This window comes from Reichenbachiella agarivorans (assembly GCF_025502585.1).
GTDB lineage: Bacteria > Bacteroidota > Bacteroidia > Cytophagales > Cyclobacteriaceae > Reichenbachiella > Reichenbachiella agarivorans.
The window spans coordinates 991,715-1,049,385 of sequence record NZ_CP106679.1; the positions used below are offsets into that span (position 1 = coordinate 991,715).

General features: G+C 42.4%; 51 protein-coding genes (2 of these 51 running past the window's edge). 35 read left to right on the top strand and 16 right to left on the bottom strand.

Annotated features, from left to right (window positions below):
• The 3 genes from N6H18_RS04185 to N6H18_RS04195 all read left to right on the top strand — a co-directional run.
• A protein-coding gene (locus N6H18_RS04185) for an RNA polymerase sigma factor (RefSeq protein WP_262310581.1) crosses the window boundary here: on the top strand, positions 1 to 306 show its 3' portion. Its footprint begins 237 nt before the window's first position; 306 of the gene's 543 nt are visible here — the last part of the coding sequence; the start codon falls outside the window, past its left edge; the stop codon is at positions 304 to 306.
• Entirely contained in the window at positions 303 to 566 is a 264-nt protein-coding gene (locus N6H18_RS04190; RefSeq protein WP_262310582.1) for a hypothetical protein, read from the top strand. Before N6H18_RS04185 ends, N6H18_RS04190 begins: the two co-directional genes overlap by 4 nt.
• A 77-nt stretch (positions 567 to 643) precedes the next feature.
• A complete protein-coding gene (locus tag N6H18_RS04195; protein WP_262310583.1) occupies positions 644 to 1,318 on the top strand; it encodes an energy transducer TonB in 675 nt (224 codons plus the stop codon).
• Between the two features lies 1 nt (position 1,319).
• On the opposite strand, the gene N6H18_RS04200 is transcribed toward N6H18_RS04195, so the two are convergent.
• On the bottom strand, positions 1,320 to 2,498 hold the full coding sequence (locus N6H18_RS04200; RefSeq protein ID WP_262310584.1) for a sodium:calcium antiporter: 1,179 nt from the start codon (positions 2,496 to 2,498) through the stop codon (positions 1,320 to 1,322).
• 311 nt (positions 2,499 to 2,809) lie between these two features.
• On the opposite strand from N6H18_RS04200, the gene N6H18_RS04205 reads away from it, so the two are divergent.
• From N6H18_RS04205 to N6H18_RS04230, 6 genes are all read left to right on the top strand, one after another.
• Positions 2,810 to 3,223, top strand: coding sequence for a TerB family tellurite resistance protein (locus tag N6H18_RS04205; RefSeq protein WP_262310585.1), 414 nt, complete (start codon positions 2,810 to 2,812; stop codon positions 3,221 to 3,223).
• Positions 3,224 to 3,276: 53 nt separating this feature from the next.
• On the top strand, positions 3,277 to 3,672 hold the full coding sequence (locus N6H18_RS04210) for a TerB family tellurite resistance protein (RefSeq protein WP_262310586.1): 396 nt from the start codon (positions 3,277 to 3,279) through the stop codon (positions 3,670 to 3,672).
• A 142-nt stretch (positions 3,673 to 3,814) separates the two neighbouring features.
• Positions 3,815 to 6,226 (top strand): efflux RND transporter permease subunit, encoded by a 2,412-nt coding sequence (locus N6H18_RS04215; protein WP_262310587.1) that lies wholly within the window; start codon positions 3,815 to 3,817, stop codon positions 6,224 to 6,226.
• A 30-nt stretch (positions 6,227 to 6,256) separates the two neighbouring features.
• Entirely contained in the window at positions 6,257 to 9,628 is a 3,372-nt protein-coding gene (gene ileS, locus N6H18_RS04220; protein WP_262310588.1) for an isoleucine--tRNA ligase, read from the top strand.
• 22 nt (positions 9,629 to 9,650) lie between these two features.
• Complete coding sequence (locus N6H18_RS04225; protein WP_262310589.1) at positions 9,651 to 10,274, top strand: lipoprotein signal peptidase; 624 nt, start codon at positions 9,651 to 9,653, stop codon at positions 10,272 to 10,274.
• A gap of 387 nt (positions 10,275 to 10,661) precedes the next feature.
• Positions 10,662 to 11,177: a nuclear transport factor 2 family protein gene (locus N6H18_RS04230; protein WP_262310590.1), complete on the top strand. Its 516-nt coding sequence runs from the start codon at positions 10,662 to 10,664 to the stop codon at positions 11,175 to 11,177.
• Positions 11,178 to 11,342: 165 nt separating this feature from the next.
• Here the strand turns inward: N6H18_RS04230 and N6H18_RS04235 are convergent, their stop codons facing one another.
• From N6H18_RS04235 to N6H18_RS04245, 3 genes are all read right to left on the bottom strand, one after another.
• Positions 11,343 to 12,356 carry a glutamine synthetase beta-grasp domain-containing protein gene (locus N6H18_RS04235; protein ID WP_262310591.1) on the bottom strand — a complete coding sequence of 338 codons (1,014 nt, stop codon included), beginning with the start codon at positions 12,354 to 12,356 and terminating at the stop codon, positions 11,343 to 11,345.
• A gap of 256 nt (positions 12,357 to 12,612) precedes the next feature.
• The gene (locus N6H18_RS04240) at positions 12,613 to 13,626 is read right to left on the bottom strand and encodes a porin (protein WP_262310592.1); all 1,014 of its coding nucleotides are present in this window, start codon (positions 13,624 to 13,626) and stop codon (positions 12,613 to 12,615) included.
• A 104-nt stretch (positions 13,627 to 13,730) separates the two neighbouring features.
• Positions 13,731 to 14,990 carry an ammonium transporter gene (locus tag N6H18_RS04245; RefSeq protein WP_407692840.1) on the bottom strand — a complete coding sequence of 420 codons (1,260 nt, stop codon included), beginning with the start codon at positions 14,988 to 14,990 and terminating at the stop codon, positions 13,731 to 13,733.
• Between the two features lie 518 nt (positions 14,991 to 15,508).
• On the opposite strand from N6H18_RS04245, the gene N6H18_RS04250 reads away from it, so the two are divergent.
• Positions 15,509 to 15,850 carry a YraN family protein gene (locus N6H18_RS04250; RefSeq protein ID WP_262310594.1) on the top strand — a complete coding sequence of 114 codons (342 nt, stop codon included), beginning with the start codon at positions 15,509 to 15,511 and terminating at the stop codon, positions 15,848 to 15,850.
• A gap of 290 nt (positions 15,851 to 16,140) precedes the next feature.
• Here N6H18_RS04250 and N6H18_RS04255 read toward each other — a convergent pair whose 3' ends face one another.
• From N6H18_RS04255 to N6H18_RS04280, 6 genes are all read right to left on the bottom strand, one after another.
• Positions 16,141 to 17,910: an AMP-dependent synthetase/ligase gene (locus tag N6H18_RS04255; RefSeq protein WP_262310595.1), complete on the bottom strand. Its 1,770-nt coding sequence runs from the start codon at positions 17,908 to 17,910 to the stop codon at positions 16,141 to 16,143.
• 81 nt (positions 17,911 to 17,991) lie between these two features.
• Entirely contained in the window at positions 17,992 to 18,849 is an 858-nt protein-coding gene (locus tag N6H18_RS04260; RefSeq protein ID WP_262310596.1) for a nucleoside phosphorylase, read from the bottom strand.
• A gap of 79 nt (positions 18,850 to 18,928) precedes the next feature.
• Positions 18,929 to 19,567 carry an acetyltransferase gene (locus tag N6H18_RS04265; protein ID WP_262310597.1) on the bottom strand — a complete coding sequence of 213 codons (639 nt, stop codon included), beginning with the start codon at positions 19,565 to 19,567 and terminating at the stop codon, positions 18,929 to 18,931.
• 95 nt (positions 19,568 to 19,662) lie between these two features.
• Entirely contained in the window at positions 19,663 to 20,880 is a 1,218-nt protein-coding gene (locus tag N6H18_RS04270; RefSeq protein WP_262310598.1) for a hypothetical protein, read from the bottom strand.
• Between the two features lie 41 nt (positions 20,881 to 20,921).
• A complete protein-coding gene (locus tag N6H18_RS04275) occupies positions 20,922 to 22,235 on the bottom strand; it encodes a DUF2851 family protein (protein ID WP_262310599.1) in 1,314 nt (437 codons plus the stop codon).
• A 31-nt stretch (positions 22,236 to 22,266) separates the two neighbouring features.
• Positions 22,267 to 22,848 (bottom strand): LOG family protein, encoded by a 582-nt coding sequence (locus N6H18_RS04280; RefSeq protein WP_262310600.1) that lies wholly within the window; start codon positions 22,846 to 22,848, stop codon positions 22,267 to 22,269.
• A 215-nt stretch (positions 22,849 to 23,063) separates the two neighbouring features.
• On the opposite strand from N6H18_RS04280, the gene N6H18_RS04285 reads away from it, so the two are divergent.
• From N6H18_RS04285 to N6H18_RS04310, 6 genes are all read left to right on the top strand, one after another.
• Positions 23,064 to 24,857, top strand: coding sequence for an ABC transporter ATP-binding protein (locus tag N6H18_RS04285; RefSeq protein ID WP_262310601.1), 1,794 nt, complete (start codon positions 23,064 to 23,066; stop codon positions 24,855 to 24,857).
• Between the two features lie 140 nt (positions 24,858 to 24,997).
• A complete protein-coding gene (locus N6H18_RS04290) occupies positions 24,998 to 26,026 on the top strand; it encodes a TerC family protein (protein WP_262310602.1) in 1,029 nt (342 codons plus the stop codon).
• A gap of 42 nt (positions 26,027 to 26,068) precedes the next feature.
• Complete coding sequence (locus N6H18_RS04295) at positions 26,069 to 26,551, top strand: hypothetical protein (protein WP_262310603.1); 483 nt, start codon at positions 26,069 to 26,071, stop codon at positions 26,549 to 26,551.
• Positions 26,552 to 26,581: 30 nt separating this feature from the next.
• Entirely contained in the window at positions 26,582 to 28,615 is a 2,034-nt protein-coding gene (locus N6H18_RS04300; protein WP_262310604.1) for an OmpA family protein, read from the top strand.
• A 206-nt stretch (positions 28,616 to 28,821) separates the two neighbouring features.
• Positions 28,822 to 29,241 carry a DUF1987 domain-containing protein gene (locus tag N6H18_RS04305; RefSeq protein ID WP_262310605.1) on the top strand — a complete coding sequence of 140 codons (420 nt, stop codon included), beginning with the start codon at positions 28,822 to 28,824 and terminating at the stop codon, positions 29,239 to 29,241.
• Between the two features lie 500 nt (positions 29,242 to 29,741).
• Entirely contained in the window at positions 29,742 to 30,470 is a 729-nt protein-coding gene (locus N6H18_RS04310) for an immunity 49 family protein (RefSeq protein ID WP_262310606.1), read from the top strand.
• Between the two features lie 393 nt (positions 30,471 to 30,863).
• On the opposite strand, the gene radA is transcribed toward N6H18_RS04310, so the two are convergent.
• Positions 30,864 to 32,240 (bottom strand): DNA repair protein RadA, encoded by a 1,377-nt coding sequence (radA, locus tag N6H18_RS04315; protein ID WP_262310607.1) that lies wholly within the window; start codon positions 32,238 to 32,240, stop codon positions 30,864 to 30,866.
• Positions 32,241 to 32,459: 219 nt separating this feature from the next.
• Between radA and N6H18_RS04320 the strand changes: the two genes are divergently transcribed.
• From N6H18_RS04320 to gpmI, 6 genes are all read left to right on the top strand, one after another.
• A complete protein-coding gene (locus N6H18_RS04320) occupies positions 32,460 to 33,245 on the top strand; it encodes an enoyl-CoA hydratase-related protein (RefSeq protein ID WP_262310608.1) in 786 nt (261 codons plus the stop codon).
• A 16-nt stretch (positions 33,246 to 33,261) separates the two neighbouring features.
• Positions 33,262 to 34,779, top strand: a complete 1,518-nt coding sequence (locus N6H18_RS04325; protein WP_262310609.1) for a lipopolysaccharide biosynthesis protein — start codon at positions 33,262 to 33,264, stop codon at positions 34,777 to 34,779.
• A 93-nt stretch (positions 34,780 to 34,872) separates the two neighbouring features.
• Positions 34,873 to 36,630 carry a tetratricopeptide repeat protein gene (locus tag N6H18_RS04330; RefSeq protein ID WP_262310610.1) on the top strand — a complete coding sequence of 586 codons (1,758 nt, stop codon included), beginning with the start codon at positions 34,873 to 34,875 and terminating at the stop codon, positions 36,628 to 36,630.
• Positions 36,623 to 37,375: a DUF4292 domain-containing protein gene (locus N6H18_RS04335; RefSeq protein ID WP_262310611.1), complete on the top strand. Its 753-nt coding sequence runs from the start codon at positions 36,623 to 36,625 to the stop codon at positions 37,373 to 37,375. The genes N6H18_RS04330 and N6H18_RS04335 overlap by 8 nt, the downstream gene beginning before the upstream one ends.
• The gene (locus N6H18_RS04340) at positions 37,356 to 38,561 is read left to right on the top strand and encodes a murein hydrolase activator EnvC family protein (protein WP_262310612.1); all 1,206 of its coding nucleotides are present in this window, start codon (positions 37,356 to 37,358) and stop codon (positions 38,559 to 38,561) included. Before N6H18_RS04335 ends, N6H18_RS04340 begins: the two co-directional genes overlap by 20 nt.
• Before the next feature lie 214 nt (positions 38,562 to 38,775).
• Positions 38,776 to 40,296 (top strand): 2,3-bisphosphoglycerate-independent phosphoglycerate mutase, encoded by a 1,521-nt coding sequence (gpmI, locus tag N6H18_RS04345; protein ID WP_262310613.1) that lies wholly within the window; start codon positions 38,776 to 38,778, stop codon positions 40,294 to 40,296.
• 242 nt (positions 40,297 to 40,538) lie between these two features.
• On the opposite strand, the gene N6H18_RS04350 is transcribed toward gpmI, so the two are convergent.
• Positions 40,539 to 41,945: an MATE family efflux transporter gene (locus N6H18_RS04350; RefSeq protein WP_262310614.1), complete on the bottom strand. Its 1,407-nt coding sequence runs from the start codon at positions 41,943 to 41,945 to the stop codon at positions 40,539 to 40,541.
• Between the two features lie 208 nt (positions 41,946 to 42,153).
• Between N6H18_RS04350 and N6H18_RS04355 the strand changes: the two genes are divergently transcribed.
• On the top strand, positions 42,154 to 42,582 hold the full coding sequence (locus N6H18_RS04355) for a hypothetical protein (protein WP_262310615.1): 429 nt from the start codon (positions 42,154 to 42,156) through the stop codon (positions 42,580 to 42,582).
• Positions 42,583 to 42,586: 4 nt separating this feature from the next.
• On the opposite strand, the gene N6H18_RS04360 is transcribed toward N6H18_RS04355, so the two are convergent.
• Complete coding sequence (locus N6H18_RS04360) at positions 42,587 to 44,629, bottom strand: M3 family metallopeptidase (RefSeq protein WP_316044833.1); 2,043 nt, start codon at positions 44,627 to 44,629, stop codon at positions 42,587 to 42,589.
• Positions 44,630 to 44,776: 147 nt separating this feature from the next.
• Between N6H18_RS04360 and N6H18_RS04365 the strand changes: the two genes are divergently transcribed.
• A complete protein-coding gene (locus N6H18_RS04365) occupies positions 44,777 to 45,277 on the top strand; it encodes an outer membrane protein (protein WP_262310616.1) in 501 nt (166 codons plus the stop codon).
• A 42-nt stretch (positions 45,278 to 45,319) separates the two neighbouring features.
• Here the strand turns inward: N6H18_RS04365 and queG are convergent, their stop codons facing one another.
• Entirely contained in the window at positions 45,320 to 46,246 is a 927-nt protein-coding gene (gene queG, locus N6H18_RS04370) for a tRNA epoxyqueuosine(34) reductase QueG (protein WP_262310617.1), read from the bottom strand.
• Entirely contained in the window at positions 46,243 to 47,271 is a 1,029-nt protein-coding gene (gene ruvB / locus N6H18_RS04375) for a Holliday junction branch migration DNA helicase RuvB (protein ID WP_262311584.1), read from the bottom strand. The genes queG and ruvB overlap by 4 nt, the downstream gene beginning before the upstream one ends.
• A 147-nt stretch (positions 47,272 to 47,418) precedes the next feature.
• Here ruvB and N6H18_RS04380 point away from each other — a divergent pair, with 147 nt between their 5' ends.
• Entirely contained in the window at positions 47,419 to 48,438 is a 1,020-nt protein-coding gene (locus N6H18_RS04380) for an FAD:protein FMN transferase (RefSeq protein ID WP_262310618.1), read from the top strand.
• Between the two features lie 126 nt (positions 48,439 to 48,564).
• On the opposite strand, the gene N6H18_RS04385 is transcribed toward N6H18_RS04380, so the two are convergent.
• Positions 48,565 to 48,966 carry a globin gene (locus N6H18_RS04385; RefSeq protein ID WP_262310619.1) on the bottom strand — a complete coding sequence of 134 codons (402 nt, stop codon included), beginning with the start codon at positions 48,964 to 48,966 and terminating at the stop codon, positions 48,565 to 48,567.
• A gap of 185 nt (positions 48,967 to 49,151) precedes the next feature.
• Between N6H18_RS04385 and N6H18_RS04390 the strand changes: the two genes are divergently transcribed.
• The 10 genes from N6H18_RS04390 to hisIE form a co-directional block, all read left to right on the top strand.
• Positions 49,152 to 49,904, top strand: coding sequence for a class I SAM-dependent methyltransferase (locus N6H18_RS04390; RefSeq protein WP_262310620.1), 753 nt, complete (start codon positions 49,152 to 49,154; stop codon positions 49,902 to 49,904).
• Positions 49,901 to 50,644 carry a ZIP family metal transporter gene (locus N6H18_RS04395; protein ID WP_262310621.1) on the top strand — a complete coding sequence of 248 codons (744 nt, stop codon included), beginning with the start codon at positions 49,901 to 49,903 and terminating at the stop codon, positions 50,642 to 50,644. The genes N6H18_RS04390 and N6H18_RS04395 overlap by 4 nt, the downstream gene beginning before the upstream one ends.
• A 227-nt stretch (positions 50,645 to 50,871) precedes the next feature.
• Positions 50,872 to 51,729 (top strand): ATP phosphoribosyltransferase, encoded by an 858-nt coding sequence (hisG, locus tag N6H18_RS04400; protein ID WP_262310622.1) that lies wholly within the window; start codon positions 50,872 to 50,874, stop codon positions 51,727 to 51,729.
• A complete protein-coding gene (hisD, locus tag N6H18_RS04405) occupies positions 51,726 to 53,015 on the top strand; it encodes a histidinol dehydrogenase (protein ID WP_262310623.1) in 1,290 nt (429 codons plus the stop codon). The genes hisG and hisD overlap by 4 nt, the downstream gene beginning before the upstream one ends.
• An 11-nt stretch (positions 53,016 to 53,026) precedes the next feature.
• Positions 53,027 to 54,064, top strand: coding sequence for a histidinol-phosphate transaminase (hisC, locus tag N6H18_RS04410; protein WP_262310624.1), 1,038 nt, complete (start codon positions 53,027 to 53,029; stop codon positions 54,062 to 54,064).
• Between the two features lie 38 nt (positions 54,065 to 54,102).
• Positions 54,103 to 55,236: a bifunctional histidinol-phosphatase/imidazoleglycerol-phosphate dehydratase HisB gene (gene hisB / locus N6H18_RS04415; RefSeq protein ID WP_262310625.1), complete on the top strand. Its 1,134-nt coding sequence runs from the start codon at positions 54,103 to 54,105 to the stop codon at positions 55,234 to 55,236.
• Positions 55,233 to 55,820: an imidazole glycerol phosphate synthase subunit HisH gene (gene hisH, locus N6H18_RS04420; RefSeq protein WP_262310626.1), complete on the top strand. Its 588-nt coding sequence runs from the start codon at positions 55,233 to 55,235 to the stop codon at positions 55,818 to 55,820. Before hisB ends, hisH begins: the two co-directional genes overlap by 4 nt.
• A gap of 33 nt (positions 55,821 to 55,853) precedes the next feature.
• Positions 55,854 to 56,573 carry a 1-(5-phosphoribosyl)-5-[(5-phosphoribosylamino)methylideneamino]imidazole-4-carboxamide isomerase gene (hisA, locus tag N6H18_RS04425; protein ID WP_262310627.1) on the top strand — a complete coding sequence of 240 codons (720 nt, stop codon included), beginning with the start codon at positions 55,854 to 55,856 and terminating at the stop codon, positions 56,571 to 56,573.
• Positions 56,563 to 57,318 (top strand): imidazole glycerol phosphate synthase subunit HisF, encoded by a 756-nt coding sequence (gene hisF / locus N6H18_RS04430; protein WP_262310628.1) that lies wholly within the window; start codon positions 56,563 to 56,565, stop codon positions 57,316 to 57,318. The genes hisA and hisF overlap by 11 nt, the downstream gene beginning before the upstream one ends.
• Positions 57,319 to 57,375: 57 nt before the next feature.
• A protein-coding gene (gene hisIE, locus N6H18_RS04435) for a bifunctional phosphoribosyl-AMP cyclohydrolase/phosphoribosyl-ATP diphosphatase HisIE (RefSeq protein WP_262310629.1) crosses the window boundary here: on the top strand, positions 57,376 to 57,671 show its 5' end (the start). 313 nt of this gene lie beyond the right edge of the window; the window shows 296 of its 609 coding nt (coding positions 1-296); its start codon is at positions 57,376 to 57,378; its stop codon lies beyond the right edge, outside the window.

The window sequence follows — 57,671 nt, forward strand, 5'->3', positions numbered from 1 at the left end:
ATCAAAAAGTGTTTTAGAGAAACAAAGCAGCGGCAATGCTTGAGTTTGGAGGATGAAAAAGTCAAACTAGTCATGAGTTGTGATGATTTGGAAGACTATGAGGAAAAGCAAGAGGTACTGATGCAACTCATCGCCGAACTGGATGATGACGAGATCCAGATACTAGAACTGAAGTTTTTTGAGAACAAGAATTTTAAAGAAATCGCCTTCATTTTGGATAAAAAAGAAAGTGGAATCAAAATGAGAATGTACAGATCTCTAGACAAGTTGAAGGCGAAATTTGATTCAATAAAGGAGGAATCATGACCAAGTATGACATCAGATTGAAGAGGGAGGCCGTCAAAAAGAGCCAAATAGATCAACACAAGGATTTCAAATCTTTGAGTAATCTGATTGCACAAGAAAAACATGCAGTCGCCAATCGCAAACTATGGTTGCTATTGATCTCTGTTTTTCTATTGATCGCTATGGTCGCAGGTGGCGTCATTAAGATCACCCAACAGGAAGAAAAAAAGAAAATTGAAAATGTTGACCAACTCTTATTCGAGGAGTTTGAACACAAGTAAACTGTAATTGAGACTCCGCCCGGGAGTAGTCTTAATTCTGTGATTGAATATTTATTTAACCATTAAAATCTACAATTATGGAATTGAGAAAAAATCCAGCATTCGATCTGGAAAGAAAGAGAGGTATGTTTTTTAGCATCGGCTTGTTGCTCAGCGTGTCAATGGTCTTGATGGCCTTTGAGTGGACGAGCAAAGTAGAAAAAATAATTGTTCCAGACGATCAAGAGGACCTAGACTTGGTTCATTTCATGGAACCAGTAGCCACAGTGATCAGGCCACCAGAGAGATCACAACCCATAGTCAGGAAATCAGTGCAAGCACCTATTTTCGTAGAAACCAAGGAAGAAGTGGAAGAAGTCTTGAAAGAATTAATCCCCGATGAACCAGAAGAAATCAGCTTGCCATTCATTGACGAACCCATAGAAGAAGAACCAGATGTTTGGATAGGAATAGTCGAGGAGATGCCTGCACCTGTTCATGGGATGAGCAGTTTTTACAGTCATATCGGCAAATCGCTGCGCTACCCCAAGACGGCCCAGCGTATGGGGATCGAAGGCCGTGTGTTTGTGCAATTTGTGGTAGATCGCGATGGATCGCTGACAGATATTCAAGTAATCAAGGGTATAGGTGCAGGGTGTGATGAGGAAGCTATGCGGGTAATCGCCAACTCCCCCTCATGGAAACCTGGAAAACAAAGGGGAAAACCAGTGAAAGTACGAATGATAGTCCCCATTGTTTTTAGGTTGAATTAAATCATTTGATGCTGAAAAAATGCACAGTCTCAACGAGATAATGAGCAATTGTATTGGTAAATTCATTGCCTGCGCTTCTGCCTATAATGTACATCACGAAAAGGAGATACAACAAAAGCAAAACAAAGGCTTTGGTTTTACCAATATATTTGGTCGCGGTGAATATCACTACAATGATAATCGTCAAGAGCAAAAGCAAAAGTCGGAGTTCACTACTCAAATCAATCAACTCTGGGGGCATATGAATTGGCCCATATATGATCGTAAATAAAAAGAGTGGGAATCCCAAGGCAAAACAAACATCGAAAATATTGCTCCCCAAAGCATTGGATATGGCATCATCATATTGCCCTCTTTGAGCATCTTTGATAGAAATGATTGTGTCAGGAAAACTTGAAGCGGCAGAGGCCAATATCAAGGCTACAAACATCAGCGGAATGTTGAGTCCTTTGAAAGTCCCTAGAAAGGGCACCTCATAACTGTCCGCCCCCATCCACTCACAAGCCACCACGAGCAAATAACAAACCGCTGCGATAGCTGCTGTTGAAAACAACAACAATGACCATGCATTAGAACCAGACATCTTGCGTCTGATAAATATATTTTCAAGATCAAAAGTACAGCAACTCTTGAAGAAAGAAGGTTTTGGTTCATTCTCCTCTTCTTCCTCTATTTCACCTTCAGAAGAAAGGGTCTCTCCTTTTTTCATAGACAGAAACATGTATGAAATGTAAACCAAATACACTCCCATCAACACCAAACCATGGTACCAATTCAATTCAGATCCCGAGATGAGAATCAAGAAAATCAATTCTGTGATAATCAATGCTATGCCATCGCGAAGCATCACCTTTTTGGACACCTCAATTCTTTTGGCCAAACCGATTCCAATCACCGCAATGACTGATACAGCAGGAATCACCATGCCGTTGAAGATTGCACTTCCTGCTGTAGTGCCAATCCCTCCAGAAAACCCCGAAGCATCTTTGAGTACAAATAGGAAAAAAATCGAGGTAAAAACCTCAGGCATAGAACTGGCTATCGCATTGATAGAAGCACCTCTGACCCCTTCTGATAGGTTGCGACCGATATACTCTGATGCGGTCATAAAACCATCGCCAGCTCGCCAGATGACAAGACAACTGATGGCAATAAGTATTAGTGGAATTATTATGCCCATTCTTTAAGTTTTAGGTATGGTTTTGAGGCCATGATTTGTGGTTAGTTTTTGATTCCTTGCTGATTGGAAGCCTAAATTAAACTATTTTTTTTATTTGACAGATGGCGTATTGTGAATATGAATTTTCACAAAAACTTAACACTTGGCGAAAGCCTGCTTATTCTTGCACAGACTTCATTTATTTCTGGCATTTTTCACAAATGAGTCAAAAAACATGCGCTAATGAAAAACTTCACAGAAGAATGATTTGCATAGTGAGTGAATGTTTCAAATTTTTGTATCTTTAATTTTAAAGTATTAAAAAGAATCTTATGAATTTCAAAGCTCAGATGAGTGTTTTGGTCCAGCTGGCACTGATAGATAACAAACTCTCTAACATAGAAAAAAGGTATGTATATGCATTGGGCAAGGCCAATGGAATACCAGAACGTGAATTGGACGCAATGTTTGATGAGTTGATGGGTAGCAAGAAGCTTGTTCTTCCTGATTTGGGATTGTTATCTGAGGATGAAAAATTCGAATACTTATACAACATCGTACAGTTGATGAAGGTTGACAAGAGAGTTTACCTCAGTGAAATTCGTTTTTGTCAAAAACTGGCGACCAAATTGGGTTACAAGGCATCCGTTGTCTCAGAGTTAAGCAGTGGTATATTCAGTGATCCGGATGTCACAGGAGATAGAGACCATTTGAAGGCCATGATCCAAAAACATAAGACAACTTAATTTTGAAAATAATTAATATCTTGTATTGAGATATCCTATTAACTAAAATGACTATGAATATTAAATCCCAACTCAGCATGCTTATTGGATTGGCAAATATCGACAATGATTTTGCTGATGATGAAATGGACATGATCTATATGGTCGGCAAGGCCAACGGTGTCCCAGAAAGCGAGATTGAAGATTTGTTGAAAAATCCAGTGCCGCTACCTCCATTGGGGACTATGTCGGATGACGAAAAATTTGAATACCTCTTCAATGTCGTCCAATTGATGAAAATTGACAAAGAAGTTTTCTTGAGTGAGGTCAAATACTGCGAAGACGTAGCTGTCAAGTTGGGCTTCAAAAAGGCAGTCATCGCTGAACTCTCGGCCAAAATCTATTCTAACCCTGCCATTACTTCAAACAAAGACTCCTTGAAAAAGGCAGTCATGAAGTATCAAAACTAATGTTTTGGTTGGAGGATATAAAAACAATATTGGAGGGGCCTTGCCCCTTTTTTTGTAATCTGTAATGGCATAAGATTCGAAGATCTATATTGCTCTTTCTTAGTATTCAAAAATCTTTACCTTTGCACTTCTTTTTTCAGGCATGTGGAATCTACTCTCTAGTTTAATAATTAAGTTTCGTTTGTATCTGATCATCTTACTGTTAGGCATCACAGCCTTCATGGGATACAAGGGTCAGTACGTGAAATGGTCGTTTGTCTTAGCAAACGTAGTGCCCGATCATGACCCAGACATGATCGATTTCAAGGCATTCAAAGAGTCTTTTGGCGAAGACGGGAATATTCTTGCCTTAGGTATTTTGGACAGTGCCATCTATAAAACCGATAACTTTAGAAAGTTGGGTTACATGTCAGATGAGTTGATGAATATCAATGGCGTCAATGATGTGCTCAGTCTACCCTCACTCAAAAAGCTGGTCAAAGACCAAGAGGCAAAACAATTCAAACTAGAACCAGTTTTTGACAAAATACCCTCTGATCAAGCAGAGCTAGATAGTTTGATCCAATACGCATTGGGTATCAAATTCTACAGCGGACAGTTGATCAACCCTACCAATGGCGCCAATATGGTCCTGGTGACGATCCAGAAAGAGCTTATGAACTCCGACGAACGAAACCGTGTGATTTCAGACATTTTGTTCATCACACATGCATTTGAAAAAGACACAGGTATCAAATTGCGATATGCAGGATTGCCATATGTGCGCTACATCAACACTTCATTACTCAAAGATGAACTCAGAATGTTCCTGATATTGTCAGTGATTGTCACAGGCTTTATATTATTTCTTTTCTTCAGATCATTCAAGGTACTGTTGGTTGCACTGTGTATCATAGGCATGGTAGTGGTCTGGGTCATAGGGACTTTGGTTCTACTCGATTATGAGATTACTTTGTTGACAGGCTTGTTACCTCCAATCATCGTCGTGATTGGGATACCCAACACAGTCTATATGATCAACAAGTACCATCAGGAATATTTTGCACATGGTGATCAGGAACGTGCGATCCGTACCATCATCAGAAAAATAGGGATCGTCACTTTCATCACCAACATGACTACTGCAGTTGGGTTCTTGGTCTTGGCCTTGACAGATATTGTGATCCTCAAAGAATTTGGTATTGTAGCAGGCATCAATATATTGGCAACTTTCATGGTCAGTATGATCATGATACCTGCAGTGTTCTCCTACCTCAAACCTCCTAGCAAGCGTCATTTGAAGCACTTACAGTTCAAACCATTAGATAGGGTATTGACAGCTTTGGATTTGTTGGTTCATAGATACAAAGAGGTTGTTTTTGTCGTGACAGCAGTAGTATGTGTAGTATGTGTGTATGGCATTAGCAAGATTGAAGCTGTGTCTTTCATGGTGGATGATTTGCCAGAAGAGAGCCAAACCAAACAAGATTTGTTGTTTTTTGAAGAACATTTCGCTGGGGTGATGCCTCTGGAGATCGTGGTAGACACCAAAAAAAGAAAGGGTGTCCAGAATCTCAACAACCTGCGGAAAATTGACCAATTTGAGTCTTTTTTGGATTCTATTGATTTCATATCCAAGCCACTATCTGTGGTGAGTTTCATCAAAGCAACGCGACAGGCTTTCTACAATGACAAACCGATCTATTATGATCTGCCCAATGAGAGAGACAAAAATTTCATCCTGCGGTATTTGAGTAAGGCTACGGATGAGGGTGATTTGGCTTCTGCTTTCGTGGATTCAACAGGGCAAAAAATCAGAATTTCTCTCAAGATGGCTGACATTGGTTCAGTCAAAATGGACTCACTAGTCAATCAAGTAATTCAGCCAAGAATTGACACCATCTTTGGCGACAAAAAATTTGATATAGCGATCACAGGAACAACACTATTGTTTATCAAAGGAAACAAGTTTCTGATCGATAATCTCGTCATGAGTATGGTGATAGCCTTTGTGATCATTGCATTCATCATGGGGCTTTTGTTCAAAAATTTCAAGATGATCGTCATCTGTTTGATTCCTAACATCATCCCCTTGCTTATTACAGGTGGAATGATGGGGCTGGTAGGGATACCACTCAAACCCAGTACTGCATTGATCTTTAGCATTGCATTCGGGATTTCAGTTGATGATTCGATTCACTTCCTAGCCAAATACAGACAAGAACTATTTGCGAATAACTTCTTCGTGCCAGTGGCAGTGAGCAAGAGTATTCGTGAGACTGGTGCCAGTATGATTTATACGTCAGTAATCCTGTTCTTTGGGTTTGTGATTTTTGCTGCTTCAGATTTTGGAGGTACAGTTGCTTTGGGAACTTTGACTTCCACTACCCTGTTGATGGCGATGTTGACGAATCTGACTTTGTTACCTGCATTGCTACTCAGATTTGACAATGGCAAGCGCAACAAGCAAGAGCATCCGCTGATTGAGCAATACCCAGAATTTTATGAAGAATCAGAGGATGAGGAAATTGACCTAGATATGATAGAGGTAGATCCCAACACTACGAAAGAATAAGTAATAAACAAGTCGAAGAAGATTAACACTGTGAAATACAGAGAATATAAAAACATCAATTACGCTGAGGTAGCGGACGAAGTATTGGATTTTTGGAAGAAAAACGAAGTCTTTAGGAAATCCGTGGATGAGAAAGAGGGGGCTGAGTCATTTGTGTTTTACGAAGGGCCACCATCTGCCAATGGCACCCCTGGTATTCACCACGTGATGGCAAGGGCTGTCAAAGACATCTTCTGTAGATACAAAACACTGAAAGGCTATCAAGTCAACCGAAAAGGCGGCTGGGACACCCATGGTCTGCCTGTTGAGCTTCAGGTCGAAAAGGAACTGGGAATCACCAAAGAAGACATTGGCAAAAAAATATCTGTAAAAGAGTACAATCAGAAGTGTCGTGAAGCGGTCATGAAATTCAAGAATGAATGGGATGAACTTACCGAAAAAATGGGGTATTGGGTCGATTTGGACAATCCCTACATTACCTTCGACAAGGACTACATGGAGACCCTCTGGCACTTGCTCAAGAGATTCTATGACAAAGACCTCCTGTACAAAGGATACACCATCCAACCATATTCTCCAGCTGCTGGGACTGGATTGAGTTCTCACGAGTTGAATCAGCCAGGTACCTATAGAGATGTCAAAGACACGACCGTAGTAGCGCAATTCAAAGTAAAGAAAACGCCAGCTAGCGAAAGACTGTTTGACGGAGACGAAGAGGTATTTTTCCTGGCATGGACGACTACCCCATGGACGTTGCCTTCAAACTCTGCCTTGGCGGTGGGCAAAAAAATCACTTATCTCAAAGTAAAAAGCTTCAACCCCTACACTTTCAAGCCTGTGTCTGTGATACTGGCCAAAGACCTAATGGGTAAATACTTTTCCGATAAGGCAAAGGACATTGCTCTCGAAGACTATAAGGAAGGAGATAAACTAATCCCTTGGGCTATCCAACAAGAATTTGTCGGCGAAGAACTAGTAGGTATGCCCTACGAGCAATTGATGCCTTATGTGACCAATGCTGAACTAGAGGCAAAGGCATTCAGAGTAATCCCTGGGGATTTTGTATCGACAGAGGATGGTACAGGTATCGTGCACATCGCACCGACCTTTGGTGCGGATGACTTTTTGGCAGCAAAACTGGCAGACGTACCTGCCGTGATGGTCAAAGACGAAACAGGCAAAGATGTCCCCCTAGTAGATCGTCAAGGCAAGTTCGTGGATGAAGTAACTGACTATGCTGGCAAATATGTCAAACCAGAATACTACAGTGATGAAATCGTTGCTGACAAGGATTTCAAAGCGACAGATGTACTGATTGCCATCCAACTCAAAGAAGAAAACAAAGCATTCAAAGTAGAGAAATATGAGCACAGTTACCCACACTGCTGGAGAACTGACAAGCCCGTATTGTATTATCCTTTGGATTCATGGTTTATCAAGACCACGGCTTACAAGGATAGACTGGTGGAACTCAACAAGACCATCAACTGGAAACCAGCCTCTACAGGAACGGGGCGTTTTGGCAACTGGTTGGAGAATTTGGTGGATTGGAATCTATCAAGATCTAGGTATTGGGGTACGCCGCTGCCTATCTGGGTGTCGGAGGACAAAAAGGAACAAAAGTGCATTGGTTCGATTGCTGAGCTGAAAGCTGAGATAGAAAAGGCCGTTGATGCTGGATTCATGACTGAGCAAATCGGTGATAATTTCGATCTACACAGACCTTATGTCGATGATATTTATTTGGTCAGTGATTCTGGACAAAAAATGTTCCGTGAGCCTGACCTGATTGATGTGTGGTTTGATTCTGGTGCCATGCCTTATGCACAATTCCACTTTATGGGAGAAGATCCCAAAGCTGATAGTGTGAAACAAGGCGGTTTGAACGAAGTGTATCCAGCAGATTTCATCGCAGAAGGTGTAGATCAGACCCGAGGTTGGTTTTTTACACTGCATGCCATCTCTGTGATGCTTTTTGATCAAGTTTCATTCAAAAATGTCATAGCAAACGGACTCGTCTTGGATAAAAATGGAAACAAAATGTCCAAACGTTTGGGCAATGCCGTCAATCCATTTGAAACACTCAAAAAATATGGCCCTGATGCTACGAGGTGGTACATGATCTCCAATGCCAATCCATGGGACAACCTCAAATTTGATATCGAAGGAGTCGCAGAATCACAAAGAAGGTTCTTTGGCACCCTATACAATACTTATTCATTCTTTGCGCTCTACGCCAATTTGGATGGTTTTTCCTTCAAGGAAGAAGAAATTCCATTGGAGAAGAGAACAGAAAGTGACCGATGGATCATCAGCAAACTCAACACCCTGGTCAAACTAGTAGATCAAGCCTACGATGAATATGAGCCAACCAAAGCAGCCAGATTGATTCAAAGCTTCGTGATCGATGATTTGAGTAACTGGTACGTGCGTCTCAACAGAAAGCGTTTCTGGAAAGGCGAGTACAACGAGGACAAATGTGCGGCCTATCAATCGCTCTACACTTGTCTCAAAACTGTGGCCAAATTGGGTTCTCCGATCGCACCATTCTTCTTGGATAGAATGTATGCTGATCTAAATGCTGTATCACAGAGCGAATCGCATGAGTCGGTTCATCTGGCAGATTTTCCTGTAGCCAATGAGCAAGCCATAGACAGCGAACTGGAAGCAAGAATGGAAATGGCACAAAATATCTCATCTCTCGTACATTCTCTGCGCAAGAAAGAAAGATTAAAGGTACGTCAACCGCTATCTAAGATTATGATTCCTGTGCTGAACGCCAGTACGGAAGCTCGGGTGAATGCCGTCAAAGATTTGATCTTGAACGAGGTAAATATCAAGGACATTGAATTCCTGAACGATGCTTCTGGCGTATTGGTCAAGTCAATCAAACCGAATTTCAGAAAATTGGGTAAAGAGTACGGTCCAAAAATGAAGGACATTGCCAATCTCATCACTGCGCTAGGTCAAGATCAAATCGCCGAGATCGAAAAGAATAATTCTCTATCAGTAGAATTGAATGGTGAAACCTATCAGTTGACACTAGAGGATGTAGAAATCGCTTCGCAAGACATCCCTGGATGGCTGGTTGCTAGTGAAAATGGATTGACTGTAGCACTAGACATCAATCTGACTGAGGAACTGAAACAAGAAGGGGTAGCTAGAGATTTGGTCAATAGGATTCAAAACCTGAGAAAGGATCAAGGACTAGAAGTCCAAGACAAGATTAAAATTAGCCTGAGTAGCAATGAAATAATCGTATCAGAGGCCGTCAATGCTTTCAATGAATACATCTGTGTGGAGACACAAGCCAACGAATTGGCGCTGGTAGAATCCATCAATGGTGGAGAGGAATTGGATATTGACGATTTGAAAATGATTGTTCAAATCGAAGTTTGCTAGTCGTATAACATAAGAGCAATAAATGAAATACTATAAATATTTTTTGATCAGCATAGCGGTTATCGTCTTGGATCAAATCGTGAAACTGGTCGTACACTTCAACATGGACATGGGTGTCAATGGTCAGATTCAGATCATAGGAGAGTACTTCAAACTCCACTACCTTACCAATCCAGGAATGGCCTTTGGTATGAAACTCGGTACAGAGTATGGGAAATTGTATTTGACCTTGTTCAGGTTGATTGCCATGGTCGGGATAGGGTATTACCTCCATACCTTGATCAAAAAGGAAGTTCCTACTGGATTGCTGGTTTGTATTGCATTGATATTAGGAGGAGCGATTGGCAATGTCATTGATAGTACTTTCTACGGTGTGTTCTTGGACAATGCTCCCTATGACGCACCGACTCCTTGGTTTTATGGCCAGGTTGTAGATATGTTTTACATAGATATATGGGAAGGAAGACTTCCTGACTGGTTGCCCATCATGGGTGGCAAGTACATGTCTCTCTGGCCTGTATTCAACATCGCAGATGCTGCCATTTTTGTAGGTGTAGCAATTATCCTCATCTTCCAGAAAAAATTCTTTATCGCCCCAAAAGAAGAAGCAGGGCAAGAGGTAGAAGAAGCAGGTACAACTGAGTAAAACTTTCACCTAGCAGGGACACCCAGTATTTTCAAGCAAAGTCTAGCTCGCTGGCTTATAAATCTAGGTTCGATTCATAAGAAAGGCTCTTGAGTGACATCAGAGCCAATTAAAGGACACTTGACAAATAGGCAAAGAAACCCTTGAAGGGGCATCAGTTGCAAGATATTTATACTCTAAATAAGGGTGGCACATGATTTGGTTGTCTGCTAAACATAAGACAACAAAAATGAAACAGTTCATCATTATATTGATTATCGTCCTACTCAGTGGCTCATTGATGGCTTTTGCAATATAAAAGGCAGCACCATTCGTCCCTTCTTTCACCCACTGACATACAGACACTTGATTTAGTTGCCATTTAATCGCAACTTCTACCTCAAAAAGATGAAAGTTCACTCGACAATTTATGCCATTCTGAGTAGTGCGCTCATATGGTCCTGTAATGAACAGAGCCCGAAAATCACTCAATACAGCCCTTCTTCACAAGAAATTGAAGTCAGACAAGTTGTATTGGATCTTTTTCAGGCAATGTACGACGGGGACAGTAGCAAGGCCAGCAAGGTTTTCAGACCTGAAGCAAAACTATACTCCATCTTTCAGCAAAATGATTCTACCCAATGGCACGAAGGCAGCGTCCCACAGTTTCTGACAGCCATAGGGAGCCCACACAACGTCAAATGGATTGAAAAAAGTTGGGATTACCAAATCACTATTGACGATGGTCTTGCTCAGGTTTGGTGCCAATATGCCTTCTTTGCTGGAGAACGATTTAGCCACTGCGGAGTGGACGCATTTCAACTAGTCCATACCCATGAAGGCTGGAAGATTTTTTCACTTGCCGATACAAGGAGAAAGGACGGTTGCATCTTTCCTACTGGTGAGTTTTTTGAACCGAAGTAGGTTTTGTCAGCAGAATTAAGTTTCGTGAGGACAAGAAACTTGGTAAGTAGAAAAGAAACTGTCGTCCACACTCTCAGCGAGGACGACAGTAAAGTCACTAATCCCAAGGCACAAAAAAAGGGCAACCGTATGGCTGCCCTTCTTACATTCTTATTGCTAAATAACTTAACCAGTTACAGTTTTAACTGTTTTGATGATTCTAGCAGCCACTTTGTACGGATCTGCGTTAGACGCTGGTCTTCTATCTTCTAGGTATCCACTCCATCCTTTGTTTTTAGTATAAAGAGGGATTCTGATTGAAGCTCCTCTATCAGATACTCCATAAGAGAAGTCATTGATAGAAGCCGTTTCGTGCTTACCAGTCAATCTTTGATCATTGTATGCACCATATACCTCGATGTGTTCTTTCACTACACCTCTGAATGCTTCACATACTTTTTTCACTTTTTCCTCAGATGCAGCCGTTCTCAAGAATGAGTTAGAGAAGTTGGCGTGCATTCCAGAACCATTCCAGTCAGTTTGACCTAGTGGTTTTGGGTGGTATTCTACATATACCCCATATTTTTCAGAAAGTCTTTCCATCAAGAATCTTCCGATCCAGATTTCATCACCCGCTTGTTGCGCGCCTTTTGCAAAAATTTGCCATTCCCACTGACCAGCAGCAACTTCACCATTGGTACCTTCGATGTTTAGACCAGCAGCGATGCAAAGATCCAAGTGCTCATCTTTAAATTCTCTACCGAATACATTTTGCCCACCTACACCACAGTAATATGGTCCTTGTGGCGCTGGATAACCGTTAGCAGGGAAGCCAACTGGACGGTTAGTCGCAGGATCCATCAAGAAGTACTCTTGCTCAAAACCAAACCAGAAATCATCATCCTTGTCGTCGATAGTTGCTCTTCCGTTGGTTACGTGAGGAGTACCGTCAGCATTCAATACTTCAGTCATTACCAAGTATCCATTCTCGATAGCTGGATCTGGACAAACGAAAACAGGTCTCATGATACAATCAGACGAACCACCTTCTGCTTGCTGCGTAGATGAACCATCGAATGACCAATCTTCACAATCTTCTAGTTTGCCACTGAAGTTGCTAACGACTTTCGTCTTGCTTCTTAGGGATTGAGTAGGCTTGTAACCATCTAGCCAAATGTACTCTAATTTTGATTTTGCCATTTTTCTATAAGTATTTAATAATTTTCTAATTCTAAGCTTTTTTCAATTTTTGGGGTTGTCGATTTTTTAAAGCAGATGAGTCAGATCTGTTTGGTTCTTTATGGAGAACTTACGTATAAATACGGAATCAAATTTAGCAACTTTTTTCAAACCATCATACTCTCAATAGATTCTATCCGGCTTTAATAGTTTTTGGTGTGGTCATATGACCACACCAAAACCATAAAATTGCTTAAACACTTAAATAAGTTCTTTATTAGAATGCAAACACTGCCGCAATACCAGCCTCTATAAATGAACCAGTACCTGCATCATCAGCATCTACGAAAATATCTTGATCAGATGAATCAAATCTAATCTCTGGGATAATTGTCAAAGGACCAGCAAAGATATTTCCTGACAAAGTCAATGAATTAATAGATGGCGCTCCATCAAACTCATATGCAAAATTCTCATATCTCAAGCCTAAAGCGAAAGAATCAGAGATTCCGTACTGTAGGTATGCCGCAGCACCAAAGAATCCTCCATCAGGATCGTCTCCATACTCCATGTTTTGAGAAACATTCGCACCGATGTAAAGTGCATCAGTAGCTTGGTATCCAGCAGTAATATCCCACTGCTTGAACTGAGAACCAGTGATGTAATTCAAATAAATATCTAAACCATCTACTGGAGACAATGTCAGCTGAGTACCAAAGTTATCCATACCTGTATAACTGTATGAATCCCACTGGGTTCCGAATACTCCTACCATCAAAGATACTTTATCCGAAAAAGCATAATCAGCTCTAACACCTGCGTTTTGGAAAGGACCATTTGAGAAAAGGTAAGAAGCTGTATAGTTAAAGTTAGCAGCTGGAGATATAACCTCATAACCTACAAACGTTCCCATAAAACCTCCAGTCATTGAGAATTTATCAGAAAATGCATATGAAACATACAAATTTTGGATACTTCCAGCAGCTGTTGCAGCTAAACCTGTATTATCACCAGCGCCATCACCACGAGGACCAAAACCTAATTCTCCTACGAAAGTAGCTTTACCTACAGTTTTGGAGAGTGCTAAGTCAATCATACCAATACCAACAGCTGCTTGATCCTCAGCAAACCAAGTTGTTCTATTCTTAGTATCAGAAAAATCGGCAAAATAATAAGTATCAACGGATCCTGAAATCTCCAATGGAGAAGAAGATTCCTCTTCATCTTGTGCATTAGCAGCAAAAGAGGCAATTAAAAGTGCAGCCAATAATATTTTGGTAAATTTTTTCATTTTAATTTTGATTTAGAGTTGAAATATTTTTAGAGAATAAAAAGACCTGCTCGCTGTGTTCGCACCACAGTGTGAACAGGTCTTTTTTTATGTTTTAATGATTATTACTCAACAATGATGGTATAACCTCTGATACCGTGCTCATGGCTGTCAAGACCTTCGGTCTCATGTTGCTCAGACACTCTGATACCAATAGTTTTCTTCATCACAAAGAACAAGATGAAAGCGATTGGGAATGCTGCAGCAGCATAGCAAAGCACTCCGATCAATTGAGTCATGAATGAGAACTCACCGATACCGAAGATACCTACGGCCAGTGTACCCCAGATACCACATGTCAAGTGAACAGAAACTGCACCTACTACGTCATCCAATTTGAACTTGTCCAAAGTAATCGCAGAGAATACCACAATCACACCAGCTACTGCACCAATGATCAATGCAGAAGGAACTGAAACCACATCAGCACCAGCTGTGATACCTACTAGACCAGCCAAGATACCGTTGAGCATCATACCCAAATCCATTCTTTTGAAGACGAATTTTGCAGTGATGAAACCAAATAGACCACCTGTACATGCAGCAAGACAAGTTGTAACCAATACATAAGATACTAGATCTGGATCAGCAGACAAGACAGAGCCGCCGTTGAATCCGAACCAACCTAACCATAGCAAGAATACACCGATAACTGCCAACGGAACAGATGCTCCTGGCTTGTCGATCACTTTGCCATCTACGTATTTGCCCAATCTTGGTCCCAAAACCATGATACCGGCCAATGCACCCCATCCACCAACAGAGTGAACCAAAGTAGATCCTGCGAAATCATAGAAGCCCATGCCATCAAGGAATCCACCACCCCATTTCCATGAACCTAGGATAGGGTAAACCAAACCTACGTAGATCACAGTGAAGATCATGTAAGCAGAAACTTTTACGCGCTCAGCGATTGCACCTGATACGATAGTTGCAGCTGTCGCAGCAAACATCCCTTGGAACAAGAAGTCAGTCCAGTAAGTGTAACCAGCACTTGCGTAATCAATTGAATCACCATCAGTTGCTGAATCAAATCCAATGAATGGACCAGCAAAACCCAAATAACCGTTGAATTCACCAGGATACATCAAGTTGAAACCACAGATGTAGTAAGTCAACAAACCGATGATAGGTGTGATAGTGTTTTTAAACAGGATGTTTACTGTGTTTTTGGATTGTCCAAAACCAGCCTCCACACCTGCAAAGCCTAAGTGCATGATAAACACCAAAGCTGTAGCCAACATCATCCAGATGTTGTTTGCCGTAAAAAGTGCAACAGCTCCTTCGGAAGCTTGAGCCGCAACCTCTGTAGACATCTCACTCATTACATTAGTCAAAATTGTCATAGCAATAATTTTAAGTTTAAAATAATTTATAGTTCTAGTCAGCCTAAAAAATGAGACTGCTGCTAGCCTCATTCTGCTGAGTGAAACACTTAGTTGTGTGCCACTGTTGACTTATCGTTTCCCTTTAAATCTTCGGTGACTGTGAGTGCTTTTTTATTTCCTCAGACGCTAAAGTAACAAAACCAAGTAGAACTACTTAGTTGTTACGCATAAATTCACATGATTTCAGTAATATTTATAGTATTTCTAATTTTGCACGTAATTCTTTGATTTATTTGAAATTCACTGCACACAACATGTCATTCATTGATAAATATTCAATAAAACAGCTCTAATATTGACAGAAACACACCTATTATGCGGTGTTTACATTTTATTTATTGCGTTATAGCAGGTTTATTGCTCGGTATTTTTACCCGAAGCACCTAAAAACGCAAAGATGGGAGATACGTAAATTTTTACGTACATTAGTATATAGTGAAACTGTAGCACTTAGCATGAATAATCAACAAACTGGAGTAGACGCAGAAAATCTAGCGGCAAACTATTATGTACAAAGAGGTTTCAAGATATTGGAAAGAAACTACCGATACCGAAAAGCTGAAATCGATATCATTGCAAGGAGCAAGGATCTGATTGTTTTTATTGAAGTGAAATTTAGAAAAGGCAATAGATACGGATACCCCGAGGAATTTGTCTCTAAAAATCAAAGGTCACTCATTCTGTCTGGTGCGGATCACTACCTCACCAAAATTGACTGGCAAAAAAATATCCGGTTCGACATCATATCAATAGATGCACAAATGAAGATCACACCATTTGAGGATGCGTTTCACTAAGAACCTGAGTTCGATTCTGAAAGAGGGTTCATGATCCACAAGAGACTATAGTACTCCTTATTGGTAGGACCACAAACTGTGGTTATTAAGCTTCTGGACTTGGCTTGGTAGTGTAAATTAAACTCTGCCTTCTTTGTTTACTCATTAGGTTTATGATCTAAGGGTAATCTATAATACTCCCTCATAGGAATGTGTGATGCCATCAATTGTTTTGTTTTAGGTAATGGGATGACTCCAAAAGTCCACCCCCTAACCCCCGCCAGCGGGGGAAACTTAAAATCGAACTCTGGTCAAGACGAAAGACCATAAATACGCTCTATCAAGTTCGCAAATTTATCTCTGATCACTCTTCGCTTCAACTTGAGTGTAGGTGTCAACTCCCCTGTGTCAATTCCCCAAACGCTTTCCACGATTTCAAATCGTTTGACTTGTTCCCAGTTACCAAAGTCTTCATTGAAGCGATTGATTTCAGCCTGATAAAGTTCCAAAACTTTTGGATGACGGTACAAGATTTCAGGATTGGTGTCAATTATATTTTGACTTTTGCTCCACTCCTCTAGCGCCTCTTTGTTCGGTACAATCAGTGCTGACGGAAATTTCTGCCCCTCACCCAATATCATGATTTGTTCTATATAGGGAGACTCCTTGAATCGATTCTCCATCTGCTGTGGCGCAATATATTTTCCTCCTGAAGTCTTAAACATTTCCTTCTTCCGGTCAGTGATGCGCAAAAAACCGTCTTCCAGCACACCAATGTCTCCAGTATGAAACCAGCCCTCGACCATGACATCTGCAGTCTGCTCAGGAGACCTATAATATCCCAACATCACATTGGGACCTTTGCAAAGAATCTCGCCATCTTCGGCAATCTTCACCTCTATTCGATCCAAAACTTTGCCAACACTCCCTACCTTCACACCACCTTCATATGGCACGTTGAAGGCGATACCTGGAGACGTCTCAGTCAACCCATACCCCTCACATACAGGAATCTCGGCGGCCCAAAACACCCTAGCCAATCTAGGCTGCAATGCTGCCGCACCCACCAATATATATGACAAATCATTCCCCAATGCTTCCTTCCACTTGGAGAACACTAGCTTTCTAGCCAATGTCAATTGCAGATTGTACCAAAGGCCTTGATCTGTGAAGGGTTCAAATTGCAATCCCAAATCCACCGCCCAAAAGAACAGTTTTCTCTTGGCCCATGACAATTCATATCCCTTTGAAATGATCTTATCGTAGATTTTTTCAAGCAACCTAGGGACTGTGGTAAACATTTGCGGACGCACCTCTTTCAGGTTTTCACCAATCGTATCCATGCTTTCGGCATAATAAACAGATATCCCGCTATAGAAATAGAAAAAGGAAGCTGTCCTCTCCAAAATATGGCAAAGGGGCAAAAAACTCAATGCTTTGGATCCTGCATCCAGCAAATCCTTCAAGGCACTTTTCACCGCCAGTGCATTGCTGACTACATTCTCATGGCTGAGCATGACACCCTTGGGTCTGCCTGTGGTCCCTGATGTATATATAATGGTGAACAAATCGTTTGGTACAATTGCCGCTTTGCGCTGCGCCATCACGTGCAAATCTCCCTCTGGATCCAGACTCAAAATCTGCTTCCAATTCGCCGCACCCTCCACATCATCAAAAGAATACAAATGTTCAATAGACAAATCCTGACTTGCCAATTGTGCCTTTGAGATCAACTCACTGCTTGACGCAAAGATGACTTTGACTCCTGCATGTTCGAAAATATATTTGAAATCATCCGCAGTAATCGTAGGGTACATCGGGACTGAAACAGCACCGATTTCTGCACAGGCTTGATCCACAAAATTCCACTCTGGCCGATTGGATGAGATGATGGCCACCTTATCACCAGGCTCCACACCCAACTTGATGAGGCCTAGTCCTAGCTTGGCAACAATATCGAGTACGTCCTGTGTAGAATATTTCTTCCAACTCCCATTTTGCTTGTGAGCCAAACAAACGCTCTGAGGCGTCATATCCCTTTGATAATATAGAAAATCAAATACGCGAGTTGGTGTTTTCATAATCACAATTTTACCCTTTAAGATAACAAATTGCCTCACAAAAGCCTATTGAGGAGCTGCCTGTGTGACAAGATTCTTAAACTAAAGTCTGTCTAAAACCTTCTTGATTAAAGAATCAATTACTTTATCTGGATCCTTAGAGAATTTGTTCTTGACTCTATTGGCGATGATGGCATTGAGGCTGAGTACTTCGTGTCCCATCAATCTACCCAGTGCATAGTAGCCTGCAGTCTCCATCTCAAAATTTGTCAACCAAAAATCCTCCATATGAAAATACATCAGATCTTCCATCAAATGGGGATAGGTCACATCCATCCTTACGATCCTACCTTGTGGTGCATAAAAACCAGGGCACGTTACAGTATTGCCTCGCACCATATCATGGGCAAATTTTTCCCTCAGTATGGTAGAACCCTCCACACAATAAGGTTTGAAAGGAAAATTGAGATACTCTTTGAGTTTATTGGTCAGTGTGTTTTCAAAACCAGTCTGGCGTAGGTTGTAAAAAGTCATCAAAGTATCCAGTCCGATTCCGAAATCGGAAACCAAATGAGAACCCAACCTGAGGTCTTCCTGAAGGCTCCCTGAGGTACCGATGCGTATGATATTAAGCTTTCTCTTTTTTGCCCTGACTTCTCTGGTTTCTAGATCTACATTGGCCAATGCATCAATCTCTGTCATGAAGATCTCGACATTATCAGTTCCCATTCCTGTGCTAATGACCGTGACCTTTTTGCCTTTGTATGTACCCTTGTGCGTGATGAACTCACGACGATTCATCTCAAAATCAATCTTATCAAAGTATTGACTGACCCGAAACACACGGCTAGGATCTCCAACCGTGATGATGGTATCAGTAATGTTTTCAGGTTTCAGATTCAGATGGTAGACACTACCGTCTTTGTTGATTATTAGATCAGTCTCAGATATTACTTGCATTATGTTAAGAGCTCAAGAGAGATTTCAAGATAATGAAAAGTTTGAATACCCACCGAATAGAATGATTTCAAATAGAAAATTACTTTTTCACCTCTACTGCTGGATTACCAAATACAGTTTGATTGGCAGCTACGTCACTGATCACGACAGAGCCTGCACCCACTCTCGCTCCCTTGCCCAAAGTCACGCCAGAAATAATCACTGATCCAGACCCAATAAAAGCGCCACTCTCAGCAACTACACCTGCTCCCACAACCGCTCCAGCACCTACTTGCACAAAATCACCCAGTTGGGCTGAGTGATCCACAGTAGATCCAGAATGTATCAAACAGTGATTTCCTATCGTCACACCCGCACCGATAGTCACTCCTGCATTGATAAAATTGCCATGACCCATGATACTTGATTTAGAGATATGAGCACCCCTGTGGATAGCATTGACGGGCATTTTTTTTCGCTCATCGATGAGCATCTTAGCAAAACTCTTTTTCTCTTTGTTATCGTCCGTCGCAATAAATGCCTCGCACTTTTTACCAATCACTTTCAAAAGTTCTTCATCCGAGGTGCTGCCTAAAACGGGCACATTGTCTATTTCAGTGTTGTGCAAACCTTTGTTGTCATCCAAAAATCCATAAATCACATTGCCGTTTGACTCAAAAATCTCCAAAGCGGCTCTTCCCAAACCGCCAGCACCAAATATTATTACTGGGTTATCCATGCGGCAAAGTTATCTATTCTAGTAGATATCTAAATACTAGAACCAGGAAGCAAGACTTAAAAATGAGAATATTGCCATTATCGTGATTCTTAAACTCACTTAGTATTATGCTTTTTATTTTGTACCTCATCATTGCTGCTATCAATTCGGGAGCGAAAGCCTACAATTAGCATCACAAGGAAGGGTAGATAATACACTTTGTATCTGGCAATAGTACCCAAATTGGGCACGCTATAAGACAGAAATAAAGCACAAAGAATAACATATGCCAACATGGCCAAAATTTCTGGTTTTAGGTTTGGAGGAATGAAAACTTTCCGTTTGAAGATGCCAATCGCACCAATCAAAAGAAAAGTGTTCTCTACACTACTTAGCCAAAAAGGAAAATAAAATGACTCTCCAATCAAGGGTCTAAACAAACCTGAAAATGCAAAGTATAACACATTGATCACATCATCTAGCACAGTGTCGGTTACATGTATGACAGGCAAACGGTTCGCCGCATGGGTTTCCGAGAGTATAAAAAGATGGTTGGACTGTATGACTACCGAAAACTTTTCCCAACTAAAATTATAACTCAAGCTGTGTAAAAAAAACCATACAGGAAGTAACATCGCTGCTGCCAGCATGCCAGATTTTAGCCAAAAAGGCCAAGTTGCGAACATCCTATTTTCACTCCAGTGATACACCCACACAAAAACTAGTGCAGGTAACAAAAGTGCAGCGATGTAATACTTAAGTACAATCAGTACGCCCAGAGCGCATGAAAGTAACATGTAATCATACCAGCGTCGCTTTGGACCAGATTGAAGTCCAGCATAAAAACCCACAATAATAAATACGGCAGCAAAGGCCAGACTTTCCTTGAGCAATCCTGATGACCAAAAAACAGTAGATGGAAAATAAAACAAAGCAATAATTGATGCAAGGCGCAGACTCGGCAGCCAAATGGTGAGTTTACAAACCGCATAACAAACCCCTAAAAAACTAAACACTGAAAAATAAATAGCGCACAACCAATAATCCGCATGTGTCACATAGATCAGCACTGCCACGCATCGAGAAAACCAAATTGCCCTGACTGGGTCAGAAATCAATACTGTTTCCGTAACAGACCGCCAAAAATCATCCCTCTGTACATAAATCAATGCCTGCTGATAGTAATAGAAAGTATCACCACCATCATAATGATACTGGTATAGCAACCCAACCAACACACCACATAGCAACTTGAAGCTCAACCCCGAAAGAAAAACAAGAGGAGACAGTAACTTCCTGGCTGACCTATAGGCCAGCATGACTACTAGGGTCATAAAAACAAGATTGAATAAGTATACCAGGATCGTCTGCAATGTCAATCGGAAATGAGCTTGAGCCCAATTTTACAGGAAAGACACTTCTTTTTCAAACAAAACTCATTCTTCAGTTCGAGCAGTGCCTGACTGTCAAAGGCAGTTTTTGCGCTCATCCCCATGTTCTGCCATGCCTCAATGACTCGATTCTTCTCAGCCTTGAGCTGGTGAAGCAAATCCACTGCGCGATCCATATACAACTCATCACCGACATATTGACTATATGCCGCCAACACGGGCGCAACTGTATTGATCAACAGCACATCGATACTTGCAGATCCCAATCCATGATGGGGTCGTGTAGACTTCTTACCAAAATCATAATGCACTTGCCAATACGGAGAAAGCTCCGCTTCAAATAATTGCCTGAGCTCTTTGATAGAAGTATGGTGAAGAATCAAATGAAAAAATTTAGCATGCGCAAAAATGAAAGCTGACAACTCTGCTAGTCTCACGGTAGGGAAATTACCTGGTCGCATGCGGAGAAAATTCCACTCCACCCTTAGCATCTGAAAGTCCCCTGTTCGGTATTTCTTAGACAAATATGCATAACGCTCGGTCAGTTTTTCAGCATATTCATCTAGCCCTGTTTGATCCAAAAATCCTGCTACACCGAATAACAATGCCTCTGTATCCAGCCTGTCTGTCTGCTGTTTGAGCAAAACTTTGTGAGAGAGCACTTCAGCAAGTTTTAGCATCGAGTCTGCGTTCTTCTTAAAGCCAAAACTCTGAGCCACCAACTGATACACAGTCTCTTCCCAAGAACCTTTGTTTCTCTCCAGTCGATCCAAAATCAAAGTCGACTTTCTTCTGAGGCGTTCTATAGCCATCTGATCCAACATAGACAGTTTATCAATGTCTCTCACTTGACTAAATTGGTCTTGGCAAGGAATCTCATGTGGATCATACACCAATTTTTTGTACCGATCAATCAATGCAATTGGCACTCTGTTTTTCAATTCCAAAACGGGCAACACCTCGCCATCTGACCTGTAGCAGTCAACATCATGGTTCCATACTACATGGAGAATTACATTGTTGTACTTCTCATCGAGATGATGGTTGTGATGATTCCAATCCGACGAATTGACATGGATTTCGACACTTCCATGCCATTGGATACCAGCCAAACTCAACTTAGCATTGAGAAAATCTGGCCCTGCATCCGTATTGTGATTTCCAATCTTATATATTTCTATCGGTAGATCTTGTGTAGATCTCAGATCAGCATGATCATATCTCTGGTAGTTCCAGACGAAGTGTAAAAAGGATTCTTGCACAGTAGTAAGCTCTACTCCCAAACCCGCTGCAATCAAATAAACAAAATAATGCGCTACTATGCAAGATCTAGGTAAGACCTAATTTTTGCCTATGGTTGGTTATCTGAGATTGAAAATCAGAAAGTGCCAAGAGCAAATCTTGCACATTATCCTTTACGACAAACAGGTTCATGTTGACTTCTTTAATCAGACCTTCCTTCTTCATTTGTGCAAACAAAGCAATCAAAGCATCATAATACCCAGCAACATTCAATATTCCAATGGGTTTTTGAAGCAAACCCAATTGACTCCAAGTCAGAATTTCCATCAGTTCCTCCAGTGTGCCAAATCCGCCTGGTAAAGCGATAAATCCATCTGCTCGATCAGCCATGATAGTCTTGCGCTCGTGCATCGATTCAGTAATCACGATCTCTGTCAAGCCGCGGTGGGTAATCTCCACCTCATCCAAAAAACGAGGGATCACACCCAATACTTGACCCCCAGCGTCCAAACAAGCATTGGCAACAGCACCCATGAGTCCCAGCGTTGCTCCTCCGTACACCAACGCAATGTCGCCCTCAGCCAATTGCCTACCGAGCAGTTGGGCAGCAGACAAAAACAAGGGATTGTTACCCATCGAAGACCCACAATACACACAAATACTTTTCATCCCTTCATGTTTTAGATTCAGCAAATATACAAAACCACTTCTGTAAGAGACGTGATACCAAGATGCGAGATACAGATCATAAAATGATGGCTCTTGCTTCCTGATTTATTAGTCTCAAATATCATCTTACTATTGACATTAGTTCCAAATAGCAAATAAGGATTGCTCCGTAAATATTAGGGCTTTACTTTTGCGCAAAATTATCTATACACTCAATGGCACGCGAGAAGCTCAAGGAAGAAGACAAAAGAAAGCTTAACAGTGAGAACTTCAAAAAGCTATACAGCATATTCCAATACCTCATCCCCTACAGAACCAAGTTCATCGTCGGGCTGATTTTTTTGGTAGTAGGTAGTTTTCTATTGATGGGATTCCCATATATCGCTGGCAAGCTCATAGATGTCGCTGGTGGTGATCAAAGCTGGTATCTGAAGGACATCAATCAAGTCGCCCTTGCTTTGATGGCCATTTTGTTTTTACAAGGGGTTATTTCCTACTTCAGAGTGTACCTTTTTGCTCAAGTGAGCGAAAATGCCATGGCGGATGTCCGCAATGATCTCTACAAAAGATTGATCCATCTGCCCATCAATTTTTTTGACAAAAATCGAACGGGAGATTTGATGAGTCGAATCACATCAGATGTGAGCATGTTGCAAACTACGTTTTCCACTACACTTGCTGAGTTGATCCGCCAAGTCGTCACATTGGTTGTCGGACTCACAGCTATCTTCATCACCACACCGGCACTCAGTGTATTTATGCTTTGCGTGTTGCCTGTATTGATTGTGGCGGCTATGATTTTTGGAAAGAAGATCAGAGTCTTATCTAGAAAATCTCAAGATGAGTTGGCAATCTCCTCCACCATTGCTGAAGAGACTTTTCAATCCATCTTAGCTGTCAAATCTTTTACTAACGAAACCTTCGAAAACAGACGCTTCTCGGCAGCTCAAAGCAGAGTAGCCAGTACAGCTATCGGAGCAGCCAAATACAGGGCTGCTTTTATATCCTTCATCATTTTTGCTCTCTTTGGGGCGATGGTTGCTATCATCTGGTATGGTGCATTATTAATGCAACGTGGGGAAATGAGCATTGGTGATTTGATTTCGTTCGTACTATATACTGCTTTTATTGGTGGTTCTATCGCGGGACTGGGTGATTTGTTTGGACAATTGCAAAGAGCCATCGGTGCATCCGAGCGGATTTTGGAGATTCAACAAGAAGACACCGAGCATGAGGAAGTGGTCGTATCAACTCAACCAGTGGATAATGTGCTCGGGAATATCTCTTTCGAAAATGTGACCTTCTCCTATGAAAGCCGAAAAGACATCAAAGTTCTCAATCAACTTTCGCTCAACATACAATCAGGAGAAAAAGTAGCCATCGTGGGCAAAAGTGGTGCTGGCAAGACAACCATTGCTCAGCTACTCATGAGGCTCTACAAAGGTTATGAAGGAGCGATCAAAATTGACAACAAGGAAATTGGCACTTATGACCTTGCTCAACTCAGAGCAAGTATTGGAATCGTGCCACAAGAGATTATTCTGTTTGGCGGAAGTATCCGTGAAAACATCGCCTATGGCAATCCATTAGCAACCGAAGAGGAAATAATCGCTGCAGCAAAAAAAGCCCACGCCATCGAGTTCATCGACTCATTCCCAGAGGGTCTCGACACATTGGTAGGCGAACGAGGCATCAAACTATCAGGAGGTCAACGCCAGCGCATCGCCATAGCCAGAACCATCCTCAAGAACCCTGCGATCCTTATCCTAGATGAGGCGACTAGCTCTTTGGACGCAGAGTCAGAAAACCAAGTACAGCAGGCTTTCAATGAACTGATGAAGAACAGAACCACTTTGATCATCGCGCACAGACTAGCGACCATCAAATCGGTAGACAATATTTTTGTTTTGGAGAATGGAAGTATCAAAGAATCAGGCAATCACGACGAATTGCTTGGTAGAACAAATAGCACCTACAATCACTTGGTTAATTTACAGTTGGTCGAATAAATCGTAGTGTTAAACCCCTGAAAATAAGCACTGATCTAAAGCAATCAAAAGTGTTTGTTGAATATATACGTAATGTGCTATATTATGGCTTTCTTTGTGGCACTGACAATTTGAAATTGCGTTATTAACGACTTTACTGAATGAACCTAATATTTACGAATCTCTTTTCTGGAACCAACGAACTATTATTGTTTGGTCTTTTTGGAATTGTTATCATACTGTTCCTAGTCGTCGATTTAGGGCTGGTTCACAAAGGGCCAAAAAAAATCAGTCAAAAAGACGCGCTGCTGCAGACAATTTTTTGGATATTCATATCCACAGTCTTTGGAGCAATGATCTACTTCTTCGGTGGCGGCACAGAAGATGCCTTAGAGTTCTTCTCGGCTTATGTGACCGAAAAGGCACTCTCTGTTGACAACATATTTGTCATTCTTCTCATTCTTCGCTATTTCAAAGTCAAAGACGAATACTACCACGACATCCTGTTTTGGGGTATCCTAGGTGCCATTGTGTTCAGAGCGATCTTTATTTTCCTTGGCGCATTGCTCATTGGTGAGTTCCATTGGATTCTGTACATATTTGGTGTTTTCCTTATCTACTCAGGCATCAAGATCTTCAACGAAGATGAAGAAATGGATATCGAGCCTGAAAAGAACCTCGTGGCAAAATGGGCAAGAAAATTTTTACCTATTTCGAAAGAAGAAAAAGGAGGAAAGTTCTTTTTCAGAGAAAATGGTAAGTTTTGGTTTACGCCCCTGTTTTTGGTCATCATTTTGATCGAAACCACTGATTTGATCTTTGCCGTGGATTCTATACCTGCAGCATTTGCTATCAGCCAAAACGAATTCATCATCTATACATCCAACATATTTGCAGTCATGGGTCTGAGAGCCATGTTCTTTTTATTGGCCAATGTTTTGGACAAATTTTACCTCTTGCAAAAGGGACTTTCTATTGTCTTGATATTCATTGGAGCCAAAATGCTCTTAGAATGGGATTTGATCCAAAGCGGATTCCAGTACATTGGACTGGGTCATGTTCACATTCCTGTCATCTGGTCATTTGTGGTGATTATTTTGGCATTGACACTTTCAATTGTCTTGTCTGTCATATTCCCTCAAGCCCCAGAACCTGCCGAGCCTATTGAAACTACTGAAAACAAAGCGTAGCTTTTTTTTCGTTTTTCCGTAAGTCTATAAAAAGTTAGCATTATGATCGTTCCTTTTGATGACATGCCAGACTCAGCCAGAGTCTGGATCTATCAAGCCAGCAAAGAATTAGACACGCAAGATATAGACTTGATTCAGCAAGCTGCCGAGCCATTCCTGAACAGCTGGGCTGCACATGGTGCTGCACTAAAAAGCGCCTTCAAAGTACTACACAACAAGTTTCTTATCATCACAGTAGATGAATCCTTCAATCAAGCTAGTGGTTGTTCTATAGATGCCTCAGTGGGCTTGGTCAAAAAACTAGAACAAACTCTCCATACAACTTTCTTTGACAGAACCAAAGTCTGCTTCATGGTTGGCGATGAAATATTTGAGAGTCCACTCACAGAACTGAAATCTTTGATTCAACAGGGGAAAATCACAAAAAATACGCTTACTTTCAACAACCTAGTGCCAAACATCAAGGAAATGAAAGAAGGATGGATGGTGCCAGCTCAAGACACCTGGATCAATAGGTATTTCTAAGCTCCGTTTGATTGATTAGATTACAGTTGGATGAAAAACATAAATCGATACCTTGGACTTATCGCATGGGTTTTTTGGATTGGATGTAGCCCTCTCAAAAAAGCCAACAAGAGCTTTGAAGCTGGCGAATACAGCACCGCCATTCACCAATACCAAAAGGCACTGAAGAAGGATGACCCTGTATCCAACTATGCCCTAGCAGAAGCCTACCGACATTCCAACCAGCTCAAAAAAGCAGAGCCCTACTACAAGGCAGCCATAGACAACCATACAAATGAGGAAAGGGCCTACTATTATTATGCGCTGGCACTGAAAACCAATCACAAGGAAGAAGAAGCAAAAAGGGTACTCAATACCTACCTATCCAAAGAAGACACGGACGAAGATGTTGTTCTTTGGGCACAAAGAGAACTTGACAACCTCAACAAAATCGATGAGGTGAGAGCACAGGTGAGTTATTTCAGAGTAAAAAACCTAGATGCGCTCAACACCGAGTATGCGGAATACTCTCCCGTGTACAATGATGGTTATCTGTACTTCACCTCCAATCGTGATGGAGGAAAAACCTACAAAGGAACAGGTACGCCCTTCACAGACATCTACAGAGTCCGCAGCAAGGGAGCAAAGGTAGAGCTCAACACACTTCAAATGCTGGATGAGAACATCAATGATCCGGATATCAACGAAGGATCAATTACCATGTCTGACAATGGTCAAACGGTGATTTTTGCCAAAGCCAACAACGGAAAAGCCAGTGGCACCAATGAAGTCAATCTCTATTTTACACGCTACAGAAATGGTCAATGGAGTGCTGCAAGGCCCCTCTCTATCAACGGGAGAGATTCATGGGACTCTACTCCTGCACTCAGCCCAGATGGCACAACCCTATATTTTTCTTCGAATCGAGAAGGTGGGTATGGTGGTCTAGATATCTATGTAGCCAAGCTTAACCGAAGAGGTAGATGGGTAGATGTACGAAATATGGGACCAAGTGTCAATACACCAGGCAACGAGCTGTTTCCTTATGTAGGAGGAACGGGCATGCTCTACTTCGCATCGGATGGGCATCCAGGATTTGGGGGACTTGATTTGTTTCAAGCCACCAGAAATGCTGGAGCAGAGGTGATAGAAAATTTGGGAGAACCCATCAACTCAGCTGCCGATGATTTTGGTCTGTATCTATTCAACCCATCCAGAGGTTTTTTTACCTCCAATCGGCAAGGTGGCATGGGAGATGACGACATCTACACCTTCGTCAATGATGACCCTGATCTCAAAATTGTCAATTACTACCTGTCTGGCAGGACACTTACTCCCGATGACCAAGACCAACTCGTCCCCTTGTCCAATACCAAAGTGGTATTGGTAGATGAAGAAGACGGCATCATAGATGAGGTTTTCACCAAAGTAGATGGGAAATACAAATTCCGTGTTTTCCCAGAGGAAAACTACTATCTCATCGCTGAAAAAGATGATTACTTCACCACAAGAATAGACTTTTCAACCATTGGAAAGTCCCTAGACAAGGCTACCCTTACCGAAATGGTGACTGATGTAAACTTTGAAATAGACCTGCCTTTGGATCAAATCGTCATCCAGAAGCCCATTGTGCTCAACAACATCTACTATGACCTAGACAAGGCTGACATCAAACCTGAGGCCGCCAAAGAATTGGACAAACTAGTAACCATCATGAAGGACAACCCTGAAATCACGATCGAACTCAGTTCGCACACCGACATCAGAGCTGATGATGAGTACAACCTCAAACTATCACAAAGAAGAGCAGAATCAGCCGTCAATTACATCATCTCACAGGGGATTGACAAAAAGCGACTCATTGCCAAAGGCTATGGAGAAACCAAAGTCATCATCGTCAATGCAGATACCGAGCTAGAACATCAGCAAAACCGTCGTACAGAATTTAAAGTCACCAAGTATGACCGCAGAAAGACCAACGATGATGAAGGAGAGATAGAAGGAGAAGAAGTCCAAAAGGATCCAAACGCTGACGATGACACAGATAGATTCTTTTCTGACCTGGACGAAGACACAGAAAACTAAAGCCCCTTTATAGGAATATTTCCTAGTCAGGAGCTACTATAGCGTAGCAAATGCATATTTAAAAAGCTGTTTTAATGATATAATCAGCTAAAAATCAAAAATATTAGATACATTCTATCTCATTTCACATTTAAGAGATTCCTGTATTTTTTATGTGCTAATATTTTTTCATTTTTGATTATTACGAAATATAGATAAAGTTCACCATGAAAGGATTTTTTATAAGAGCGACGCGTATCACACCTTCCATTTACTTCAATCCTCAAAAAGGATTACTTGACATCAGAGGAAAATCAAGCCCAGAAAATCCATTGGCCTTCTACAAGCACATTCATGAGAGCATCGATGCTTTTGGCAATGCGGATACGCCGTCTTTGACCCTCAACATCGCCTACGAATATTTTAACACCAGTTCGTCCAAGTGCATTTACATTTTGTTCAAGAAAGTAAATGACCTGAGAATAGACCGAGGTAAAACCATCAAAGTAAACTGGTATTTTGAAGAAGGAGACGAAGACATGCAAGAGGCTGGAGAAGACTTGAGCTCATTCTTCAACTACGAATTCAATTACGTCGAGATTCCAGAAATCCACGTTTTGGGTGAGATGAAGGAAGAAGAAAAATAAGCGCGCAAAGCACGAAACAAAAAGACCGCTGAGAATAGCTCTCAGCGGTCTTTTTGTTTTTAATTACAAATTCTATGATAGCAGTAGAAAATGATATAAAAGGTGTAGTTACAAACTACACCTAGGTGGGCCAACTATGGACACATGAAAATCATGCCATAGAGATGAATAGCAATGACAAATGGAACAGTCGAATTGATTATATTCATGATAATCCAGTAAGAGCAGGATGGGTTGAAAGTCCTTCCGATTATCTTTACAGTAGTGCAAGAAATTATACCGGACAGCAAGGACTATTAGCTGTAGAAATGATATAAAGGTGTAGTGAATACTACACCTAGAGGGGAGAATGAGAGCCAGTGATAACCCAAGAATTAGTGAATTAGGTGATATTTTGTTTAGAAATCTAATCTAACATAGAAGGTTATGTAATGACAATTGATAAGATCTAAAACAAGTTATTTTTATGAAACTAGATATATTTTAGTATTATGGTTAAAATGTCTCTTGAACGTGCAATAGAACAATCCAAAAGCGATGAGTCGTTTCTACTAGAGAAAGTGATTATTCCAAAAGAAAAACTATCATTCGTCCTTTCCCTAAAATCAGTAAACGAATACTTTTTTCTTGGAAAGGCCTTTATTGAAAATGACATTCAGGGCAGTAAAGCGTACTTATACAAAATGGGGATGGTGAATTCCTACTATTCCGAAATTGGCAGCAGGGATATTTTTGAGGTTGTCAATACCTTCACTTTTCCCATACTGAGCGATAGCTCGACCCTGATCAGCAGGTACCTGACTTATGAACCTATACAATACTTTGACGCCTTTTCCACATTTTTTGGCCAGGCAGTGCAGTCTGTCATGAAGAAAGATAACCTAAGTCTTGAAAGGAGCATTCTTGGTTTAGAGAAACATAGCAAGGGTGGCTGGGAGAAGAACTTTGAAGGTATGGTAACTGCTTTCAAAGGAATACTGAATAAGGATAAAGACAAAGTGGAGCAAGGCATTTATGAACTACTAGGTAAGCACGATAATCAAGGACATCCTCCAATCACCAAGGAATATATCAATTATGAAGCTACTACAATAGCTAAATTAGCACTCCAAGCTGGGATCAATATCGAAGTTGATCATTCGCTAGTACCAAAAGGGTTGCTACAAGTCAATGAATTGGAGAATTATAAAGGGTATCCGTTTTTCGATGAGCTACCCAATATCGAGTAGCCCCCACTGAGAGTAGAATAGAAAATCACTAGGCGTAGTATTCACTACGCCTTCTTCTCATTGGGGCAGAAAGCAGCATTTCTCTCCTCCGGCGGACACGTGTAAATGCATTTTTCATTAAAGGTACTATCTTGTTTAGCAGCATTAAAACCTTAGCAATATGGTGGGATCAGCTTATCCAATCAGAGATCAGGAAGCTGCATTTTACCTTTCAGGTAGTAAATGGCTAGGACTCTCAGCAGTAGAAATGATATAATAAAAGGTGTAGTTACAACCTAGATCACTTGCCACGCTGAGGTTCTCTCCTTGTCACTCTGAGGTTCTCGAAGAATAGACAAGCAGTACCGAAGCATCAGACAGGATGGGAGGCTCCTCTGGTCGTAATATCCTCTCCTAACTCGACAATTGCTTGAAGACCTCTACGATGTTGGAGACTAAGTGAATCTTGATTTTGTATTTGGAGAAATCAAGGCCCTTCTTGTTGACTGTGGAAATATAAATCTCTGAGAAGCCCAATTTCTCCGCTTCTGAGATACGGTTTTCTATCCTGTTGACCGCTCTGACTTCTCCACCGAGACCTACCTCGCCAGCAAAACAAATGTCAGAAGACACCACCTGATCCTCATGCGAAGAGACCACCGCCACACAGATACTCAGATCCAGTGCCGGATCATCTATTTTCAACCCCCCAGCGATGTTGAGGAAGACATCTTGGTTGCCCAATCTCAACCCTCCGCGCTTTTCTAACACTGCCAGCAGCATATTGAGGCGCTTGGCGTCATAACCTGTCGTCGAGCGCTGTGGCGTGCCATAGGCCGAGGTACTCACCAAAGCCTGCGTCTCGATCAGCAAAGGTCGATTGCCCTCTATGGATGCACCGATAGACACCCCACTCAACGCATTGTCTTTGTTAGAGATCAATATCTCAGAGGGGTTGGTGACTTGTCGCATGCCTGTACCGAGCATCTCGTAGATTCCGATCTCTGAGGTAGAGCCAAAACGGTTCTTAATCGTGCGTAGGATGCGGTAGCTCAGGTGTCGATCCCCCTCGAACTGCAACACCGTATCCACCATATGCTCCAAAACCTTGGGTCCCGCAATGGTGCCTTCCTTGGTGATATGACCTATCAGGAAAACAGGCACGCCTGTCGATTTGGCAAACTGCAAGAGTTCAACTGTACACTCTCGCACCTGACTGACACTGCCTGCCGAACTTTCGATTTTAGCACTGTACAAAGTTTGTATCGAATCTACGATCAAGATGTCTGGTTCCACTTGATGCACTTGTTGGAAAATCTGACTGACAGAGGTCTCCGCCAGCAAATAGCAGTTGTCCGATGACAAGGGCAGCATTCTTTCTGCTCTCATCTTGATCTGCTGCGGGCTTTCCTCTCCAGACACATAGAGTATCTTTTGATCATTCATCATCAGTGCCATTTGCAAAAACAAAGTGGATTTGCCAATACCAGGTTCACCCCCGATCAACACCAGGGATCCTGCGACGATCCCTCCGCCCAGTACTCTGTTGAGCTCTATATCATGGGTATCGATTCGTTCGCTCTTTTCCGATTGGACTTCTTTGATTTTGACTGGGCGGTTGGGGATTGCTTTGGCATCCCGATCCGTCCATATCTTGCTGTTTTTCTCCGATGACTCCACCAATTCCTCCACATAGGAATTCCACTCACCACAACTGGCACATTTGCCTACCCACTTAGGAGACTGTGCTCCACAATTCTGACAGAAAAAAACTGTTTTTGATTTGGCCATAAAAACTCACTTCTAATAGGCGCAAATTACATCGAATCCTCATCAAATACCGATCAGGATTTGATTTTTGAGCTTGATCGTACAAACTCCAACCAGTCCTCTCCATGGCAAAAACCACAGTACAGTTCCTGCATCGGTAACCACTGGCTAGGATAAACGTTCCATAACTAGTAATTATAAATCCCTTTAAATAGATTTGACTTGACCTTTTTTACAAAAATGGAAGAACTAAAAAATCTACTACTCGAAAAAAAAGATGGCATTCTAGTCATCACGATCAATCGAGAAAGTGCACTCAATGCACTCAATGAGCAAACGCTCAACGAATTGGATCAAGTATTTCAAGAAACAGATGTGGACAAAGATGTCAAAGGAGTCATCATCACAGGGGCTGGAGACAAGGCCTTTGTGGCTGGTGCAGACATCAAAGAACTGGCATTGGTTACAGAAGTCAATGGTCGCAGCATGGCAGAAAAAGGTCAAGAACTATTTGATAGAATCGAACGGCTATCCAAGCCAGTGATTGCTGCTGTCAATGGATTTGCTCTGGGTGGTGGTTGTGAATTGGCGATGGCTTGTCATATCAGAATCGCAACGTCCTCTGCCAAATTTGGGCAACCCGAGATCAATTTGGGCATCATTCCTGGGTATGGAGGAACGCAACGCCTGACCCAGTTGATAGGAAAAGGCAAAGCCATGGAATTGCTGATGACCGCAGACATGATCGATGCAGCAGAAGCGCTACATCTGCGTCTGGTCAACTATGTTTTTGATAGCAAAGAAGCCGTCTTGGAAAAAGCATTTGAGATTCTGGACAAAATAAAAACCAAAGCACCCATCGCCATTGGTCTGTTGATAGACAGTGTCAATGCGGTGCATACCACAGGAGAAAACGGCTACCAAACAGAAGCCAACGCCTTTGGCAGATGTTGCGGAACCGAAGACTTTTTGGAAGGAACTACGGCTTTCATCGAAAAGCGCAAGCCAAATTTTCAAGGCAAATAATCCAAAATACGATTAAATGGCAGGGCTAAGAGGGTTGGCAGGGGACACTATGTGGTATGGGTTAAGTAGTATTGTTGGTCGGCTGATCAACTACCTGCTAGTACCACTGTATACAGCCGTCTTTGCACTAGGAGAGTATGGAATCGTCACGGAACTCTACGCCTACATTGGCTTTTTCTACGTGATTTATACCTATGGGATGGAAACGGCCTATTTCCGTTTCGCCACCAAAGGAGAAGATGAAAAATCCATCTTCAATACCAGTTTTAGTGCCATATTGACCAGTAGCTTCTTGTTTTCTGTCATCTTAGTGATTTTCTCCTCGGACATAGCTGCTATTCTCGGGTATGAAGGCAAAGAAGTCGTGATCTACTGGCTGGCTGCCATCATTGCCATTGACGCCATCGTATCGATACCTTATGCTCGACTCAGACTACAGAAGAAAGCCAAAAAGTTTGCCTTCATCAAGCTCTTTCAGGTGATCCTGATCATAGTGCTCAACTTATTTTTTTACCTCCTCTGTTACAAAATCTACCAAGGAGTTTGGTTTCCAGAAGCCAAAAGCATTGTTGACTCTTTCTTTGACGAGGAGTTCAAAGTAAAATACGTATTCCTCTCCAACATGGTAGCCAATGCCCTGGTTCTTGTCTTGCTGAGCAAAGAGTTGAAAGATTTCAATTTCACGCTCAAATTCGACCAACTCAAACCCTTGTTGGCATATGCCTTGCCATTGCTGATCATGGGGCTCGCTGGGATCACCAACGAAATGCTGTCCAGAGCGCTGCTCAAAGAGTGGCTGCCAGACAATTTCTATCCCGGACAATCTAGCCTTGCCGCCTTAGGAGTATTCGGAGCCTGCTACAAACTTTCGGTGTTCATGCTTTTGGGCATTCAAGCCTTTCGCTACGCTGCAGAGCCTTTCTTTTTTTCAGAAGCCAGCAACAAAAACTCTCCTGTACTGTTTGCCAAAATCATGTCGGGCTTCATTGCACTCAATGCGATCGTATTCATGGCGGTGTCTGTCAATCTGGAACCCATCGGCATGGTATTCTTGCGCAACCCTGAATACCGAGAAGGCCTGTATATCGTGCCGTTTTTGTTGCTCGGCTACTTGTTTCATGGGATCTATTACAACCTCTCTGTATGGTACAAAATCACGGATCAAACCAAATATGGTGCTATAATCACAGGTTTTGGTGCTGTGATGACTGTAGTACTCAACTACATTTTGATCCCTATCATGGGCTACTTCGGCAGTGCACTTGCTACCTTGTTGACCTTTTTTGTCATGACGGTAATCAATTTTGTGTTGGGCCAAAAACATTTTCCAGTGCCCTATGATGTAGCCAAAGCTGCTGAATATTTATTGGTCTCCTCTGTAGCAGTTTGGTTGCTGTTCAATCTGGACGCTGGACACTGGGCACTCAATTTTCTGATCAAAAATGCATCTGTGCTTTTGTTCGTCACGTACATTTATCTCAGGGAGCGAAAGCACCTTGCAGGCAGAATAATTTTCGGATATAAGCTCCCATGAGTAAGCAATCTCCCAAAATGCGCTATAAAGGCATCAAAATTGATAAGTAACTCTTCTTTTTAGTTAATTTTGTTTTTCGTTCAAATCGACACAATGATTTCTTTATCAAACACTTCTATTCTTCCAAGGGTCTGCGTCATCGCACTGACCATGCTTTTTGTTGTTGAAGCGAACTATGCACAAAACAAAAACCGCAAAAAAGACAAGGGCAAACAAGCCTCAGTTGTATTGAGCGAAGAGAAGCAGACGGAACTTGAGCATTATTTCATGGAGGGAGAAAAGTGTTTCATTCTCAAGGATTTTTCTAAGTCCATCACCTACTTCGAACGTGTCTTGGAGATAGATCCATACAATGCAACGGCTAGTTACAAGATTGCACAAATCTACAATGACAAGGGAGAAGCAATCAAAGCCCTTCCGTTTGCCAAGGACGCCAAAAACCTGGCTCCTGACAACAAGTTCTACTACTTGCTCCTAGCCAATGTACAAACCAGTCTGGGAGAACTAGATCAAGCAGAAGTCACTTACCAAGAGTTGGTCAACAAAGTACCTGGGACAGAAAATTATTTGTTTGACTTGGCGGCATTGCAAATCTACCAGCAGAAATACCCACAAGCCATCAAAACCTACGAACAAGCACAACTGCTATTAGGGCCCATGGAAGAGATTTCTCTACAAAAACAACACGTTTACCTCAAAGAAAATCAACTCGATCAGGCCATCAAAGAAGGCTATGAACTGATGCGGCTCAACCCTGACGAAAAATCATATGTCATGACACAAGCAAGAATCATGATATCAAATGAAAGACTAGAAGAGGCAGAAAAATTCCTCGAAGAACAAATCAAACTCGATCCAAAAAATGATGAATTGGCTATCATGCTTTCTGAAGTCTACCGCAAAGATGGCGAAGTAGTGAAAGCATTGAAAACCTTGCAAATCCCCTTCGAAAGCACGACAGTAGATGTGACAGCAAAGATCCGAACACTCGCTGGCTACCTTGGCATGTTGCCCAACGAAGAGCTCAACGAACCATTGCTGGCGCTTGCCGTGACACTCGTAAAGACCCATCCAGATTCATACCAGGCACTCGCGATGACTGGTGACCTCTACTACAACCTAGGAAAACTGGAAGATGCCCGAAAATACTACTTGATGACCATCAAAGTAGATGGATCCAACTTTGGTGTGTGGCAAAACATCCTCAACCTGGACATGGATTTGCAAGACTATGCAGCTGTCATCAGTCATACCAATCAGGCACTGGAGATGTTTCCCAACCAAGCCTCACTCTATTACTACAATGGGACAGCTCATCTCATCAACAAGGATTACGAAGGTGCGATCAAGGCTTTCAACGCTGGCAAAGCTTATGCATCTCGTGATGCCAACATGAACAGCCTGTTCTACGGACAATTGGGTGACGCATACAACAGCATAGGAGATCATAGCAAGTCAGACGAAGCTTACGAACTGGCTCTCAAATCAAAACCAGACAATGATCACGTCCTCAACAACTACAGTTATTTCCTGTCATTAAGGAAAAAAGACTTAGAAAAAGCAAAGTCTATGTCTTCTAAACTGGTCAAAGATTATCCACAAAACCCTACCTACCTAGACACCCATGCATGGGTACTCTACATGATGGAAGACTATGCTGGTGCCGTAGAATACCTCAAAGAGGCCATCAAATATGATGCAAGTGCCGTGATCATCGAACACTACGGTGATGCCTTGTTTCAATTAGGAAAAATAGAAGAAGCAGTCATCCAATGGAAAAAGGCACGAGATTTGAATGGTGACAGTACCACACTGGATAAAAAAATCGCGGATCGACAACTTTATGAATAAATTAATCTTGTGCATCATCGGCACTATACTTCTATCTTCTTGCAACAAGAGCTTTACGTTGTTCAATAGCAACTCCGAACGCTACCACCTCAATGATCTCAAGTACGACAACATTGCGATCAAATCTAAAGTAAAATACGATGGAGATGACCAAGTCAAGGTCATAGCAAATATTCGGATGAAAAAAGACAGTGCCGTTTGGTTTTCGCTGTCTCCAGGCCTTGGTATCGAAGCAGCCAGAGGTCTGATCAACAAAGATTCTATCATTCTCATCGATAAAATCAACAAAGAATACGCGATCCGCAGCTTACACAACATGTTCAAAGGCTTCAACTTTGATTTTGAAATCGGAATGATCGAGTCCATGATAGTCGGCAACCTGGTATGGCCCATTACCAACAGAGACCATATCGAAAAAAGAACGGGCTTTTTCGTCGCGGTACAAGAAAAAGGAGACCTCCGTCTGACGAGTTTCATTGGCTCCAAATCCATGAAACTGGAGCGACTGCTCGCCGAAAGCATCAGCAGCAACAACAAATTGACCGCTACATTCTCCGACTTTGAGCAAATCGACCATGCAGTCTATCCCAAAGAAATTACCTTTGACGCGAGCTACTATGACACCAAGTATAAGAAGCAAAAAAGTGCTAATATTACCATGAGTCACAACAAAGTAGAAATTGACAAAAAGAACTACAACCTTTCGATCAGTATTCCATCCAAATATGAGCTCAAGAACATTTAATTGGTGTCTTGTCGGCCTATTGCTACTGGTTTCTACACAGAGCTTCTCTCAGAAAAGCAAAGCACAGCTAGAGAAAGAGAAGCAGGAGAACCTCAAAAAAATCAGTGAAACTGAAAAAATCCTGAAAGAAACCGCTTCGGAAAAGACCTCTTCGCTAGGTCAGCTGAAAGCGATCAATCACCAAATTGACGTGAGTGAAGATTTGATCAAAGGGATCAACAAAGAAATCTCCATGCTCAATGGAGAAATCGGTGATCTCACCATAGTGACCAAGGCCATGGAATCCGATCTGGCACAGCTCAAAGAGGAATATGCTGACATGATCTACAACGCCTACAAAGCCAACCATGGTTATAGCCAGATTACATTTTTGTTCTCCGCCAAAACATTCAATCAGCTCTTCTTGAGATTGAAGTACCTAGAACAGTACTCCAATGCACGAAAAAGACAAGTCGCCCAAATCGAAAAAGTCCGTGATGCGCTCAACGGACAAAAATCTAGTTTGCTGCGTAAAAAGGAAGAACAGAACAAACTGTTGAACTCCAAGATCAAGGAAAACAAAAACCTCAATACCCTAAAAGGCAAACAAAACAACCTGATTCAAGATCTAAGCAAAAAGGAAAAAGAGTTAAAAAGAGAACTAACAGAGCGCAAAAAATCCATTGAGCAATTGGACAAGGTCATTGCTGACATCATCAAAAAGGAAATCGAAAAATCCAATGCTGGCAAAGCTGCCAACACGATCGCACTGACCGCAGAGGGTGCTGTGGTGTCGGCCTCTTTCGAGGAAAATAAGAACAAACTACCTTGGCCAGTCACTTCAGGATTCGTATCCGAAAAATTCGGAAAGCACCCACACCCTGTCTTGAAAAATATCATCGTAGAAAATCAAGGTGTGGACATCCAAACACAAAAAGACGCCAGTGTCAATGCCGTATTCACTGGTACAGTGGCTACCACAGCTTTTGTCCCTGGTATGAATAGCGTAGTTATCATCCAGCATGGTGACTACTATACACTCTATGCCAAATTGAAAACAGTCAACGTCAAAAAAGGACAGGTCGTCAACGCCAAACAAAATATCGGTACGGTGTTTACCAACAAAGACGGTATCTCAGAGTTGCAATTCCAAGTGTGGAAAAACAATGTGAAGCTCGATCCAGAGAAGTGGTTGCAGATTAAGTAAGGTTGGTTTCAAATAACCACGAGACAAGATTAAAGAACCAAGACGCTAGATTTTAGACGCTAGACCGTAGACATACCATCTTGATTCTCATATCTTGACTTTTGAATCAAGCAATTCTCAATAAGTACTTTAATCTGTAAGAGCTGCTCAAAATCATGCGCTCTTTTAGTGTATAAACCTTCGATTCAAAGTTGGCACAATCTATATTTGCTATATGAACAAGAAGGTAATATTAATGATATTGGACGGCTGGGGAATAGGTACAAATCCCGAGGTGTCAGCGATCAACAGTGCGAAAACGCCATTTATCGATTCCATGTACAGCAAATATGCCAATAGCCGATTGGAGGCTTCTGGTTTAGCAGTGGGACTGCCCGAAGGTCAAATGGGCAACTCTGAGGTAGGCCACATGAACATCGGTGCTGGACGTGTCGTCTATCAAGATTTGGTCAGACTCAACAAAGCTGCAGAAGATGGCTCATTGGCACAAAACGAAACATTGTTGGAGGCATTTGATTACGCCAAGAAAAATAACAAAGCGGTACATTTTATCGGACTGGTATCAGATGGTGGGATTCACGCCCATATCAACCACATCAAAGCACTCTGTGACGGAGCAGCGGCACAAAAGTTGACCAATGTATTTGTTCATGCCTTCACTGATGGCAGAGATACCGACCCCAAGAGTGGCAAAGCATACCTCACTGATCTACAAAACCACCTAAACAAAACCACTGGCCAGATTGCCTCAGTAACAGGTCGATACTATGCGATGGACAGAGACAAACGTTGGGAACGTGTAAAGTTAGCCTATGATGCCATGGTCAATGGTGTGGGAGAGAAAACTACCGACGTACTCGCAACCATGGATGCGTCTTATGCCAAAGATGTGACCGATGAGTTCATCATGCCTATTGTCAAAACTGATGATGCTGGCAACCCTGTAGGTGTCATCAAAGAAGACGATGTGGTCATCTGCTTCAACTTCCGTACAGACCGAGGACGTCAGATTACGGAGGCCTTGACCCAGAAAGATTTCCCAGAAGTGGGAATGAAAAAACTGAAATTAAAATACTATACATTGACCAACTACGACAACACCTTTGAAGGTGTGACGGTCATGTATGACAAAGACAACCTCCAAAACACCTTGGGCGAAGTATTGTCCAAAGCTGGCAAAAAACAAATCAGAATCGCTGAGACTGAAAAGTATCCTCACGTGACCTTCTTCTTTTCAGGAGGTAGAGAGCAACCATTCGAAGGAGAAAGCAGACTCCTGTGTCCTTCGCCAAAAGTGGCTACCTACGATCTACAACCAGAAATGAGCGCTGGGGACATCCGAGACAAAATCAACGTAGAGTTGAAAAAGCAAGAGGCAGATTTCGTTTGTCTCAACTTTGCCAACCCAGATATGGTAGGTCACACTGGCGTGTTTGAGGCAGCTGTCAAAGCCTGCGAAACTGTAGATGCATGTGCTCAATCTGTAGTAGAGACTGCTGTTGACAATGGCTACTCTGTCATTATCATTGCTGACCATGGCAACTCAGACATCATGGTCAACCCTGACGGTTCACCCAACACAGCTCATACGACCAATTTGGTTCCTTGCATCTTTGTAGACAAAGACATCAAAGCTCCTGTAAAAGATGGCAAACTGGGTGATTTGGCTCCCACTATCTTGACCATGATAGGTGTAGATATCCCGAAAGAGATGTCTGGTGATGTGTTGATCTAATCAGGATAAAAAACCTAAAAAGTAAAAGCGGAGACATGTACATGTCTCCGCTTTTTTTGTCTCAATTCATTGTGTTCAGTTACACAGTCCGAAGGTTGTGCACGACAAACCTCCTTCACTAGAGCAGATCACTTTCATTGGAGTCCAATAATTGAGTTCGGATGAAAAAGAAAGTATCGTGTCTTCACCAATTTCTCCTTCCTTGGTTTGTGACTCACAAATCAATTGGAATATCAAAAGGATCAAACCTTAACCAATTTCCATCTCCCCTTTCTGAACCAAAAAACACATGCACTCGCATGCAAGGCAAACGAAACGGCCACAGAGATAATAGCCCCCATAAATCCCATATCCAACACGAAAGCTAAAGTGTAAGCCAATGGAATCTGAACACACCAGAAAAAAATAATGTTCAAAATGGTAGGAGTCTTGGTATCACCAGCACCATTGAATCCCTGACTGATCACCATACCATATGCAAAAGTGATATAGCCCAAACAGATGATGCGCAAGGCCAAAGAACCATAGTCAATCACCTCTGCGTCCATAGAGAAAATCCCTACAAACTCGGGTGCCATGATGAAAAACAGAATAGAAACTGCAAACAAGAACCCCGTATTGATATGGGCAGTGATCCACACGGATTGCTCTGCACGCTCAGGTTTATTGGCTCCCAGATTTTGACCTACCAAGGTAGCCGCTGCATTGGCCATCCCCCACGAAGGCAAAATGGTGAAAACAATGATCCTGAAAGCAATTGTATAACCTGCCAAGGCAGAAGAACCAAACTCTGAAATAATCCTGACCAAAAACAACCAACTCGCTGATTCTATCAAAAACTGCCCCATCCCTCCAAGAGCGATCTTAAAGATGTTTCTGATAGTCTTCCATTTAAACTTGAGGTTTTCTATGCCTATTGTGATGATTCTTTTTCCTCCCAACAGACCCACTACTTGGTAAAATACGCCCATAGATCGGCCAATTGTAGTTGCGATTGCTGCTCCCTCTACTCCCATTGCAGGAACTGGTCCAAAACCAAAAATAAACAGCGGATCCAAGATCAAGTTGAGTCCATTGGCAATCCAAAGCGACCTCATCGCCATGGATGCATCACCCGCTCCTCTGTAGATCGCATTGATCAAAAACAAGAGCATAATACACAGGTTTCCTCCCAACATGACTTTGGTGTATCCAAACCCATTGGCAATCAATTGCTCAGAACCTCCCATCAGTCTGAGGATATCTTCCGCATAGATGATCCCAAAAACTGAAATTATCACGGAGAAAATAGTGGCAATGAGTATGGCTTGAAAGGCCGCATTGCCAGCTCTCTTGTATTGCTTCTCACCGACTCGACGAGAAACTACAGCCGTGGCTGCCATACTCAGTCCAATCGCTACCGAATACACAATCATCATCACGGACTCAGTTAGTCCAACAGTTGCTACGGCATCTACACTGACCTTGCCTACATAGTACACATCCACGACAGCAAAAAGTGACTCCATCACCATCTCCAATACCATCGGCACTGACAGTAGAAAAATGGCCTTGTTTATACTGCCAGAGGTAAACTCTGTCTCTTCTCCCTTCAATGCCTGAAGGAAGTATTTATATGCTTTATTGATTTTACTAGAAAATTGTGTCATAAGTCAAATGTTGAATGTAAAAAAAGAAATTAGTGATGGGTCTAGAGCTAGACGCACATCGAGCTGACGGTATTCTTCTTTCTTACAATTAACATGACACGTAGTATTTAATGGTGGAGCAATTTAAATACAATTTTCAATTTTCTGATCGAAAGAATAAATTTTGATCCACTTACAACCAAAGCCAAACAGGCTGTGTCTTGGGGATATGACCCAAAAACTCATCATAACCTTAGGTGCATTGGTAGCTGCTACAATCATTGTTCTGCTTTCTTCTGGCTATGAAAATGACCCCATGAGACTCGTTTCATTTGACCAACCCTTCTCTATTCAGGAAGGAGAAACTGTACTAATCAAAAAAACGCGTCACCCTATCACTTTCGTCAAGGTTCTCGAACATTCACTTTGTCCTACTGATCTGAACTGCATTTGGGCGGGTCGACTAGTCATCAAGGTGGCAATGGACAATCAAGATTTTGACCTGTTGTTGCGAGGGGATGAAAAGCCAATAGTCTCGCACATCAATGGCTTTAACATCACCTTGAATCGAATCTTGTATCCAAGTGTATCCGATGAAAAAACGGATCAAACCCATCCATTCAAAGTAGAGTTGATTGTTGCAGATAGTAATTCTTAATATTTTATCTCAAGCCACTTCGTTCTAACAAAGCATCCACAGTCGGTTCATGTCCTCTGAATCGCTTGTACAGCTCCATCGGGTGTTCACTGCCTCCACGAGACAAGATATTTTCTTTGAATGAAGTCGCCACTTCTTTGTTGAAGATGCCTTTTTCCTTGAATACTGAGAAGGCGTCTGCATCCAAGACCTCTGCCCACTTATAACTATAATAACCTGCGGCATAGCCTCCTTGAAAAATATGACTGAACTGTGTGCTCATACAAATCCCATTCACCCTGTCAAAAAGCTCCGTTCTGGACATTGCCTTTCTCTCAAAATCGGCAACACTGTCAATAGTCAATTCGTCTGAAGTCAAAGAATGCCATGCCATGTCCATCAACGCAAAACTGAGCTGTCTCATGGTTTGATACCCTTCGTTAAAATTGGACGAATCTTTGATTTTCTGAATGTATTCCTCGGGGATGGCTTCTCCTGTCTCGTAGTGTTTTGCAAATAAATCGAGACACTCCTTCTCTTGCACCCAATTCTCCAAAATCTGCGATGGCAACTCTACAAAATCCCAATAAACACTCGTGCCACTCAAAGACTCATACTTGCTATCTGCCAACATACCATGAAGTGCATGTCCAAACTCGTGGAACAAAGTTTCCACTTCGTTGAACGTCAGCAATGATGGTTTCTTCTCTGTAGCAGGTGTAAAATTACAAACTATTGAAACAATGGGTCGATGATCTTGTCCGTCTTTGTATTGACTCTTGTAGGACGTCATCCAAGCCCCACCTCTTTTGCCAGGCCGAGGGAAATAATCCTCAAAGAATACCGCAATATGTTTGCCCTTTTCGTCGATCACCTCGTAAGCTTTCACGTCCTTGTGATAGACTGGTATGCTTTCATTTCGCTTGAAAGTCAAGCCGTACAGTTTCTTCGCCACATCAAAAATTCCTTGGACAGCCTGATCCAACTTGAAGTAGGGACGCAGCATCTCATCGTTGATTTGAAACTTCTCGTTTTTCAATTTCTGAGAGTAATAAGCCCAATCCCACCTGTTGAGTTCTCCTTCCAATCCCAACTTTTTGGCGTATGCCTTTACCTCCTCTACTTCTTGTTTCGCTTTGGGCAGGGCCTTTTCTAGCAGATCATTGAGGAATGAAATCACCTTGTCGGCTGATTCAGCCATTCTCTCTTCCAATACATAATCCGCATAGGAATCATAACCTAGCAATTTCACTTTGTCGTGTCGGAGCTTGACTATTTTCTTCACATTCTCCTGATTGTCGAGGGCATCACCTTTGAATGCCTTTGACATATAGGCCATGAACATTTTTTGTCGTAGTTCACTGCTATCTGCATACTCCATGAAAGGCAAATAACTTGGAGCCTGTAGGGTAAACAACCACTTGCCTTTGTAGCCCTTTTCTTCTGCAGCAAGTGCTGCAGCATCTATCGCTCCTTCTGGCAACCCCGCCAAGTCCTTTTCATCATCTATGATCAGTTCATAACTATTGGTTTCTGCCAGTACGTTCTCTCCAAACTTGAGTTGGAGCTGCGCCAATTCCTTGGAGATTTCGCTGTATTTCTTTTTCTCATCAGTATTCAGGTTGGCGCCACTTCTGATAAATCCTTTGTAGGACTTTTCTAGCAGCATTTTATCCTCCTTGTCTAGGCTAAACTGACCAGCATGTTCATAGACAAATTTCACTCTGGCAAACAAGCCTTCATTTTGCATGATTTGGTTGCCATAATCTGTCAAGATTGGAGACAGTTCTGCCGCGATGGTCTGCATCTCATCAGAGGTCTCTGCAGAGTTGAGATTGAAAAACACCTCAGCTGCTTGATTGAGTTGCTTGCCACTTCTATCCAATGCCACCACGGTGTTTTCGAAAGTAGCGGGTTCAGGATTGTTGACCAAAGCATCTATTTCCAACAGTGATTCTTGGATCAGCTGCTCGATAGCTGGTTTGTAGTGTACTAATTTGATTTTGGAAAAAGGGGCAACTTCAAATGGGCCTTCGAAAGGCAACAACAAAGGGTTCATCTCAGACATATCTACGCAATATTTTGGTTGGCTAAATTATACGATTGTTTCACAAGTATGATCTGTAAGGTTTCTTTTGTCAAAAATTTTGTCAGACACTATTGCATACTGACACTTTTATGACAAATTTTATATTAAACATAAAATTTTAAACACATGAAAAAACTATTAACACTTGCAGTTATCCTTTTTGCTGCAAACACAATGTATGCTCAACAGGGGAGCATGTATGCTGGTGGTGCATTAGGTTTCCAAGAAGACTATTGGAAAATTGCTCCTGAAGCAGGCTATTGGTTGGCGGACAATATTCAATTAGGCGTGGTGCTCTTTTTAGAAGGAGACAACAGAGGTGCAACAGAGCAAACCACTGTGGCTCCTCATGTATACGGCAGATATTGGGTTCCTATCTCTGAAAAATTCTCGGTGTATGCTGGCGCCAATTTCAGAGTCAATACTGTTTCTCAAGATCCAGGAGATTCTCACACGACGGTAGACCTTTTTGTTGATGCTGGTATAGCATATTCATTGGCTCCACGTTGGGGTATGGTCGGTCGATTGGCTGGTGTAGGTATCTATGACAGCCATTTTGTACTTGACGTGAACATGTCGCCACAATCAATTTTCAACGTAGGTATTTACTACACATTCAAAGAATAACAAAACCAACCTAACACTCCGTAGGGGTGTTAGGTCTACTTCTCATTTTGCAAAGTTCACATTTCGCTTCAATCCCAAAAACTTGGTTCTCTTCACCGCAGAACCCTTGAATACCTCCTGAAACAGCTCCTCTGTCAGGTCTTCCCATTCATTTTTTTTCATCCCTTGTAGCATTTCATTGGCATGAAAATTAACCTCTTGGTGTGGTTTTGAAAAACGATTCCATGGACACACGTCTTGACAGATATCACAACCAAATATCCAGTTTTCCATCTTTCCTTGAAACTCAGACGGGATCTGATCTTTCAACTCTATCGTGAGATAAGAAATGCACTTACTACCATCGACTACATAGGGTTCAGGAATGGCATCCGTTGGACAAGCATCCATGCATTTGGAACACGTGCCGCAGTAATCTCGCATAGGACCATCATAATCCAGCTCGATATCTACGATGATCTCAGCCAGGAAATAAAAAGAACCTGTCTTAGGATTGATCAGCAATGAATTCTTGCCCACCCAACCCAATCCAGACTTGGCAGCCCAGGCACGCTCGTGCACAGGTGCTGAATCCACGAAAACTCTTGCTTCGATATCTCCTACTTCTTCTATGAGGGTATTGAGGATGGTTTTGAGTTTAGGCTTGATGATGTAATGATAGTCTTTGCCATAAGCGTATTTGGCAATTTTGTAGTTGCTCTCCTCTGCAAAGTTTTGGTCGGGATAGTAATTGTAGGTGAGTGAGATCACAGACTTGGCTCCTTCCACCAGTTTGGTCGGATCCAATCGCTTGTCAAAATGATTCGCCATATAGGCCATTTCACCATGCATGCCTTGGTTTAGCCATTTTTCTAATTTGGGAGCTTCCTCTTCTAAAAATCCTGCTTTGGAAACCCCACAGGACATAAACCCCTCATGAAGAGCGAGTTGTTTGATTCGCTGTGTGAGTTTTTGTGTATCCAAAATCAATCAAACAATGTACCCATCCGTGTAGGAGGTACGATTTTCAAATGCTTGTAGGCCAATTCGGTGCACTCTCTACCTCTGCTGGTGCGTTTGATGTAGCCTTCTTTGATCAAAAATGGCTCATAGACCTCCTCTATCGTATCCGCCTCTTCGCTGCACGCTGTAGCGATAGTGGTCAATCCAACTGGCCCTCCTTTGAACTTGTTGATGATCGTTGACAAAATGCGATTGTCCATTTCGTCCAAGCCATTGGCATCTACATCCAAGGCTTCCAAAGCCATGTCAGCGATGGCTTTGGTGATGGTGCCATTGCCTTTGATCTGAGCAAAATCTCTTGTTCGACGCAGCAGATTGTTGGCGATACGTGGGGTCCCTCGACTCCTTCTGGCCAATTCTAGTGCGGCATTGTCATCTATGGGTGTGTTCAAAATGGCTGAGGAACGCTTGACAATATTCGCCAACAAATCAGAATCATAATATTCTAAGCGGGCATTGATCCCAAAACGCGCTCTCAATGGAGAGGTCAACAGTCCAGAACGGGTCGTAGCACCTATGAGTGTAAATGGATTCAAGCCTATCTGCACAGAGCGTGCATTCGGACCAGAGTCCAACATGATGTCTATTTTGTAATCCTCCATAGCAGAATAGAGATACTCCTCCACGACGGCATTGAGACGATGTATCTCATCTATGAACAATACATCACCAGATTCCAAATTGGTCAGCAACCCAGCCAAATCTCCTGGTTTGTCCAGTACCGGACCGGAAGTAATCTTGATACTTGCGCCTAACTCGTTGGAGATGATGTGTGACAAGGTCGTCTTGCCCAAACCTGGAGGGCCATGGAGCAACACATGATCCAAAGGTTCCTCTCGTCTCTTGGCGGCTAGTACGAAAACCTTGATGTTGTCCACCACCTTTTGCTGGCCTGCAAAATCATCAAAGGACAGGGGGCGCAGAGCTTTCTCAAACTCTACTTCCTCTGGTACCATGTTTTCATCTTCAGGATTCAAATAATCTTCTCTCATCGATGGGCTTGAATTATTGGCTAAAATAGGGAGATTGATCGCAAAATTAGTGATTCTCATTTAGAAAGGATTCAACAAGTTTGGGTCACAGTTTCTCATTCTAGTCTTTCTTCGATTTCTTTGCGCTCCGATATAGATCACGAACACATGCAAAAGAGAAGGTTATTACTCATTGTTTTGGCACTAGGTATTTTGATTGTCTGGCGACAGTTACACAAAGAAGATGAAGCCAAGGTCATCCATCTCACAGGTACTACGATGGGCGTAGTACCCTATTCTATCAAATACATAGACATGGCAGGTAGAGATTACCAAAAGCAAATAGACTCTATTTTGGTAGACTTCAACAACTCTCTCTCTACCTACATCCCAAGTTCGGAGATTTCACGATTCAATGCACGAGACACGGTGACCTACGAAACGCCCTACTTGATGCCAATTTTGAATATCAGTCAAGAAATTTATAAAAAAAGCTACGGTGCGTTTGATCCTACCATCGGGCCGCTGGTCAATGCTTGGGGCTTTGGGCCTGAAAAAAAACTCCACTTGGACTCTGCATTCATAGATTCCCTCAAACAGAAAATAGGTTTTGAGAAAGTGTTCTTTGATAAGAAAATCGCAACCAAACAGACAGGTGTTTATCTGGATTTTAGTGCAACAGCCAAAGGCTATGCTGTCGATGTAATAGCTGACTATATCTATGAACAAGGCATCCGAAACTTCATGGTAGAAATTGGAGGAGAAGTAGTGTGCCGAGGCAAAAACAATTCGGAAACCTATTGGAAAATCGGAATTGAAAAACCAGAAGTGAGTCCAGAAAGAGGGCAACTATTTGCTACCACCTTTATCAAAAATACGGCACTGGCCACATCGGGCAATTACCGAAACTACTACGAGGAAGGAGGACGCATCATCTCTCACACAATCAGTCCATTTACGGGCTATTCCATCAGGCATAATCTCTTGAGTGCCTCTATCTATGCTCCCAATTGTGCTCTGGCCGATGGATATGCGACTGCTTGTATGGTACTGGGACTAGAAAAATCAATCCAAATGATCGAAGAAAACCCAGAACTCGAAGGGTTTTTGATTTTCTCGGATGAAAACGGAAAGCTCAACTACTATGGGTCAGAAAAAATCATGTCATCCATAGAAATATTGAAATAAACTACCATTTCCAGCTTTAAAGTAACTTTTTTGCCTTGAAACCTAGCGCCATGCGCAAGAGTATGTGACCATTTGACAAAAGTTGATTTGACAGGATGCTTGTATTAAAGCATCCCGTGTTTACATTCAATGAGCTTTGATCATCTTCTCTATTCCCATCTTCAATGCACCTTCCCAAATAGCACTGAGAGACTCATCAAACTTTCGATCATGCATTTTAACTGTTGTCATGAGTGCTTTGATCCAATAATCATACATCCAAGGTTGAATATCAAGCTGAGTCTTAGAATGTGAGTGTGCCAATCGATCCACTTTCATTTCCGCAGCATGACTGCCCCCCGCATACATGATCAAGTGAGACAATCCATGTCTCAACAAACCCCTTTGCGCATCCATGTCCGTATCAATGAATTTTTGCTTGATGAGAGGTGACGAGTTAAAGAAATTGTCATAAAAGTCTTTAAAAAAAAGAGGAGAGCTGGCACATCTTCCATAACTCAACTGTAATGATTTCATCGCAGATTCCATGTACTATAAATTGATTGAATCGCAAAACTACCAATAGAAAGTAGGCTCCAACATCACACATAGATGACATTAATCATGAACAACAATGATTGATAGCTACCAAGAGCCCTCAAAAATTCATTATAGCGCGACCTTAAACTAGGTGTTGTTAATACTGAGTACTAATATTGCAGCAGATAAGATTTATGAGCGAGCAACCACAAAAAAAAGAATGGTTTGATGAATGGTTCGACACCATTTATTACCACATATTATATAAAAACAGAAATTATACAGAAGCTGCCCAATTTTTGGACAATCTCATCGCCTATTTTGGTATCTCTAAAGATGCGAAAATCCTAGACCTGGCCTGCGGCAAGGGCCGACATGCTATCTACCTAAACGAAAGAGGCTTTGAAGTCACAGGAGTAGATCTCTCAGAGCAAAACATTGTTTACGCCAAGACCAAAGAAACAGGCAGTCTGCATTTCGACATCCATGACATGCGGGATGTTTACAGACCCGAAAGTTTTGATTACGTATTCAACTTATTTACTTCCTTTGGATACTTTGACTCCATCGAAGAAAATCTGGATGTCATCCGTGCCACGGTTGCTTCCCTCAAGCCAGGAGGCAAACTCCTCATTGACTTCCTCAATCCTTATGTCGTGATCAACAACCTGGTAGAAGAAGAAGATAAGACCATAGACAACATACATTTCAAGATCAGCCGCGAATACACCGACGATCAATACATCATCAAAAACATCATAGTAGATGACCATGGTCAACACTATGAGTACATGGAAAAAGTAAAAGCAATCCGTCGCACAGATTTTTTGAACTATTTTGAAGCAAATGGGCTTATTGTGCTAGATTTATTTGGAGACTATCATCTTGCCCCTTACGAAAAGGAAAAATCTGATAGACTTATCTTCGTGATACAAAAACCTGCATGATCAAAAGCGCCATCATTCTATTCCTGTCTGCCTTCTTAGGTGGAATACTTGCCATCAATTCTGTAGATGTCATCAGCAAAAACATCAAGCATGTATTGGTGTTTGCAGGCTCATTCCTGTTTTCTGTGACGATCATCCACATCCTGCCAGAGATATTTGAAGCCAGCCACGACCATCTCAAAGTAGGTGGATTCATTCTACTGGGTTTCTTCTTCCAGCAGGTACTGGAGTACTTTACCAATGGAGTAGAACATGGACACATGCACCATCATCATCATGGAGAAGGACACACTACCCTAAAGAGCATCTCACTGATGGTCGCTCTCAGTGTTCACGGATTTCTCGAAGGCACCTTATTGGCTCATCCAGAAAGCGTCCACGCCAACCATACCGAAGGCACCCTGTTGGCAGGAATTGTTTTTCACAAAGTCCCTGCAGCCTTGGCGCTGATCTCTGTACTGGCATGTCAATACAAATCCAGATCTACTCAACTGATACTCTTGACAATTTTTGCGCTGGCATCACCTGCAGGAGTGTTCGCAGGACATTTGTTAGGTGATTTTGGGCTTTTGGACAATGCGGGGATGGTCTTGCTGTTTGCCTTTGTATCTGGCAATTTCTTGCATATCTCCACCACGATATTCTTGGAATCCAGCCCTGGCCATAGCTGGAGTTCACGCAAATTGATCATAAGCCTAGTTGGGGCCACTCTGGCTGTATTATCTGAAATATTATTTTAAGAATTAAATCAGACTTAGGCTGTAGAGAAATGTTATTTTTTCCTACATTTGCCCCACTTTCAAGAATATGAAAACAAACAAACAACATCATCACCATACAATGAACGCGCAGGCGAGGTGATATAGTTGTGACTAAAAAATAATATTATCCATCCCGTCTGATTAATTTTGGACGGGATTTTTTTTGCTCCTTTCCAATAGAACCCAGGCTTTAAAAAAACAATAAAATGAGTGTACTCAAAATCGCAGTTCAAAAATCCGGAAGACTAAACGAAGAATCTATCGAGCTATTAAAAAACTGCGGAATTCACATCGACAATGGCAAAGACCAACTCAAAGCCAGTGCGACGAATTTCCCCATGGACGTGCTATATCTCCGCAATGGAGACATCCCACAGTATGTGGAAGATGGCGTGGCAGATATTGCCATCGTGGGTGAAAATCTATTGGTAGAAGCAGGAAACGACATAGAAGTAGTGAGAAAACTCGGTTTTTCTAAGTGCAAATTGTCACTCGCTGTTCCCAAAGACCTCGACTATGAAGGTCTCCAATACTTCGATGGCAAGCGTATCGCTACCTCATATCCAAACACACTTCAGGCATTTTTGGACAAAAACCAAGTCAAAGCTGATATCCACGTCATCAAAGGCTCTGTAGAAATAGCCCCCAACATCGGATTGGCCGAAGGTATCTGTGACTTAGTTAGCTCAGGCAGCACTTTGTTCAAAAACGGGTTAAAAGAAACGGATTTAATACTCACATCCGAAGCAGTGTTGGTTAAGAGCAAAAAGCTTACTCAGGAACAAGAAGAACTACTCAGTACGCTTTTGTTTAGACTGGATGCTGTACAAAAGGGGAAGAAATCGAAGTATGTCTTGATGAACGTACCCAATGACAAGATTGACAACATCATCAAAATGCTACCTGGGATGAGAAGCCCCACCGTACTTCCACTGGCCGAAGCAGGCTGGAGTTCGGTACACACAGTAATCGAAGAAGGTCAATTCTGGCAAGTCATCGACGAGTTGAAAAACGCTGGTGCAGAAGGTATTTTGATTGTTCCAATCGAAAAAATGGTACTATGATCGTCTCTATCAATCCCAACAAATCTGATTGGAAAGAACTGATCCAGCGTCCAGCGTTGGAGCAGCAAAACTTACAAGCTACGGTAGATGGTGTGTTCAACGCGATCCGCTCCAAAGGTGATCAGGCCTTGCTTGCCTATACCGAGCAGTTTGACAAAGCTAGCTTGAGCAGTTCTGTCATCAGTGAAAAGGAAGTAAATACTGCCGAAAAATTGGTCTCTCAAGAACTCAAAGATGCCATCACTTTAGCAGCCACGAATATTGGAGCCTTTCATGCCGCTCAAAAACCCAACCGAATAGAAGTAGAAACCGCTCCTGGCGTAGTCTGCTGGCAAGAAGCCAAAGGCATTCAGAAAGTAGGGATCTACATCCCAGGAGGGACAGCCCCATTGTTTTCGACCGTGCTGATGTTGGCGATTCCAGCCAAAATAGCAGGCTGTGACGAGATTGTGCTCTGCACACCTCCTGGGTCCGATGGTAGAGTCAATCCTGCCATTCTCTTTGCGGCTCGTTTTGCGGGAGTCAAACAGATATTCAAGGTAGGTGGAATTCAAGCCATCGCCGCGATGACCTTCGGCACAGAGAGCATTCCCAAGGTGGACAAGATTTTCGGACCTGGCAACCAATACGTGACAGCTGCCAAACAGCGAGCCTCACAACTCGGAGTAGCTATCGACATGCCAGCAGGTCCTTCGGAGCTTTTGGTCATGGCAGATGAAACAGCTATTCCTGCTTTTGTCGTGTCAGATTTGCTCTCTCAGGCAGAGCACGGGATCGACAGTCAAGTGATCTGTGTCGTCAAAAATAAAAATCAAATCCAAGCAATTCAAGAAGAATTAGAGACTCAGTTGGCCGCATTGCCACGCAAAGAGATCGCCGAAAAAGCCATTGAAAACTCTAAAATCATTTGTATCCCAAATGATCAGGACTGTGTTGATTTCATCAACGAATATGCGCCAGAGCATTACATTCTTTGTGTTCAAAATGAAGACTTTTATCTCGATCAGGTGAGGAATGCAGGTTCGGTTTTCATCGGCAACTACACACCAGAAAGTGCCGGAGACTATGCTTCAGGCACCAATCACACCCTGCCGACCAATGGCTATGCCAAGTCCTATAGTGGTGTAAACCTGGATGCTTTTATGAAGAAAATCACTTTCCAAAAGATCACCGAACAAGGTATCCAAAACATCGGGCCAGCCATCGAGCACATGGCTGCAGCCGAACAATTACAAGCGCATAAAAACGCAGTGACTTTAAGACTAGAATACCTGACCAACAGCTAAGAATCAAAGCAATGAATATCAAAAGTCTTTTAAGAGATAACATCAGGTCGATGACTCCTTATAGTTCAGCTCGTGACGAGTTCGACAGCATAGCAGAGGTATATCTGGACGCCAACGAAAATCCCTTCGAAAACGGGATGAATCGTTATCCCGACCCATACCAAAAGACTGTCAAGACCAGGCTGAGTGAGATCAAAGGCGTGCCAGCAGCAAACATCCTCATAGGCAATGGGAGCGATGAGGTATTGGACTTGATTTACCGAGCATTTTGTGAACCCAAAATCAACAATGTGGTCTCACACAATCCGAGCTACGGCATGTATCCTGTTTTGTCTGAGATCAATGACGTACCGCTTCGAAAAGTCAATCTGGAGGAAAATTTTGTCCTCGATGGACAAAAAATGATTGATGCGTCTGATGAAAACACCAAAGTGTTCTTCATTTGCTCACCCAACAACCCCTCTGGCAACCTGCTCAACAAGGAAGAAATCAGAAAGATTCTGGATTTGAAGAGAGGGATTGTCGTGATAGATGAAGCCTACATTGACTTTGCGGAGACGGATTCATGGTTGGTCGATTTGAACAAATACCCCAACTTGATAGTATGCCAGACACTGTCCAAAGCATGGGGATTGGCTGGATTGAGAGTAGGTATGTGTTTCGCATCTGCGGAAATCATCAAGGTATTGAACGCCATCAAGCCTCCCTACAACATCAATATTCTGTCTCAAAAAGCAGCACTTGATGCCTTGAATCGAGAAGAAGAATTCAAGCAGCACCTAAAAGTCATCATGGCTGAAAAGGTGAAAATAGAAAAGGCTTTGACCGACTCAAAAGTGATCAAAAAGTTGTTTCCATCGGATTCCAATTTCGTATTGGCAAGGGTAGAGAACGCCCTTGAACTTTATAATTTCCTCTTAAAGAGAAAAGTAATCGTAAGAAACAGGTCTAAAGAATACCTCTGCGACAATTGTCTCCGCTTCACGATCGGTACACCCGTGGAGAATCAGCGATTGATCGAGGGAATAGCTGCTTACGAAAAGAAATAATGAACCGTTGACTATCGACTGTTGACCAAACACCAATTATGAAAAAAATATTATTCATTGATAGAGACGGCACACTTGTGCTAGAGCCACCTGTTGATTACCAACTAGACTCCCTCGAAAAGCTAGAGTTCTACCCTGGTGCATTCCAATGGATGGCCAAAATCGCCAAACTCGGTTACGAACTAGTCATGGTCACCAACCAAGATGGTTTGGGGACTACTTCGTTCCCTGAGGACACTTTCTGGCCAGCACACAACAAGTGTATGCAGGCCTTCGAAAATGAAGGTGTAAAATTCGATGCTGTCAAGATCGACCGCAGCTTTCCTGCCGACAATGCTCCCACACGTAAGCCCAGAACAGGCATGCTTACGGAGTACATGGATGGCAGCTACGACCTAGCCAATTCTTATGTGATCGGTGACCGTATTACAGATGTAGAATTGGCAAAAAACCTCGGTGCAAAAGCTATTTTCATCAATAACGAAGAAGGGCTCGGTGCAGATGAGATTTCTGCCAAGGTGGAAGAACTGAAAAACTGCATCGCATTGACGACCACAAATTGGGAAGACATCTATAATCTCGTCAGTCGTGGTTCACGCAAGGGTACTGTCAAGCGCACCACCAAAGAAACCGATATTGATATCGAGGTAGAACTAGACGGGACTGGACAAGCTGATATCAACACGGGTATCAAATTCTTCGATCACATGCTTGATCAAATCGCCAAGCATGGACTGTTGGATCTCAAAATCCAAGTCAAAGGCGATCTCGAAGTGGACGAGCACCACACCATCGAGGACACAGGTATCGCACTAGGCGAGGCAATCGCACAGGCATTGGGCAATAAGAAAGGGATCGAAAGATATGGATTCTGCCTGCCCATGGATGATTGTTTGTGTCAGGTAGCCTTGGATTTTGGAGGACGAAACTGGATCGAATGGGATGCGGAATTCAAACGTGAGATGGTGGGGAAAATGCCAACGGAAATGTTCTTTCACTTCTTCAAGTCATTCTCGGATGCAGCCAAGTGCAATCTGAACATCAAAGCAGAAGGAGACAACGAGCACCACAAGATTGAAGGGATTTTCAAGGCTTTTGCGAAAGCCATCAAAATGTCCGTCAAGCAAGACAAAGACAAAATGATTTTACCCTCGACCAAAGGAATGTTATGAGCAAAGTCGTCATCATAGATTATGGTGCGGGCAACGTCCGCTCCGTCAAATTCGCCTGTGAACGCCTTGGACTGCAGGCCGAACTGAGCAACAAGATCGAGGTGATCGAATCGGCAGATAAATTAATTTTCCCTGGTCAGGGAGAAGCGAGTTCGTCGATGAAAGCGCTAAAAGAAGCAGGTCTTGTAGAAGTGATCAAAAATGCCAAACAACCCTTTTTAGGTATCTGCTTAGGCATGCAACTAATGTGTGAATACTCAGAGGAAAATGATACCCAAGGCTTAGGGATTTTTCCGCTGCCAGTCAAATTGTTTTCAGCTAAAGACGTGAAAGTCCCTCACATGGGATGGAATCAAATTGAAGCCTTGAAAACCCCTCTGATGAACGGTTTGAGTGAGAAAGAATTTGTTTACTTCGTGCACTCCTATTACGTACCTGACTCTGAATGGACAATCGCCAAGGCCAATTATCCAGATGCTTTTAGTGCTGCATTGCACAAGGACAATTTTTACGGTTGCCAGTTTCACCCCGAAAAAAGTGGGACTTTCGGACAATTGATATTGAAGAATTTTATTGAAATGTAATACGGTCCACAGTCGACCGTCAACTGTTGACATATGAGAATAATACCTGCAATCGATCTAATAGACGGCAAATGCGTCCGACTCACCAAAGGCGACTATGACCAGAAAAAAATATACAACGAAAATCCACTCGAAGTAGCCAAAGAATTTGAGGCAGCAGGAATCAAATTCCTCCATCTCGTGGATCTTGATGGGTCAAAAGCCCGTGAAATCAAAAATGCAGCGGTACTAGAAAGCATCACCACTCACACCAACCTAATCGTTGATTTCGGAGGTGGGATTCGCTCAGACAAGGACATCAATATCGCATTTGACGCAGGTGCAGCACAAGTCAACCTCGGCAGTGTAGCCTTGGAAAACAAAGCCCTATTTGGAGAATGGCTCAAGAAATTTGGAAGCGAAAAAATCATCCTCAGTGCCGACTCCACCAACCGAAAAATCGCTATCAATGGATGGCAAGAAGAATCACAAGTTGATCTTTTTGACCTGATCAAAGAATATGAGGCCATGGGCAACCTGTACATGGTATGCACGGACATCAGCAAGGACGGCATGTTGCAAGGAATCGCTGTAGATTTGTACGAAGATTTGATGCGCGAATTTCCGAAGCAAAAGATAGTAGCAAGTGGAGGGGTCAAAGACATCACCGATGTAGAAGCCGCCGCGGCTCTAAAAATGGACGGCATCATCATCGGGAAAGCCATCTATGAAAACAAAATTTCACTGAAACAACTCGAAGCTTATGCTGACTAAAAGAATCGTTCCTTGTTTGGACATCAAAGATGGCCGAACAGTCAAAGGTGTCAACTTCGTCAATCTTCGTGACGCTGGCGATCCCGTGGAGCTGGCTACAATCTACTCCGAACAAGGCGCAGATGAGTTGGTATTTCTTGACATCACTGCGACTGGAGATGGACGAAAAACCACCGCAGAGTTGGTGGAAAAAGTAGCTGAAAAGGTGAATATCCCCTTTACAGTCGGTGGAGGAATCAAATCTGTGGAAGATGTCTACACTTTGTTGCATCGCGGTGCTGACAAGATTTCTATCAACTCCTGGGCGGTCAAGGAACCCAAAGTACTTGACGAACTCGCAGCACAGTTTGGGAGTCAATGTGTAGTACTCGCTGTAGATGCCAAGCAAATCAATGGACAGTGGAAAGTTCATCTTGTGGGAGGAAAAGTTCCTACTGAGATTGATTTGTTCGATTGGGTCAGAGAGGCTGAGATCAGAGGCGCTGGTGAGATACTTTTCACCTCCATGGATCACGATGGATCAAAAGCAGGATTTGCCAATGAAGCATTAGCCAAACTCTCGGAGTTGGTCAACATCCCGATCATTGCCTCAGGTGGTGCAGGGTGTATTCAGGATTTTGCTGATACCTTTACCCTCGGAAAAGCTGACGCAGCACTAGCTGCCAGTGTTTTCCATTTCAAGGAAATAGAAATCCCAACCCTAAAACAAGAATTAAAACTACAGGGAATACCTGTAAGACTTTAACAACCGAGAGTTTGTCGATCAATAAACTATCGACCCTCTATTAACAAGAAAGATACCATGGACAATCGACTATCGACCATTGACTATAACAAAACCAACGGATTAGTACCAGCCATCATTCAAGATGCCAAAACCAAAAATGTACTGATGCTAGGCTACATGAACGAAGAAGCACTCGCTAGGACCCAAGAAACGGGCAAGGTGACTTTTTATAGTCGCAGCAAACAAAGACTCTGGACCAAAGGAGAAACCAGTGGAAATTTCCTCGAACTAAGGGACATTAAATTGGACTGTGACAATGATACCCTGTTGATCTCGGTCAATCCAGTTGGCCCAGCTTGTCACAAAGGAAC

Coding starts and splice junctions, on each gene's coding strand:
- N6H18_RS04190 (WP_262310582.1), top strand. CDS start 303: ATGACCAAGTATGACATCAGATTGAAGAGGGAGGCCGTCAAAAAGAGC.
- N6H18_RS04195 (WP_262310583.1), top strand. CDS start 644: ATGGAATTGAGAAAAAATCCAGCATTCGATCTGGAAAGAAAGAGAGGT.
- N6H18_RS04200 (WP_262310584.1), bottom strand. CDS start 2,498: ATGGGCATAATAATTCCACTAATACTTATTGCCATCAGTTGTCTTGTC.
- N6H18_RS04205 (WP_262310585.1), top strand. CDS start 2,810: ATGAATTTCAAAGCTCAGATGAGTGTTTTGGTCCAGCTGGCACTGATA.
- N6H18_RS04210 (WP_262310586.1), top strand. CDS start 3,277: ATGAATATTAAATCCCAACTCAGCATGCTTATTGGATTGGCAAATATC.
- N6H18_RS04215 (WP_262310587.1), top strand. CDS start 3,815: ATGTGGAATCTACTCTCTAGTTTAATAATTAAGTTTCGTTTGTATCTG.
- N6H18_RS04225 (WP_262310589.1), top strand. CDS start 9,651: ATGAAATACTATAAATATTTTTTGATCAGCATAGCGGTTATCGTCTTG.
- N6H18_RS04230 (WP_262310590.1), top strand. CDS start 10,662: ATGAAAGTTCACTCGACAATTTATGCCATTCTGAGTAGTGCGCTCATA.
- N6H18_RS04235 (WP_262310591.1), bottom strand. CDS start 12,356: ATGGCAAAATCAAAATTAGAGTACATTTGGCTAGATGGTTACAAGCCT.
- N6H18_RS04240 (WP_262310592.1), bottom strand. CDS start 13,626: ATGAAAAAATTTACCAAAATATTATTGGCTGCACTTTTAATTGCCTCT.
- N6H18_RS04245 (WP_407692840.1), bottom strand. CDS start 14,990: ATGAGTGAGATGTCTACAGAGGTTGCGGCTCAAGCTTCCGAAGGAGCT.
- N6H18_RS04250 (WP_262310594.1), top strand. CDS start 15,509: ATGAATAATCAACAAACTGGAGTAGACGCAGAAAATCTAGCGGCAAAC.
- N6H18_RS04255 (WP_262310595.1), bottom strand. CDS start 17,910: ATGAAAACACCAACTCGCGTATTTGATTTTCTATATTATCAAAGGGAT.
- N6H18_RS04260 (WP_262310596.1), bottom strand. CDS start 18,849: ATGCAAGTAATATCTGAGACTGATCTAATAATCAACAAAGACGGTAGT.
- N6H18_RS04265 (WP_262310597.1), bottom strand. CDS start 19,567: ATGGATAACCCAGTAATAATATTTGGTGCTGGCGGTTTGGGAAGAGCC.
- N6H18_RS04270 (WP_262310598.1), bottom strand. CDS start 20,880: ATGACCCTAGTAGTCATGCTGGCCTATAGGTCAGCCAGGAAGTTACTG.
- N6H18_RS04280 (WP_262310600.1), bottom strand. CDS start 22,848: ATGAAAAGTATTTGTGTGTATTGTGGGTCTTCGATGGGTAACAATCCC.
- N6H18_RS04285 (WP_262310601.1), top strand. CDS start 23,064: ATGGCACGCGAGAAGCTCAAGGAAGAAGACAAAAGAAAGCTTAACAGT.
- N6H18_RS04290 (WP_262310602.1), top strand. CDS start 24,998: ATGAACCTAATATTTACGAATCTCTTTTCTGGAACCAACGAACTATTA.
- N6H18_RS04295 (WP_262310603.1), top strand. CDS start 26,069: ATGATCGTTCCTTTTGATGACATGCCAGACTCAGCCAGAGTCTGGATC.
- N6H18_RS04300 (WP_262310604.1), top strand. CDS start 26,582: ATGAAAAACATAAATCGATACCTTGGACTTATCGCATGGGTTTTTTGG.
- N6H18_RS04305 (WP_262310605.1), top strand. CDS start 28,822: ATGAAAGGATTTTTTATAAGAGCGACGCGTATCACACCTTCCATTTAC.
- N6H18_RS04310 (WP_262310606.1), top strand. CDS start 29,742: ATGTCTCTTGAACGTGCAATAGAACAATCCAAAAGCGATGAGTCGTTT.
- radA (WP_262310607.1), bottom strand. CDS start 32,240: ATGGCCAAATCAAAAACAGTTTTTTTCTGTCAGAATTGTGGAGCACAG.
- N6H18_RS04320 (WP_262310608.1), top strand. CDS start 32,460: ATGGAAGAACTAAAAAATCTACTACTCGAAAAAAAAGATGGCATTCTA.
- N6H18_RS04325 (WP_262310609.1), top strand. CDS start 33,262: ATGGCAGGGCTAAGAGGGTTGGCAGGGGACACTATGTGGTATGGGTTA.
- N6H18_RS04330 (WP_262310610.1), top strand. CDS start 34,873: ATGATTTCTTTATCAAACACTTCTATTCTTCCAAGGGTCTGCGTCATC.
- N6H18_RS04335 (WP_262310611.1), top strand. CDS start 36,623: ATGAATAAATTAATCTTGTGCATCATCGGCACTATACTTCTATCTTCT.
- N6H18_RS04340 (WP_262310612.1), top strand. CDS start 37,356: ATGAGCTCAAGAACATTTAATTGGTGTCTTGTCGGCCTATTGCTACTG.
- gpmI (WP_262310613.1), top strand. CDS start 38,776: ATGAACAAGAAGGTAATATTAATGATATTGGACGGCTGGGGAATAGGT.
- N6H18_RS04350 (WP_262310614.1), bottom strand. CDS start 41,945: ATGACACAATTTTCTAGTAAAATCAATAAAGCATATAAATACTTCCTT.
- N6H18_RS04355 (WP_262310615.1), top strand. CDS start 42,154: ATGACCCAAAAACTCATCATAACCTTAGGTGCATTGGTAGCTGCTACA.
- N6H18_RS04360 (WP_316044833.1), bottom strand. CDS start 44,629: ATGTCTGAGATGAACCCTTTGTTGTTGCCTTTCGAAGGCCCATTTGAA.
- N6H18_RS04365 (WP_262310616.1), top strand. CDS start 44,777: ATGAAAAAACTATTAACACTTGCAGTTATCCTTTTTGCTGCAAACACA.
- ruvB (WP_262311584.1), bottom strand. CDS start 47,271: ATGAGAGAAGATTATTTGAATCCTGAAGATGAAAACATGGTACCAGAG.
- N6H18_RS04380 (WP_262310618.1), top strand. CDS start 47,419: ATGCAAAAGAGAAGGTTATTACTCATTGTTTTGGCACTAGGTATTTTG.
- N6H18_RS04385 (WP_262310619.1), bottom strand. CDS start 48,966: ATGGAATCTGCGATGAAATCATTACAGTTGAGTTATGGAAGATGTGCC.
- N6H18_RS04390 (WP_262310620.1), top strand. CDS start 49,152: ATGAGCGAGCAACCACAAAAAAAAGAATGGTTTGATGAATGGTTCGAC.
- N6H18_RS04395 (WP_262310621.1), top strand. CDS start 49,901: ATGATCAAAAGCGCCATCATTCTATTCCTGTCTGCCTTCTTAGGTGGA.
- hisG (WP_262310622.1), top strand. CDS start 50,872: ATGAGTGTACTCAAAATCGCAGTTCAAAAATCCGGAAGACTAAACGAA.
- hisD (WP_262310623.1), top strand. CDS start 51,726: ATGATCGTCTCTATCAATCCCAACAAATCTGATTGGAAAGAACTGATC.
- hisC (WP_262310624.1), top strand. CDS start 53,027: ATGAATATCAAAAGTCTTTTAAGAGATAACATCAGGTCGATGACTCCT.
- hisB (WP_262310625.1), top strand. CDS start 54,103: ATGAAAAAAATATTATTCATTGATAGAGACGGCACACTTGTGCTAGAG.
- hisH (WP_262310626.1), top strand. CDS start 55,233: ATGAGCAAAGTCGTCATCATAGATTATGGTGCGGGCAACGTCCGCTCC.
- hisA (WP_262310627.1), top strand. CDS start 55,854: ATGAGAATAATACCTGCAATCGATCTAATAGACGGCAAATGCGTCCGA.
- hisF (WP_262310628.1), top strand. CDS start 56,563: ATGCTGACTAAAAGAATCGTTCCTTGTTTGGACATCAAAGATGGCCGA.